General features: G+C 57.3%; 52 protein-coding genes and 1 riboswitch (2 of these 53 cut by a window edge). Of the genes, 29 read left to right on the top strand and 23 right to left on the bottom strand.

Annotated elements, in window-relative coordinates; genetic code table 11:
• Nucleotides 1-47, bottom strand: partial view of an MFS transporter gene (locus LC417_RS18905; protein WP_223566228.1) — the start only. The gene continues 1306 nt to the left of window position 1, outside the view; 47 of the gene's 1353 nt are visible here — the first part of the coding sequence; its start codon is at nt 45-47; its stop codon lies beyond the left edge, outside the window.
• 170 nt (nt 48-217) lie between these two features.
• The gene (locus LC417_RS18900) at nt 218-1120 is read right to left on the bottom strand and encodes a GntR family transcriptional regulator (RefSeq protein WP_010671481.1); all 903 of its coding nucleotides are present in this window, start codon (nt 1118-1120) and stop codon (nt 218-220) included.
• A 137-nt stretch (nt 1121-1257) separates the two neighbouring features.
• Here LC417_RS18900 and LC417_RS18895 point away from each other — a divergent pair, with 137 nt between their 5' ends.
• Nucleotides 1258-2286, top strand: a complete 1029-nt coding sequence (locus tag LC417_RS18895; RefSeq protein ID WP_223566227.1) for a zinc-binding alcohol dehydrogenase family protein — start codon at nt 1258-1260, stop codon at nt 2284-2286.
• A 23-nt stretch (nt 2287-2309) separates the two neighbouring features.
• Here the strand turns inward: LC417_RS18895 and LC417_RS18890 are convergent, their stop codons facing one another.
• A complete protein-coding gene (locus LC417_RS18890) occupies nt 2310-3230 on the bottom strand; it encodes a nucleoside hydrolase (RefSeq protein ID WP_223566226.1) in 921 nt (306 codons plus the stop codon).
• 117 nt (nt 3231-3347) lie between these two features.
• Nucleotides 3348-3423, top strand: a riboswitch (Fluoride riboswitch).
• A gap of 88 nt (nt 3424-3511) precedes the next feature.
• Between LC417_RS18890 and crcB the strand changes: the two genes are divergently transcribed.
• Both crcB and LC417_RS18880 read left to right on the top strand, forming a co-directional pair.
• On the top strand, nt 3512-3889 hold the full coding sequence (gene crcB, locus LC417_RS18885; RefSeq protein ID WP_022623971.1) for a fluoride efflux transporter CrcB: 378 nt from the start codon (nt 3512-3514) through the stop codon (nt 3887-3889).
• A 132-nt stretch (nt 3890-4021) separates the two neighbouring features.
• A complete protein-coding gene (locus LC417_RS18880; protein WP_022623972.1) occupies nt 4022-4837 on the top strand; it encodes a sugar phosphate isomerase/epimerase in 816 nt (271 codons plus the stop codon).
• Here the strand turns inward: LC417_RS18880 and LC417_RS18875 are convergent.
• From LC417_RS18875 to LC417_RS18865, 3 genes are all read right to left on the bottom strand, one after another.
• A complete protein-coding gene (locus tag LC417_RS18875; RefSeq protein WP_223566225.1) occupies nt 4834-5439 on the bottom strand; it encodes an alpha/beta hydrolase in 606 nt (201 codons plus the stop codon). The two genes, LC417_RS18880 and LC417_RS18875, sit on opposite strands and share 4 nt — an antisense overlap.
• A 10-nt stretch (nt 5440-5449) precedes the next feature.
• Complete coding sequence (locus LC417_RS18870) at nt 5450-6391, bottom strand: glutathione S-transferase family protein (RefSeq protein ID WP_061704378.1); 942 nt, start codon at nt 6389-6391, stop codon at nt 5450-5452.
• Between the two features lie 98 nt (nt 6392-6489).
• Nucleotides 6490-7434, bottom strand: coding sequence for a LysR family transcriptional regulator (locus LC417_RS18865; RefSeq protein WP_223566224.1), 945 nt, complete (start codon nt 7432-7434; stop codon nt 6490-6492).
• A 141-nt stretch (nt 7435-7575) separates the two neighbouring features.
• Between LC417_RS18865 and LC417_RS18860 the strand changes: the two genes are divergently transcribed.
• On the top strand, nt 7576-8700 hold the full coding sequence (locus tag LC417_RS18860; protein WP_010253462.1) for a GNAT family N-acetyltransferase: 1125 nt from the start codon (nt 7576-7578) through the stop codon (nt 8698-8700).
• Here LC417_RS18860 and LC417_RS18855 read toward each other — a convergent pair.
• Nucleotides 8697-10529 carry an ABC transporter ATP-binding protein gene (locus LC417_RS18855; protein ID WP_033759129.1) on the bottom strand — a complete coding sequence of 611 codons (1833 nt, stop codon included), beginning with the start codon at nt 10527-10529 and terminating at the stop codon, nt 8697-8699. The two genes, LC417_RS18860 and LC417_RS18855, sit on opposite strands and share 4 nt — an antisense overlap.
• A gap of 72 nt (nt 10530-10601) precedes the next feature.
• Between LC417_RS18855 and LC417_RS18850 the strand changes: the two genes are divergently transcribed.
• Entirely contained in the window at nt 10602-11102 is a 501-nt protein-coding gene (locus LC417_RS18850) for a GNAT family N-acetyltransferase (protein ID WP_010253457.1), read from the top strand.
• Nucleotides 11103-11137: 35 nt separating this feature from the next.
• Here LC417_RS18850 and LC417_RS18845 read toward each other — a convergent pair whose 3' ends face one another.
• Nucleotides 11138-12055, bottom strand: a complete 918-nt coding sequence (locus LC417_RS18845; RefSeq protein ID WP_223566223.1) for a sugar ABC transporter substrate-binding protein — start codon at nt 12053-12055, stop codon at nt 11138-11140.
• Nucleotides 12056-12475: 420 nt separating this feature from the next.
• On the opposite strand from LC417_RS18845, the gene LC417_RS18840 reads away from it, so the two are divergent.
• The 9 genes from LC417_RS18840 (at nt 12476) to LC417_RS18800 (ending at nt 24035) form a co-directional block, all read left to right on the top strand.
• Nucleotides 12476-13867: an MFS transporter gene (locus tag LC417_RS18840; protein ID WP_010253452.1), complete on the top strand. Its 1392-nt coding sequence runs from the start codon at nt 12476-12478 to the stop codon at nt 13865-13867.
• Nucleotides 13848-14804 (top strand): 2-hydroxyacid dehydrogenase, encoded by a 957-nt coding sequence (locus LC417_RS18835; RefSeq protein ID WP_223566222.1) that lies wholly within the window; start codon nt 13848-13850, stop codon nt 14802-14804. The genes LC417_RS18840 and LC417_RS18835 overlap by 20 nt, the downstream gene beginning before the upstream one ends.
• Nucleotides 14805-14963: 159 nt before the next feature.
• Nucleotides 14964-16130, top strand: a complete 1167-nt coding sequence (locus LC417_RS18830; RefSeq protein ID WP_010253446.1) for an HD-GYP domain-containing protein — start codon at nt 14964-14966, stop codon at nt 16128-16130.
• A gap of 108 nt (nt 16131-16238) precedes the next feature.
• A complete protein-coding gene (gene kdpF / locus LC417_RS18825; protein ID WP_010253443.1) occupies nt 16239-16328 on the top strand; it encodes a K(+)-transporting ATPase subunit F in 90 nt (29 codons plus the stop codon).
• Nucleotides 16328-18016: a potassium-transporting ATPase subunit KdpA gene (gene kdpA, locus LC417_RS18820; protein WP_010253440.1), complete on the top strand. Its 1689-nt coding sequence runs from the start codon at nt 16328-16330 to the stop codon at nt 18014-18016. The genes kdpF and kdpA overlap by 1 nt, the downstream gene beginning before the upstream one ends.
• Entirely contained in the window at nt 18013-20061 is a 2049-nt protein-coding gene (gene kdpB / locus LC417_RS18815; RefSeq protein ID WP_010671495.1) for a potassium-transporting ATPase subunit KdpB, read from the top strand. The genes kdpA and kdpB overlap by 4 nt, the downstream gene beginning before the upstream one ends.
• 10 nt (nt 20062-20071) lie before the next feature.
• Nucleotides 20072-20638 (top strand): potassium-transporting ATPase subunit KdpC, encoded by a 567-nt coding sequence (kdpC, locus tag LC417_RS18810; RefSeq protein WP_010253435.1) that lies wholly within the window; start codon nt 20072-20074, stop codon nt 20636-20638.
• Between the two features lie 163 nt (nt 20639-20801).
• Nucleotides 20802-23477, top strand: a complete 2676-nt coding sequence (kdpD, locus tag LC417_RS18805) for a two-component system sensor histidine kinase KdpD (protein WP_010253433.1) — start codon at nt 20802-20804, stop codon at nt 23475-23477.
• Between the two features lie 54 nt (nt 23478-23531).
• Entirely contained in the window at nt 23532-24035 is a 504-nt protein-coding gene (locus tag LC417_RS18800; protein ID WP_010253431.1) for a TIGR00645 family protein, read from the top strand.
• Nucleotides 24036-24069: 34 nt separating this feature from the next.
• On the opposite strand, the gene LC417_RS18795 is transcribed toward LC417_RS18800, so the two are convergent.
• The gene (locus LC417_RS18795) at nt 24070-25038 is read right to left on the bottom strand and encodes a LysR family transcriptional regulator (protein ID WP_061902124.1); all 969 of its coding nucleotides are present in this window, start codon (nt 25036-25038) and stop codon (nt 24070-24072) included.
• A gap of 93 nt (nt 25039-25131) precedes the next feature.
• Here LC417_RS18795 and LC417_RS18790 point away from each other — a divergent pair, with 93 nt between their 5' ends.
• From LC417_RS18790 to LC417_RS18770, 5 genes are all read left to right on the top strand, one after another.
• Entirely contained in the window at nt 25132-26334 is a 1203-nt protein-coding gene (locus LC417_RS18790; RefSeq protein ID WP_172608841.1) for an MFS transporter, read from the top strand.
• A gap of 61 nt (nt 26335-26395) precedes the next feature.
• Nucleotides 26396-27742 (top strand): sodium:proton antiporter, encoded by a 1347-nt coding sequence (locus tag LC417_RS18785; protein ID WP_010253425.1) that lies wholly within the window; start codon nt 26396-26398, stop codon nt 27740-27742.
• Nucleotides 27743-27764: 22 nt separating this feature from the next.
• The gene (locus LC417_RS18780; protein ID WP_010671501.1) at nt 27765-28109 is read left to right on the top strand and encodes a hypothetical protein; all 345 of its coding nucleotides are present in this window, start codon (nt 27765-27767) and stop codon (nt 28107-28109) included.
• Nucleotides 28110-28677: 568 nt separating this feature from the next.
• Nucleotides 28678-29574, top strand: coding sequence for an alpha/beta hydrolase (locus LC417_RS18775; protein WP_223566221.1), 897 nt, complete (start codon nt 28678-28680; stop codon nt 29572-29574).
• Between the two features lie 1110 nt (nt 29575-30684).
• Complete coding sequence (locus LC417_RS18770) at nt 30685-31077, top strand: helix-turn-helix domain-containing protein (RefSeq protein WP_223566220.1); 393 nt, start codon at nt 30685-30687, stop codon at nt 31075-31077.
• A 284-nt stretch (nt 31078-31361) separates the two neighbouring features.
• Here LC417_RS18770 and gorA read toward each other — a convergent pair whose 3' ends face one another.
• Nucleotides 31362-32714 (bottom strand): glutathione-disulfide reductase, encoded by a 1353-nt coding sequence (gene gorA, locus LC417_RS18765; RefSeq protein ID WP_010253414.1) that lies wholly within the window; start codon nt 32712-32714, stop codon nt 31362-31364.
• 128 nt (nt 32715-32842) lie between these two features.
• Between gorA and rnz the strand changes: the two genes are divergently transcribed.
• Nucleotides 32843-33754 carry a ribonuclease Z gene (rnz, locus tag LC417_RS18760; RefSeq protein WP_223566219.1) on the top strand — a complete coding sequence of 304 codons (912 nt, stop codon included), beginning with the start codon at nt 32843-32845 and terminating at the stop codon, nt 33752-33754.
• Here the strand turns inward: rnz and LC417_RS18755 are convergent.
• Together LC417_RS18755 and LC417_RS18750 are read right to left on the bottom strand one after the other, a co-directional pair.
• Complete coding sequence (locus tag LC417_RS18755) at nt 33751-34569, bottom strand: CPBP family intramembrane glutamic endopeptidase (RefSeq protein ID WP_223566235.1); 819 nt, start codon at nt 34567-34569, stop codon at nt 33751-33753. The genes rnz and LC417_RS18755 overlap by 4 nt on opposite strands.
• A gap of 60 nt (nt 34570-34629) precedes the next feature.
• Nucleotides 34630-35472 carry a 23S rRNA (adenine(2030)-N(6))-methyltransferase RlmJ gene (locus LC417_RS18750; RefSeq protein WP_008926315.1) on the bottom strand — a complete coding sequence of 281 codons (843 nt, stop codon included), beginning with the start codon at nt 35470-35472 and terminating at the stop codon, nt 34630-34632.
• Between the two features lie 430 nt (nt 35473-35902).
• Between LC417_RS18750 and prlC the strand changes: the two genes are divergently transcribed.
• Both prlC and rsmJ read left to right on the top strand, forming a co-directional pair.
• A complete protein-coding gene (prlC, locus tag LC417_RS18745) occupies nt 35903-37945 on the top strand; it encodes an oligopeptidase A (protein ID WP_010253402.1) in 2043 nt (680 codons plus the stop codon).
• Nucleotides 37946-37953: 8 nt separating this feature from the next.
• Nucleotides 37954-38700, top strand: a complete 747-nt coding sequence (rsmJ, locus tag LC417_RS18740) for a 16S rRNA (guanine(1516)-N(2))-methyltransferase RsmJ (RefSeq protein WP_010253398.1) — start codon at nt 37954-37956, stop codon at nt 38698-38700.
• Nucleotides 38701-38750: 50 nt separating this feature from the next.
• On the opposite strand, the gene uspA is transcribed toward rsmJ, so the two are convergent.
• Nucleotides 38751-39188: a universal stress protein UspA gene (uspA, locus tag LC417_RS18735; RefSeq protein WP_010253396.1), complete on the bottom strand. Its 438-nt coding sequence runs from the start codon at nt 39186-39188 to the stop codon at nt 38751-38753.
• 416 nt (nt 39189-39604) lie between these two features.
• Here uspA and uspB point away from each other — a divergent pair, with 416 nt between their 5' ends.
• Nucleotides 39605-39940 carry a universal stress protein UspB gene (gene uspB, locus LC417_RS18730; protein WP_010253393.1) on the top strand — a complete coding sequence of 112 codons (336 nt, stop codon included), beginning with the start codon at nt 39605-39607 and terminating at the stop codon, nt 39938-39940.
• Nucleotides 39941-39978: 38 nt separating this feature from the next.
• Here uspB and pitA read toward each other — a convergent pair whose 3' ends face one another.
• The gene (pitA, locus tag LC417_RS18725) at nt 39979-41481 is read right to left on the bottom strand and encodes an inorganic phosphate transporter PitA (RefSeq protein ID WP_010253391.1); all 1503 of its coding nucleotides are present in this window, start codon (nt 41479-41481) and stop codon (nt 39979-39981) included.
• Between the two features lie 243 nt (nt 41482-41724).
• On the opposite strand from pitA, the gene LC417_RS18720 reads away from it, so the two are divergent.
• Nucleotides 41725-42909: an NAD(P)/FAD-dependent oxidoreductase gene (locus tag LC417_RS18720; RefSeq protein ID WP_223566234.1), complete on the top strand. Its 1185-nt coding sequence runs from the start codon at nt 41725-41727 to the stop codon at nt 42907-42909.
• A gap of 5 nt (nt 42910-42914) precedes the next feature.
• Here the strand turns inward: LC417_RS18720 and LC417_RS18715 are convergent, their stop codons facing one another.
• On the bottom strand, nt 42915-43901 hold the full coding sequence (locus LC417_RS18715; protein ID WP_192073264.1) for an aldo/keto reductase: 987 nt from the start codon (nt 43899-43901) through the stop codon (nt 42915-42917).
• 292 nt (nt 43902-44193) lie between these two features.
• Between LC417_RS18715 and LC417_RS18710 the strand changes: the two genes are divergently transcribed.
• Both LC417_RS18710 and LC417_RS18705 read left to right on the top strand, forming a co-directional pair.
• Entirely contained in the window at nt 44194-44391 is a 198-nt protein-coding gene (locus LC417_RS18710; RefSeq protein ID WP_010253388.1) for a hypothetical protein, read from the top strand.
• Between the two features lies 1 nt (nt 44392).
• Nucleotides 44393-45220: a hypothetical protein gene (locus tag LC417_RS18705; RefSeq protein WP_010253387.1), complete on the top strand. Its 828-nt coding sequence runs from the start codon at nt 44393-44395 to the stop codon at nt 45218-45220.
• Nucleotides 45221-45278: 58 nt separating this feature from the next.
• Here the strand turns inward: LC417_RS18705 and LC417_RS18700 are convergent, their stop codons facing one another.
• Nucleotides 45279-46298, bottom strand: coding sequence for a LacI family DNA-binding transcriptional regulator (locus tag LC417_RS18700; RefSeq protein ID WP_033773085.1), 1020 nt, complete (start codon nt 46296-46298; stop codon nt 45279-45281).
• A 228-nt stretch (nt 46299-46526) separates the two neighbouring features.
• Between LC417_RS18700 and LC417_RS18695 the strand changes: the two genes are divergently transcribed.
• Nucleotides 46527-47204, top strand: coding sequence for an SDR family oxidoreductase (locus LC417_RS18695; RefSeq protein ID WP_033780951.1), 678 nt, complete (start codon nt 46527-46529; stop codon nt 47202-47204).
• Between the two features lie 15 nt (nt 47205-47219).
• On the opposite strand, the gene LC417_RS18690 is transcribed toward LC417_RS18695, so the two are convergent.
• A complete protein-coding gene (locus tag LC417_RS18690) occupies nt 47220-48608 on the bottom strand; it encodes a sugar porter family MFS transporter (RefSeq protein WP_010253379.1) in 1389 nt (462 codons plus the stop codon).
• A 271-nt stretch (nt 48609-48879) separates the two neighbouring features.
• Between LC417_RS18690 and LC417_RS18685 the strand changes: the two genes are divergently transcribed.
• Nucleotides 48880-49539: an epoxyqueuosine reductase QueH gene (locus LC417_RS18685; protein WP_022623997.1), complete on the top strand. Its 660-nt coding sequence runs from the start codon at nt 48880-48882 to the stop codon at nt 49537-49539.
• On the opposite strand, the gene LC417_RS18680 is transcribed toward LC417_RS18685, so the two are convergent.
• Entirely contained in the window at nt 49540-50040 is a 501-nt protein-coding gene (locus tag LC417_RS18680) for a helix-turn-helix domain-containing protein (RefSeq protein ID WP_010253373.1), read from the bottom strand. It lies immediately after the preceding gene.
• Between the two features lie 344 nt (nt 50041-50384).
• Here LC417_RS18680 and LC417_RS18675 point away from each other — a divergent pair, with 344 nt between their 5' ends.
• On the top strand, nt 50385-51407 hold the full coding sequence (locus tag LC417_RS18675; protein WP_010671513.1) for an alpha/beta fold hydrolase: 1023 nt from the start codon (nt 50385-50387) through the stop codon (nt 51405-51407).
• A 26-nt stretch (nt 51408-51433) separates the two neighbouring features.
• Here the strand turns inward: LC417_RS18675 and LC417_RS18670 are convergent, their stop codons facing one another.
• From LC417_RS18670 to uxuA, 5 genes are all read right to left on the bottom strand, one after another.
• The gene (locus LC417_RS18670) at nt 51434-52402 is read right to left on the bottom strand and encodes a diguanylate cyclase (RefSeq protein WP_010671514.1); all 969 of its coding nucleotides are present in this window, start codon (nt 52400-52402) and stop codon (nt 51434-51436) included.
• A 103-nt stretch (nt 52403-52505) separates the two neighbouring features.
• A complete protein-coding gene (gene hemB, locus LC417_RS18665) occupies nt 52506-53483 on the bottom strand; it encodes a porphobilinogen synthase (RefSeq protein ID WP_010671515.1) in 978 nt (325 codons plus the stop codon).
• 127 nt (nt 53484-53610) lie between these two features.
• On the bottom strand, nt 53611-55116 hold the full coding sequence (gene proP, locus LC417_RS18660) for a glycine betaine/L-proline transporter ProP (RefSeq protein ID WP_010253365.1): 1506 nt from the start codon (nt 55114-55116) through the stop codon (nt 53611-53613).
• 424 nt (nt 55117-55540) lie between these two features.
• On the bottom strand, nt 55541-57148 hold the full coding sequence (locus tag LC417_RS18655) for an EAL domain-containing protein (RefSeq protein WP_089414983.1): 1608 nt from the start codon (nt 57146-57148) through the stop codon (nt 55541-55543).
• 287 nt (nt 57149-57435) lie between these two features.
• Nucleotides 57436-57671: the 3' end of a mannonate dehydratase gene (gene uxuA, locus LC417_RS18650; protein WP_182505434.1), read on the bottom strand. Its footprint extends 949 nt past the window's final position; 236 of the gene's 1185 nt are visible here — the last part of the coding sequence; its start codon lies off the right edge, out of view — the gene reads right to left on this strand; its stop codon occupies nt 57436-57438.

The following is a 57671-nucleotide window of genomic DNA, read 5'->3' as shown; positions in this document are numbered from 1 at the left end:
GTGTCGCCAGCTGCGCTGTCGCGGCCGGTTACTGAAGTCTTTTCCATTGCACTCTCCCGAAACTGGGTACTTATCGTTATGGTGAGAAGGGGTCTGCGCGCAGCGGCAAAAGGCCGCCGTGACGTTGCAGTCGAGACTAAGAGCAAAGGGTTAAGGATGTTGCAAAGATGTTTCTGAATCGTGCGGGAGCTAATGCTTTGTGGTTTTTAATCGGTTTTTAATTGTACTGACCGATTGAGCGCACCATCGAGGTTTTAGCGGTCGCCAGATGGTTATGTAATGCACAGAGGGCGTCGACATCCTGACGGCCAATCAGCGCGGTCAGAATCGCCATATGCTCCTCCAGCGCCACAATATTTCGCTGCTTGAGGTCGCTCTCATCCCACTGATAGTGCGAGTGAAAGATCACCGAGATAATCTCCAGCGACTGATTGAAAAATGGGTTGTTGGCGGCGGATAAAATCAGCGAATGCATCTGACGATCCAGCGCGGCAAAGTGGCGATAGTTGCTGGCGATGGTGTCGCGCATCGATCGGTGACGATCCAGCAGATCCCGCGCCTGAACCCAGCGCTCGTCGCCTGCGGGCAGATTCAGGAAGCGGCTCAGGGCGTGGGTTTCCAGCATCTCGCGCAGTTCAAACAGCTTCTCGGCGTAATCCTGGGTGAATTTTTTCATCCGCCACTGGCCGCGTCTGACCGGCTCCAGCAGGTCATAGCGCATAAAGCGCAGCAGGAATTCGCGCACCACCACCGGACTGACTTTCACCTGCTGCGCCAGTTGCAGCTCGCTGAAGGTATCGCCGGGCACCAGCTGCCGCTGATTAATCATATTAAAAAACATCTGCTCAAAGTGGCTGGCCTGCTGCTCAATCGGCGGCGTTAACGCGCTAAAACCGTCATCTTCGCGCGGATCGCGCACGATAACCCAGGTTTGATCCACCTTATCCAGCACGCCGCACTGATGCAGATAGTGCAGGGTGTGGCGCACCGTAGTCCGGCTGATATTGAACATTTCCGCCAGTGCTGCCTGGGGCGGCAGCGGTGAACGAATGTGGTGCTGAGCGATGCTTTCCAGCATCTGGTTGATGACGTTCTGGCGCAAATTCTGGCTGCGGCTCATCTCACTCTCCGGTTTTTTATGCATTAAAAACCATTCAAAGCCCAAAAAAATCGCGGTGCTTCACACTTCCCGCAAACGAACACCGCAGCGCGTGCAGGATTCGCCATAACTGCCTGCAGGACAACCGGAGAATCACCATGACAACAATGAAAGCACTGGTCATCGCTGAACCACGTAAGATGGTATGGACCACCCGCGATATCCCCACGCCCGCCGCTGGCGAGGTAGTGATTAAAATCCTCACCGCGGGAATCTGCGGCACCGACATCCACGCCTGGTCCGGTAATCAGCCATTCTTCAGCTATCCACGGGTGCTGGGCCATGAAATCTGTGCCGAAGTCGTGGCGCCGGGAAGTGGTGCGGAGAGCTTTCAGCCGGGCCAGCGGGTATCGTTAATGCCCTACATCTCCTGCCTGCGCTGTGACGCCTGCCAGAGCGGCAAGACCAACTGCTGTGAGCAGATCTCAGTGATTGGTGTGCATCAGGATGGCGGGTTCTGCGACTACCTGAGCGTGCCGGTCAGCACGCTGCTGGCGGTGGATGATGTCGCGCCGGAAGCGGCTGCGCTGATTGAGCCGTTTGCCATCAGCGCCCATGCAGTGCGTCGTGCCGCAATCGTGGCGGATGAGCAGGTGCTGGTGGTGGGTGCCGGACCGATTGGGCTGGGTGTTGCCGCTATCGCCGCCGCCAGCGGCGCGCAGGTGGTGGTGGCGGATACCAGCGAATTTCGTCGCCAGCATGTTGCTGACCAGCTCGGCCTGGCGGCACTGAATCCGGCTGATGAAGCGTTTTACAGCGCGCTGCGCGAGGAGTTTGGTGGCCGTCTGGCGCTGAAGGTGATCGACGCCACCGGCAGCCCGGCGGCGATGAACAATGCGGTCAACCTGATGCGACACGGCGGCACTATCGTTTATGTCGGCCTGCACAAAGGCGATCTGGTGATCCCGGACAGTGAATTCCATAAAAAAGAGACCACCCTGATGGGCAGCCGCAACGCCACCCGTGAAGATTTCGATCGGGTGCGTGCGCTGATGGCCAGCGGCCAGCTGCGCGCCGAAATGATGCTGAATCACCATCTGGCCTTCTCCACGCTGGATGAAACCTTTGAGGCGCAAATCATCAACAACCGCGAGCTGATCAAAGGCGTGATTCATTTCGACCGGTAACGCGGCCAGTCGGTTCGCGTGGTTCAGGGCGCGGTGAGGGTCTGAAAGAAGTGCGCCCGCACCGCGTCAGCATCCACGCCAAGTGCGATACGCTGGGCGGGCAGGCCGTTAAAGGGATCCTGGCGGGAGGCCAGCGCGCTCAGCTTACGCACCGTCTGACCGCAGGCGATGCCCTCCGTGATCACCCGCAGCGGGCTTTCGGTCAGGGTAAACGCCTGTGGCAGAATGAGCCACGCCACCGCCAGGGTGTCGTGCAGCGCCATACCCTCGAACCCCTCTTTCTGCAGGCTGTAAGCCAGGTAAGGGCGACAGATCGCACTCAGCACCGGCTGATTCAGACGCTGAACCTCATCGCCGCTGATCAGCACCTTGTGCGTGACATCCAGCGGGATCACCACCACGTTCAGCGCCGAGGCGAGCACCTGATCGGCAGCATGCGGATCTTTCCAGATATTAAATTCGCTGAAGGGCGTCACGTTGCCACTGTGCCCGTCGGTGCCAAATGCGCCACCCATGATCACCAGCTCTTTCACCAGCGGAATAATATCCGGCGCCTGATTAATGGCCGTGGCGATATTGGTCAGCGGACCAATCGCCACCAGGGTGATCTGATGCGGCTGCGCCCGCACGCTGTCGATAATAAACTGCACCGCGCCCGGCGCCTGTTTGCTGCACGCATTATCAAACGCATCGCCCAGCCCATCTTCACCGTGCAGTCTGGCAGGCGCAGAGGGTGGCAGCGCCAGCGGTCGTGAACAGCCGCGATAGACCTCCGCGTTAATCGCCATTTTCCCGCAAAACAGTCGGGCGTTTTTCACCGCCTGACCCACCGCCACGTTGCCGAAGACCGTGGTAATCCCCAGCAGATGCTGCGTCCGCGCCGCATAAGCCAGCGCAAAGGCGTCATCCACGCCAATATCGGTATCAAAAATCAGGGTACGCATAGGGTCTCCGCAACAGGCTGTAAACCATCAGCATTACTCCGTCTGTGGCGTGCGCGTCAAGGTTTTCAGCCGCCATGACCTCACTGTTGCCAGCCTGAAACGGGCGTCGTATTATCACCGGCTCAAGGTGATGGCGTGCCACCTTTCCCAACCGCCGGTGGGCTTTACACCGGCTGATGACGCCTGACACTTAATCCTTTCGCGGGAGCTGAGGTGTCAGGCGCAGTTTATCTCTGCCTTTCCCCCTCAGCCCGGCGTCAATCTGCAATCAGGAGCAAGACATGTTGAAACCGTTATTGGCTGTGATGATCGGCGGCTCTGCCGGCTGTGTACTGCGCTGGCTCTTTGCGATGCGCTTTAATGCGCTCTTTCCCAATCTGCCGCCGGGCACGCTGCTGGTGAATCTGATCGGCGGTCTGGTGATCGGCGGCGCGATGGCCTGGTTTGTTCGCCATCCCGACATCGACCCGATCTGGAAACTGCTGATCGTCACCGGACTGTGCGGCGGGCTGACCACCTTCTCCTCTTTTACGGCGGAATTAATGGGGTTGCTACAATCAGGGAACTATTTCTGGGCGATGACCAGCGCGCTGGTGCATGTGATCGGTTCGCTGCTGATGGCGTTTGCCGGTTTCGCACTGGTCACGATGCTGGGCTGATCCGGCTAAGCGGCGCTTGTCATACTCCTTAAGAGGTAGATACTGTTTCAGGTTTTACGCCCGACCATCCCGCATGAACGGGCGCAGAAGCTGAACGTCACCGATTATTCCGGACGATTAAGGAGCCGAGCAATGCGAACTAACCCCACATTCCTTAACCTGGTGCTGTTAAGCGGTGAACCCGGCCAGAAGCTCCAGGCGGCGCATGACGCCGGTTTCGATCAGGTGGAGATCTGGCGCGAGGATGTCGAGGCGTGCGAGGGCGGCGCGGCGGCACTGGCTCAGATCGCTGCCCGGCAGGGACCTGGCTTTACCAATCTCCAGGTGCTGCGCGATTTCACCGGGGCACCCAGCGCGTTGCGCGGACAGAAGCGCGAAGAGCTGCGCCAGTTTATTCAGATTGCCCAGGCGCTGGGCTGCGACACCATTCAGGCGCCGGCCAGCACCCGCGAGGATTGCTGCGCCGACCAGATTGATGATGACCTGCGCTGGATGGCCTCTGAAGCTGCGCGCTACAACATGCGCATTATGTATGAGCCGATGGCCTGGTGCAGCGTGGATAACACCCTGCCGCTGGCGTGGCAGCGATTGCAGCGGCTCGATCAGCCCAATATCGGGCTGGTGGTCGATCTGTTCCATATCTGCGCACTGGGCGGCGACGCCTCACAGCTGGACGGTATTCCAGCCGATCGCATTTATGAAGTACAGCTGTGTGACATGGCCGCCGTTCCCGCGCAGGATAAGCAGAGCCTGATGGCGATGGCAAAGCATCAGCGTCTGCTGCCCGGCGATGGCATTATCGACATTGAACGCTTTGTCGATAAGCTCAAAAGCGCGGGCTATCAGGGCCCGGTGGGCATTGAAGTCTTTAATGATGCGCTGAAACGCCTGCCGCCTGAGGTCGCTGCCCGTCATGCCTGGCAGGCATTAAAGCGCTGCTGGGGTTAATCCTGTAAGCACTGCGCGATAAACGCGGCGGCATGCATGGCACCCTGAGCGGAGATGGTGTGGCCGGTGGCGGGTTCAAATCGCGCTTCTACCGGCACCAATGCGGCCCTGAGTCGTGCTGCGGCAGATTCGCTCTCCTGCCACGGGATCACCTCATCGGCCTGGCCGTGGATCAGCAGCGCGGGCAGATGAGGCTGTGGCGTCAGTTCACCGTCAGCCGCCAGACGACCCGAAAAGGCGACCACGCCCGCCAGCGGATAACGGCCAGATGCCAGCGCATCCAGCGCCATGATCGACCCCTGTGAAAAGCCGACCAGCACCACATCCTGCCAGCGGTCGGCGAAGCCGTGCTGTGCGATAACGTCGCTGAGGGTCGCGTCAAACGCCGCCCGCGCGGCCCGTACCCGACCTGGCCGGTTCTCTGGCGTCACCTCCTCCAGGCTGAACCACTGCCAGCCAAAACCGGCGGTAAAACGTTCGGGCGCATTGGGTGAGGCAAAAATCACATCCGGCAACAGCGTCGCCCAGTGACGGCCAATCGGTGCCAGATCGTCGCCGTTACTGCCTACGCCATGCAGAAAAATTACCAGTGCTTTTGCCATTATTGCTCCTTTAAAGACCGTACTCACTCAGATCCGGGCCTGCCGGAACGATCCCGTTCGGGTTCAGTGCCTTGATCGAGTAGTAACCCTGTTTGATATGATCGATGCTGACCGTCTCACGCACGCCGGAGACTGACAGCATGCTCTTAAGATAGCGATTCAGCAGCGTATAGTCGCGTATCCGGCGCAGGTTGCATTTGAACAGGCCATGATAGGCGACGTCAAAGCGAATCAGGGTGACGAACAGGCGAATATCGGTTTCAGTCAGCCGTTCACCCAGCAGGAAGGTGCGTCCATCGCTGAGCAGGGCTTCCAGTTCGTCGAGCTGGCTGAAGACGTCGTTAAAGGCCTGCTGATAGCTGATTGATGTCGTCGCGAACCCGGCGCGGTAAACGCCGTTATTCAGACGCGGATAGAGACTCTCATTCAGCGCATCAATCTCCGGGCGCAGCGCGGCGGGATAGAGGTCGATGCGGTTATCGGCCAGATCGCCAAAGCCGCTGTTAAACATACGCACAATGTCAGCGGACTCGTTGCTGACAATGGTGCCGGTTTTCTTGTCCCACAAGACCGGCACGGTGGCCCGGCCCGTGTAATCGGGCGCGACGCGGGTATAGATTTCATGCAGGTACTGCGCGTTATTCAGCGTGTCCTGCTGTGCGCCGGGGAAACGGCCAAAGCGCCAGCCCTGGGCACCGAGCTGCGGTTCAACCACCGTCACGCTAATCAGCGACTCCAGCCCTTTGAGCTTGCGGGCAATTAACGCGCGCGACGCCCACGGACAGATCAGCGCCACATAGAGGTGGTAGCGATCCGCTTCTGCCGCAAATTCAGTGGAGCCATCGCTGCTGATAAAATGCCGGAAACCGGACGTCTGACGGACAAATCCGCCCTGTTTATCGGTCGACTGCACCGGGTGCCAGTCACTACTCCATTTGCCTTCTACTAACATCGCGCGACTCCTCTGTAATGTGAGAAGCAGCTTAACTGATGACTAAACGGCTGATAATCCGGTCATAAAGACAATCATTTCTTCCATTCTGGAAGAAATTACGCGGGCGGAAAACGGGTAAAGTGACTCACCAGGAAGTCGATAAGCAGGCGCGCCCGGTGTGCCAGATGACGGGCGGGAGGATAAACCGCAAACAGGCCAAGTGGTGGCGTGTCAAAATTCTCCAGCAGCCGGACAATCTCACCGCGTTGCAGCGCGGGAGCCGCGATAAAACCGGGCAGCCGCGCAATGCCCAGTCCGGCCATCGCGGCCTGCAGGCAGGCTTCGGTGTTGGCGAAGCGCAGACGCCCGCGGACCGGAACGGTGACAATCTCGCTGCCGTCGCCGTCGCCGTCGCCGTCGCCGTCGCCGTCGCCGCCGCCGCCGCCGCCGGCAAACGGCCAGTGCCAGGGATCGCGAAAATTGGTGTCGATGATGCACTGATGCTGGGGCATCTCGCGCCAGTGCTGCGGCGTGCCAAACTGCTCAAGATAGACCGGCGAGGCGGCGATGCGCACATGCACCTCACCCAGCTTGCGCGCGACCAGGCTGCTGTCGCTGAGGGTGCCGATACGGATCGCCATATCAAAGCCTTCATCGACGATGTTGACGGACCGGTCTGAAAAGCTGACATCCAGTTCAATCAGCGGATAGCGTCGGGCAAACGCCACCAGCACCTCAGACAACACCACAGTACCAAAGGAGCCGGGTGCGCTGATTTTCAGCCTGCCGGTAGGCGTGGTGGCGCTTTCACGCACGCTGGCATCCAGCGTTTCAAACGCATCGAGCAGGTTTTTGACCCGCTCATAATAGCTGCGCCCGACATCGGTGGGCGACAGGGCGCGCGTGCTGCGCTTAAACAGCTGGACGCCGAGCCGCTGCTCCAGCTTTGAAACCAGCTTGGAAGCCTGACTGCTGCTGGTGCCAAGACGTAACGCCGCCGCAGAAAAGCTGCCGGTTTCCAGCACCGTGACAAACATCCGGTCACAATCGAGTCGATCCATGGCGGTGTCCTCTGGAGATAAAGTCGCAGTATAGAAGCTGTGCTCCGCTGATGCAGCCTTCACTTTGCGTGCCTTAACCCTTTCGCTGACGCGGAAAACCTGCTTGACTGACTCTCTGCCCGACGTTCTCTGGAGTAATTCATGTCGCTGATTCACCTGACGTCACTGGCGGAGATCCCGGCCGCCGAGTGGGATGCGCTGTTGCCTGATGACCAGCCCTTTTTGCGCCACGCCTTTCTGCTCACGTTAGAACAGAGCGGCAGCGTGCGGTTAGAGGCGGGCTGGCAGCCCGATCATCTGCTATGGCGGGAGGAGGGGGTGACCCGCGCCGCGCTGCCAGGCTACCGCAAACGCCATTCACAGGGCGAGTACGTCTTTGATCACGCCTGGGCGGATGCCAGCCAGCGCGCCGGGATCCGCTACTACCCGAAATGGCTGGGCGCGATCCCCTTCAGCCCGGTCAGCGGCGCGCGCCTGCTGGGCGAAACCGCTGCCGCGGCGCAACTGCTGTCGGCCCTGCCTGAGAGCCTGTTACAGCAGGGCTTAAGCGGGGCACATATCAACTTTACCGATGCGCAGGCTAACCAGCTGCTGGCCGATCAGCCCGACTGGCTCTCCCGGCTCGGTTGTCAGTATCACTGGCATAACCGTGGCTACCGCGATTTTCAGGATTTCCTGGATTCGCTAATGTCGCGCAAGCGCAAACAGCTGCGTAAAGAGCGTGAGCAGGTGATGCAGAGCGGCTTTGAGTTTGACCGCTACCTGGGCTACCAGCTGCGCGAAGATCAGTGGGATTTTGTCTATACCTGTTACGCCAACACCTATGCGGTGCGCGGTCAGCGTCCCTATCTGACGCGTGACTTCTTCAGCCTGCTGGCGGAACGCATGCCGCAGAATATTGTGGTGGTGATCGCCCGTTTACAGCAGCAACCGGCCGCCATGGCGTTTTATCTGCGGGACAGCAACGCGCTCTATGGCCGCTACTGGGGCTGTCTGGCGGAGTTTGACCGGCTGCACTTCGAAACCTGTTTCTATCAGGGAATGGATTTGGCCCTTGATGAGGGGCTGACGCGGTTTGATGCCGGCGCGCAGGGCGAGCATAAGCTGGTGCGCGGCTTTGAGCCGCAGATTACCCACTCCTGGCACTATCTGCTGCATCCCGGCCTGCGCGATGCCGTGGCAGATTTTCTGGTGCAGGAGCGGGAAGGCGTGCGCGGCTGGGCGGAAGAAGCCCGCGACGCCTTACCCTATCGACGCGGCGATTAATCGATGCCGACAAAACCGCCGGTCTGATGCTGCCACAAGCGGGCATAGAGGCCGTTTTGCGCCAGCAGCTCGTGATGGCTGCCCATCTCGGCAATGCCGCCTTTATCCAGCACCACCAGCCGATCCATCTTCGCGATGGTCGACAGGCGGTGCGCGATGGCGATAACGGTTTTGCCCTGCATCAGTGACTCCAGGCTCTCCTGAATCGCCGCTTCCACTTCGGAGTCGAGCGCCGAGGTGGCCTCATCCATGATCAGAACCGGCGCATCCTTCAGCAGCACGCGGGCTATCGCCACACGCTGACGCTGACCGCCCGACAGTTTCACGCCGCGCTCGCCCACGTGCGCGTCCAGCCCGGTGCGGCCCAGCGAGTCGGAGAGCAGCGGGATAAACTCATCGGCGCGGGCGCGGTGAATCGCAAGCTGCAGCTCCTCTTCGCTGGCGTCGGGACGACCATACAGCAGGTTTTCACGGATTGAGCGGTGCAGCAGCGAGGTGTCCTGGGTGATCATGCCAATCTGGCTGCGCAGGCTCTCCTGCGTCACGGCGGCGATATCCTGATCGTCGATCACAATCCGCCCTGCGTTCAGGTCATAGAGGCGCAGCAGCAGGTTCACCAGCGTCGATTTACCGGCGCCCGAGGGACCAATCAGCCCAATCTTCTCACCAGGTTTGATGTCAAGATTAAAGCCGTTAATCACCTGACGGCCACCGCCATAATCGAAGCGCACATCCTCAAAGCGGATGTTGCCGCGCGTCACCTTAAGCTGCTTCGCCTGCGGCGCATCCTGCACGCTCAGCGGCTGCGCAATGGTTTTCAGGCCATCCTGTACCGTACCAATATTTTCGAAAATGCCATTGACCACCCACATGATCCAGCCGGACATATTCACCAGGCGGATCACCAGACCGGTCGCCAGTGCAATCGCCCCGACGCTAATCAGCGACTGGCTCCATAACCACAGCGCCAGCCCGGAGGTCGAGACAATCAGCAGGCCGTTCAGCGCCGACAGGGTCAGATCCATGCTGGTGACCATGCGACCGGCGTTCTGGGTTTTTTCGGTCTGCTCCTGAATCGCCTCACGCGCATACTGCCGTTCCAGATCGCTGTGAGCGAACAGCTTGATGGTGGCGATGTTGGTATAACCATCGACAATGGTGCCCATCAGCTTAGATCGCGACTCTGAGGAGACCACCGAACGCGCTTTAACGCGCGGCACAAAGAAACGCAGCGAGGCGCTGTAGGCCACCATCCACAGAATCAGCGGGATCATCAGCCGCCAGTCGGCACCGGCAAACAGCACCAGTGAAGTCACCGCGTAGATCAGCACGTGCCAGATGGCATCCACCAGCTGCACCGCGGAATCGCGCAGTGAACTGCCGGTCAGCATAATGCGCTGGGCGATGCGACCCGCGAAATCGTTCTGGAAGAAATTGAGGCTCTGGCGCAGCACGTAGTTGTGATTCTGCCAGCGGATCATGCTGGTCATGCTCGGGCTGATGCTTTGATGCACCAGCATGTCGTGCAGGGCGATAAAAATCGGCCGCAGAATCAGCGCCACCGCCCCCATCCACAGCAGTATCGGCCAGTTATCCCGAAACAGGCTGGCGGGCGTGGAGTGATTGACCATATCGATAATGCGGCTCAGATAGCTGAACAGCGACACTTCAATCAGGGCTGACGCCAGTCCCACTACCAGCAGTGCCGCGAAACTCGGCCAGACCTGCCGCAGATAGTAGAGGTAAAACGACCAGACCGTTGAGGGGGGCGAGTCGGTGGGCGCGTCATGAAAAATATTGATAAAACGCTCAAAACGGCGATACAACATAGCGATACTCTTTCCGTCCGGTAAAGAGCTACAGCTTAGTGCATGAACCCCGTTCGGCTAAAAGGAGAAAATATGGAAATCATTATTCGGGCACGGGAACCGCAGGATGCCGCCGCCTATCAGCGACTCTACAGTCATCCCGATGTCTATCCCTGGACGCTGCAGCTGCCGTTTCCCAGCGTTGCCACCTGGGAGAAAAAAATCGCCAGAATGGATGCTGAGGGGTTTATCGCCTTTGTCGCGGAGATCGAGGGCGTGCTGGCCGGTGAGCTGACGCTGTTTGTGGATAACAAGCCGCGCACCCGCCACTGCATCAGCTTTGGGCTGGGTGTGCATCCCGATTACGCCGGTCGCGGCGTCGGTGAGCGCCTGATCCGCACCGCGCTCGACTATTCCCGTAACTGGCTGGGGATTACGCGTATGGAGCTGGAGGTGTTTCACGACAACGAACGGGCGCTGCGGCTCTATGAGCGGCTGGGCTTTGAGCGTGAAGGGGTGATGCGGCAGGCTGCCCTGCGCGACGGTCAGCTGCGCGATGTGGTGATGATGGCGAAACTGCTGCACGAGAAGTGATAACCGGAGCGGCAGCGCTGCCGCTCCGCTTTTCATTACGGATTTTTATTGCTGTATTGCTGCATGTTCTGCTGCGTCACCAGTTCAAACGGGATCCACTGGTGGGAATCGACTTTTTTCCCTTTGATCATCTGCTGCGCCACCTCGACCGATTTTTTGCCCTGACCCACGGCATCCTGGAACACGGTGACGGCCATTTTGCCGCTTGCCAGGGCTTTCAGGCCATCCGGCGTGGCATCAATGCCGCCCACCAGAATGGTTTTCTTCGGTTTCGCCTGGGCAATCGCCATGGTTGCGCCAATCGCCATTTCGTCGTTGTTGGCGGCGACAATATCGATCTCTTCCCCGTTCGACAGCCAGTTGAGCATTAAATCCATGCCCTCATTACGCGAATAGTTTGCGGTCTGCTTCAGCACTACTTTCATGTCGGGATACTTTGCCACCACCTGCTCCACATCTTTGGTGCGCTGCAGCGCACCCGCATCGCTGAGGTTACCGATGATAATGGCGACTTTGCCACGATAACCCGCCTGCTTCGCCAGCGCTTCCATCTGCAACGTGCCCGATTCGCGTTCGTCAGAGCCGACAAACACCACGCCCGGCGGCAGGGTTTTATCGCCCGGTGTGCGGTTAACGTAAACCAGCGGAATGTGAGCCTGCTGCGCCAGTCTGGTCAGGGCAGGGGTGCTGGCGGAGTCGACCGGATCGACGATAATCGCGTCCACCCCGGAACTGATAAAACTCTGCACCTGATCGGTCTGACGGCCCACGTCGCCGCGTGCATCTTCGAACTGCGCATCCAGCTGACGCGCTTTGGCCTCTTTCTCGATCGACTGGCGGATAATGGTCAGAAAGTTCTGGTCGAAATAGGCCATTGAGACGCCAATTTTCTCTGCCAGCGCCGACGTGGAAAGAGAGAGCAGACAGAGTATTGCCCATGCACGTTTTTTCATTGCAGACTCCCGAGGTTAACTGAGTGGAATAGATTTTTCATTTATTATAAAAATGGACAAAGATTATCATTTGCAGCTTATGAACAGTCGCCGGGTTTGACAACCGGCCCTTTTCACTCTTGCTAGCGCCGCCACACTTTGCCGTAAAATCGCCGCGTCATAGCTGCCAGCGCCGATGAAATCCTCGACGTGGCGCACACTCTGCGGCAGGCAGCCGCGGCTTTTTGCGCTTTTGTGCAGCATCGCACTGGCCTTTGTGGTGGTTGTCAGAAAATCGTTCAATCGGGCCTGACGATCTCAACATCCGCACAATGATCCATCGTTAGCCTCCTATCTATATTTCCTTAAGCGGGAAATCTCAGCGTTATTCCTGAAAAAAACCTCGTGGCGCAACCTGCCGCTTTTTAAGGAATTCAGCTCATGCTTAAAGACCAAACGACTCACCGGACGTCTCATGTGCGCATCTGGATCCTCTGCCTGATCCTCTTTCTGTCGGTCGTGGCTTATGCCGACCGTTCGATCCTCTCGATCTCCGGATCGGCGATCAAAGAGGAGTTCGGCCTGTCAGCGATCCAGCTGGGATTGATCCTCTCTGCCTTCAGCTGGGCCTACGTTATCGGTCAGATTCCCGGCGGGCTGTTTCTTGACCGCTTCGGGGCTAAAAAAGTGTATGGCGTCACGCTGGCGCTCTGGTCAGTCTCGACGCTGGCGATGGGATTCGTTGGCGAGTTCTCCAGCGGCATGACCGGCGCGCTGATGCTGATGTTTGGTCTGCGCTTTATGCTGGGATTGATCGAGGCACCCAGCTTTCCCGCCAATGCGCGCGTGGTGATTATGTGGTTCCCTGGCGCAGAGCGGGGACGGGCTTCATCGCTGTTCAGCTCGGCGCAATATTTTGCCGTCGCCATTTTCTCGCCGTTGTCAGGCTGGCTGGTGTCGCGCTTTGGCTGGGAGTGGCCGTTCTTTGTGCTGGGCGGCATCGGCCTGCTGGCGGTGTTTGTCTGGGCTGCCTGGATGCGGGAGCCGCGCAATCACCCTGGCGTGTCAGAGAGTGAACTGCGCCACATCGTCGACGGTGGTGCGCTGGTGGATATCGACTCGGCGCAGACGCTGAAAGCGCGGCCACCGGTCAGTAAAGCGATGTTCAGAAAGCTGCTCACTAATCGCATGCTCTGGTGCGCCTATCTCGGTCAGTACTGCATCATCGCGCTCAGCTACTTCTTTATTACCTGGTTTCCGATCTATCTGGTGCAGGCGCGCGGCATGAACATCATGGAGGCGGGCTTCGCCACCGTTGCTCCGGCGCTGTTTGGTTTTCTGGGCGGGATCAGCGGCGGCTACCTGTCAGACAAGTTAATCGCCCGGGGCTGGAGCGTCTCCTGGGCGCGTAAAACGCCCTATATCGTCGGTATGCTGATGGCGTCCAGTCTGGTGCTGGCGGCGATCATTCCGGGCAATAGCGGCATTATCGCCATTATGTCCTTCGCCTTTTTCGGTAAAGGTATAGCGGCCGGTGCAGGCACCTGGACGGTGATCAGCGACACCGCACCCAAAGAGGCGGTGGGCCTGGCAGGCTCTATTTTTAACGGCATCGGCAATATTGCCGGTTTCACCACGCCGCTGCTGTTCGGCATCATCGTCGGTCTGACCGGCAGCTACAGCATCGGGCTGGCGTTTGTGGCGGCACACTGCGTGGTAGCGGCGCTGCTGTTCCTGCTGGTGATGGGACCGATTGAACGCGTCGGTGAAGAGAGCGATCGCCCGGCATCCTATAACAATCAGGAGAAAGAAGATGGCATTAAAGCAATGTAAGGTGCTGATCAGAGGGAAATTCCTGCCGCCGCAGCTGATAGAGAACATTGAAAAGACGTTCACCGCGTTCCGTCTGTGGGAGGCGGAAGATGAGGCAGCCTTTCTGGCTGAGCAGGGCGCAGATATCGACATGCTGGTCACCAGCGGCAACGCGGTGATGGGCGCACCGGCCGCGCTGATCGCCGCGCTGCCAAACCTGAAAGCGATCTGCAGTAACGGCGTCGGTTATGACAGCATCGATACGGAAGCCGCCCGATCGCGCGGCATTGTGGTGACCAACACGCCGGAGGTGCTCAATGATTGCGTCGCCGATCTGGGGATGGCGCTGCTGCTGGATGTGGCGCGCCGCATCAGCGAGGCCGATCGCTTCACACGCGCCGGTCACTGGACGCAGGGCCGCTTTCCGCTGAGCAGCAAAATCGGTGGCAAGGTGTGCGGTATCGTCGGGCTGGGCAATATCGGTCAGGCGGTAGCAAGGCGCGCGCAGGCGTTTGATATGGCGATTCACTATTACAACCCGCGTTCACGCCCCGATGTACCCTACACCCGTCATGAGAGCCTGGTGGCGCTGGCGCAGCAGGCCGATTTCCTGGTGCTGACCCTGCCTGGCGGTGCCGCGACGCGCCACATTATCAATGCGGAAGTGCTGCAGGCGCTGGGACCACAGGGCTATCTGATTAACATTGCGCGCGGCAGCGTGGTGGATCAGCAATCGCTGGTGGATGCGCTGGAAACCGGGCAGATCGCCGGTGCCGGGCTGGATGTGTTTGAACAGGAGCCGCAGGTGCCTGACGCACTGCGCCAGCGCGACAATGTGGTGATCACGCCGCATATCGCCAGCAGCACCCGCGAAACCATGGCGGCGATGGCTGACCTGGTCTTTGAGAATATGCTGTCGTTTGCCCGTGGTGAGCCGGTGCTGACCCGGGTAGTGTAACCACAGCGGCGCCTTAACCCCCTGCTGAAACGGGGGCGAGGCAGGACGCCTCTCCTCTGACCACTCACCAGACCCTCACCTTCGCACAAAACAGCCTGAAGAAAATTTGTCCGGCTGCCGATATCACCTTACCACCCGCTGATATTAAAGAGTGATAGCGTGATAAAGCTTATTACCATTGATGAATTGCGCCCAGGGATGTTTATCCACAAGCTGGAGGTCTGGTGGATAAAAGACCAGCGCATTCATAATGAGATGCTGATCACCGATCCCCGACAAATCGCCATGCTTCGCACTGAAGGGATCCGCCAGCTCTGGATCGACCTCGATCGATCGGTGCAGGCGCCGATCGCCTCCACGGTCGCGAAGAGAACCATTGGCCGCACCCCGTTTTTCCAGGAACTGGATCAGGCACAGCAGATCTTTTTGCAGGGCAAACCGAAAGTGCTGGCGATGTTCAACGAAGCGCGGCTGGGTAACGGCCTGAAGCTCGATTATATGATGGATCTGGTGGATGAAATCGCCGGATCGATCACGCGTGAACCCTCTGCCATGCTGAGCGTGGCGCGACTGAAAAATCATGATGACTACACCTACCTGCACTCCATGGCGGTCTGCGGGCTGATGATTGCGCTGGGTAAAAAACTTGGACTGGATGAGCAGGAGCTGCGTCGGGTGGGCATGGGCGGTTTACTGCATGATGTCGGCAAAGCGGCCGTGCCGCTGGCGATCCTGAACAAAGCGGGCAAGTTGACTGAAGAGGAGTTCAGGGTGATGCGTGAGCATCCGGTGGTCGGTGCGCAGATGCTGATAGAAGCCGACGCCGATGACGATCTGCTCGATATCACCCTGCATCATCATGAAAAATATGATGGCAGCGGCTATCCGCACCGCCTGAAAGGCGAGGCGATTTCGCTCTACGCCCGCATGGCGGCGGTGTGCGATGTCTATGATGCCGTGACCTCGACCCGCTCCTATCGCAACGGCTGGACACCCGCCGAGGCGATGCACCAGATGCTGAGCTGGCGCGGCCATTTCGACCCTGGCTTGCTGCACACCTTCGTACGGACCATCGGCATCTATCCGGTGGGATCGCTGGTGCGTCTGGCCTCCGGCCGGGTGGCGCTGGTGGTGAAAGCGGGCGAAAAATCGCTGATGCGTCCCTGCGTGCATGTCTTCTGGTCGCTGCACGCCCAGCGTGAAGTGAAACCGGAAGAGCTCGACCTCGGCGACAGCTTCTGCACCGACAGCATTGTGGGCGCAGAGGACAGCACGCTGTGGGGTAACGTCGATCTCAATCGTATCTGGGCGCTGGAAGTCGCCTGATTTTTGGCCATTTTTACACTATTTTTACGCCCGCCCGCTGCATTTTAACCCCTTCTTTATACGTCTCCGCGCAAGCTAAGCCATAAATCCAATCCTCTGGAGGTTCCTGTGAGCGTGGGCGTAATAACCGGCATTGTGCTGGTGGTGTTGTTACTGGGCTATCTGATCTATGCCCTGTTAAATGCGGAGGCCTTCTGATGGCGGCCAATGCTTTTTTACTCATCGCATTCTATCTGCTACTGCTGATGGTGCTGGCGCAGCCGCTTGGACGGGGTCTGGCGTCGTTAGTGGCTGACAAGCCGGTGTTTGCCCGCCTGGAAGCGCCGCTGTGGCGACTGCTGGGCGCACAACAATCGGACATGCGCTGGCCGCACTACCTGCTGGCGATTCTGCTGTTTAATGCGCTGGGTTTCGTGGTGCTGCTGGCAATATTGCTGATGCAGGGCGCGCTGCCGCTGAATCCGCAGCAGCTGCCTGGCCTGAGCTGGCATCTGGCGCTGAACACCGCCGTGAGCTTCGTCACCAACACCAACTGGCAATCCTACAGCGGCGAAAGCACCCTGAGCTATTTCAGTCAGATGGTGGGCCTGACGGTGCAGAATTTCCTCTCAGCCGCGACCGGTATCGCCGTGGCATTTGCGCTGATCCGTGGCTTCGCTAATCGCAGCTCTGCGACCCTGGGTAACGCCTGGCGCGACCTGACGCGCATCACGCTCTATGTCTTACTGCCCATCAGCCTGCTGATGGCGCTGTTCTTTGTCAGCCAGGGCAGCATCCAGAACTTCGCGCCTTATCACAGTTTCTCCACGCTGGAAGGCGTGCAGCAGACGCTGTCGATGGGACCGGTAGCGTCGCAGGAAGCGATCAAAATGCTGGGCACCAACGGTGGCGGCTTCTTTAACGCCAACTCCTCCCATCCGTTTGAAAACCCGACGGTGCTGACTAACCTGGTGCAGATGCTGAGCATCTTCCTGATCCCGGCGGCGCTCTGCTTCGCGTTTGGCGAAAGCGTGCGTGACCGTCGTCAGGGCCACATGCTGCTGTGGGCGATGACGCTGATGTTTGTGGCGGCGGTATCGGTCGTCATGTGGGCCGAACTGCAGGGCAACCCGCATTTCCTCCAGCTGGGTGCTGACAGCGCCATCAACATGGAAGGTAAAGAGACGCGCTTTGGCATTCTTAACAGCAGCCTGTTCGCGGTCATCACCACCGCCGCCTCCTGCGGTGCGGTGAATGCCATGCACGACTCCTTTACCGCGCTGGGCGGCATGGTGCCGATGTGGCTGATGCAGCTGGGCGAAGTGGTGTTTGGCGGCGTCGGTGCTGGTCTCTACGGCATGCTGCTGTTTGTGCTGCTGGCGGTGTTTATCGCCGGGCTGATGATCGGTCGTACTCCGGAATTCCTGGGCAAAAAAATCGACGTCTGGGAGATGAAAATGACCGCGCTGGCGATTCTGGTCACACCGGCGCTGGTGCTGATCGGTACCGCACTGGCGATGATGACCGACGCCGGGCGCAGTGCCATGGCCAATCCCGGCATTCACGGCTTCAGCGAAGTGCTCTACGCGGTCTCCTCAGCGGCCAACAACAACGGCAGCGCCTTTGCCGGCCTGAGTGCCAACACGCCGTTCTGGAACCTGCTACTGGCTGCCTGCATGCTGCTGGGCCGCTTCGGCATCATCATTCCGGTGATGGCGATTGCCGGTGCAATGGCGGTGAAAAAAGTGCAGCCGGTGGGTAACGGCACGCTGCCAACCCACGGTCCGCTGTTTATCGGACTGCTGATCGGCACGGTGCTGCTGGTGGGTGCACTGACCTTTATTCCTGCTCTGGCGCTGGGCCCGGTGGCTGAGCATCTGCAACTTGTTCAGGGACAATCCTCATGAGTCGTCAACAACAGGCGTTATTTGACGCAGCATTGCTGCGTACCTCGGCCTGGGATGCAGTGAAAAAGCTCGATCCCCGGGTGCAGTTCCGTAACCCGGTGATGTTTGTGGTCTACCTCGGCAGCATTCTGACCTCGCTGCTGGCGCTGGCGATGCTGACCGGCCGGATCAGCGGCAGCGCCAGCTTTACCGGGGCGATCGCGGTCTGGCTCTGGTTCACCGTGCTGTTTGCCAACCTGGCGGAGGCGCTGGCAGAAGGGCGCAGTAAGGCCCAGGCCAGCAGCCTGAAAGGGGTGAAAAAGACCAGCTTTGCCAAAAAACTCTCAGCGGCGCGCTATGGCGCCGAGTGGCAGCAGGTCAGTGCCGATGAGCTGCGCAAAGGCGATGCCGTGCTGGTGGAAGCGGGCGACATCATCCCCTGCGACGGTGAAGTGATGGAGGGCGGTGCCTCTGTGGATGAGAGCGCTATTACCGGTGAGTCCGCACCGGTGATCCGCGAGTCGGGCGGTGACTTCGCCTCCGTCACCGGCGGGACCCGCATTCTCTCTGACTGGCTGGTGATCACCTGTAGCGCCAACCCGGGCGAAACCTTCCTTGACCGGATGATCGCCATGGTGGAAGGTGCGAAACGCCGCAAAACCCCGAATGAGATCGCCCTGACCATCCTGCTGGTGTCACTGACCATCGTGTTCCTGCTGGCGACCGTGACACTCTGGCCGTTCTCGGCATGGGGCGGAACGCCGGTCAGCATCACGGTGCTGGTGGCGCTGCTGGTCTGTCTGATCCCGACCACCATCGGCGGCTTACTGTCGGCGATTGGCGTGGCGGGGATGAGCCGGATGCTGGGTGCTAACGTCATTGCGACCAGCGGACGTGCGGTGGAAGCCGCGGGCGATGTGGATGTGCTGATGCTGGACAAAACCGGCACCATCACGCTGGGTAACCGTCAGGCGACCCAGTTCCTGCCCGCGCCGGGCGTCAGCGAAGAGCAACTGGCCGACGCCGCTCAGCTCGCCTCGCTGGCCGATGAGACGCCGGAAGGGCGCAGCATCGTGGTGCTGGCAAAACAGCGATTTAATCTGCGTGAGCGCGATCTCAGCAGCATGGGTGCCAGCTTTATTCCGTTCTCTGCGCAGACCCGCATGAGCGGCGTAAACGTGCAGGATCGACTGATCCGCAAAGGCGCGGTCGATGCGGTACGACGCCACATCGAAGCGAACCATGGCCGTTTCCCGGCCGAGGTCAATGCGCAGGTGGAAGAGGTGGCACGCAGTGGCGGCACGCCGCTGGTGGTGTCAGAGGGCGCGAACGTGCTGGGCGTGGTGGCGCTGAAAGATATCGTCAAAGGTGGCATCAAAGAGCGCTTTGCCGAACTGCGCAAAATGGGTATCAAAACGGTGATGATCACCGGCGATAACCCGCTGACGGCCGCAGCGATTGCCGCGGAAGCGGGCGTGGATGACTTCCTGTCAGAGGCCACGCCGGAAGCCAAGCTGGCGCTGATCCGCCAGTATCAGGCGGAAGGGCGTTTAGTGGCGATGACCGGCGACGGCACCAACGATGCGCCAGCACTGGCGCAGGCGGATGTGGCGGTGGCGATGAACTCCGGTACCCAGGCGGCGAAAGAGGCGGGCAACATGGTCGATCTCGACTCGAACCCGACCAAGCTGCTGGAAGTGGTGCATATCGGTAAACAGATGCTGATGACGCGCGGTTCGCTGACCACCTTCAGTATCGCCAACGACGTGGCGAAATACTTCGCCATCATTCCGGCGGCGTTTGCGGCGACCTATCCGCAGCTCAACATGCTTAACGTGATGCACCTGCACTCGCCAGCCAGTGCGATTCTGTCGGCGGTGATCTTTAACGCTCTGGTGATTGTCTTCCTGATCCCGCTGGCCCTGAAAGGCGTCAGCTACCGCCCACTGAGCGCTGCTGCGCTGCTGCGCCGCAACCTGCTGATTTACGGTCTGGGTGGCCTGCTGGTGCCGTTTGTCGGCATCAAAGCGATCGATCTGCTGTTAGTGTTTTCAGGCATGGCCTGAGGAGAGAAAAATGAGTCAGTTACGTCCGGCAATTTTACTGTTGTTGCTGCTTACGCTTGTTACCGGCGTGGTTTATCCTTTGCTCACCACCGGTCTGGCGCAGTGGCTGTTTCCGTCCCAGTCCAGCGGCTCGCTGCTGGAGGAGGATGGCGTGGCGCGCGGATCGGCGCTGATTGGCCAGAACTTTACCCAGCCCAACTATTTCTGGGGCCGCCCTTCAGCCAGTGGCGATAAACCTTATAATCCGCTGGCCTCAGGGGGCAGCAATCTGGCCGCCAGCAACCCGGCGCTGGACAAAGCGGTAGCCGATCGCGTCGCTGCGCTGCGGGCCGCGAATCCGCAGGCACCTGCCGCCGTCCCGGTTGAACTGGTCACCGCGTCAGCCAGCGGGCTGGACCCGGATATTTCGCCACAGGCCGCCCTTTGGCAGGCACCGCGTATCGCCGCCAGCCGCCAGTTGCCGTTGCCGCAGGTCGAGGCGCTGATAGATAAGATGACGCATCGTCCGCTGCTGCCATTCCTTGGCACACCGACCCTCAACGTGTTGCAGCTGAATATGGCGCTCAACGAACTGTAATGGTGTTAAGAGCCTATCCCATTAGGCTATTTTATTTGTCAGTCTGAACCTGGGCAGTGCTCACAATCCTCACGTACTACGTGTACGCTCCGGTTGTTCCGCGCTGTCCGTGTCCAGACTGTCTGCAACAATTACGCCTACTGGCATAGGCTCTAAGGAAGCGATGAACCACGAACCCCAGCGTCCCGATCCCGACGCGCTGCTGCAGGCTAACCGCGAAAGTCATCGCGGGCAGCTGAAAATTTACTTTGGTGCCTGTGCGGGCGTGGGTAAAACCTATGCCATGCTGCAGGAGGCACAGCGGCTGCGCGCGCAGGGTCTGGATGTCTTAATCGGCGTGGTAGAGACCCATGACCGGCCGGAAACCGCACAGCTGCTGACAGGGTTAACTCTGCTGCCGCGTCGCGCAACCGGCCGCTCGCGTCATGCGGAGTTTGATCTTGATGCCGCGCTGGCTCGCCATCCGGCGGTGATCCTGATGGATGAGCTGGCGCACACCAACGTGCAGGGCTCGCGCCATCCCAAGCGCTGGCAGGATATTGAGGAGCTGCTGGAAGCGGGCATCGATGTACTGACCACCGTCAACGTACAGCATCTTGAGAGCCTCAACGATGTGGTAGGCGGCGTCACCGGCATTCAGGTGCGCGAAACCGTGCCCGATCCCTTTTTCGACAGCGCCGACGAAGTGGTGCTGGTCGATCTGCCGCCCGACGATCTGCGGCAGCGGCTGAAAGAGGGCAAAGTCTATATTGGCGACCGCGCGGAACGCGCCATCGAAAACTTTTTCCGCAAAGGTAACCTGTTCGCCCTGCGTGAGCTGGCCCTGCGTCGTACCGCCGATCGGGTGGATGATCAGATGCGCGCCTGGCGCGATCAGCAGGGACGGGAGCGCGTCTGGCACACCCGCGACGCCATTCTGCTCTGCATTGGCGACGACAGCGGCAGTGAAAAGCTGGTGCGCACCGCCGCCCGACTGGCGGCGCGGCTTGGCAGTGAATGGCACGCGGTCTATGTCGAAACGCCCCGGCTGCACCGGCTGCCGGAAGCGCGGCGACGGGCGATTCTGCGTACGTTACAACTGGCGCAGGAGCTGGGCGCGGAAACCGCGACCCTCTCTGAACCCGATGAAGCCGAAGCGGTACTGGGTTACGCCCGCGCGCACAATCTGGGCAAAATTGTCACCGGTCGTCGCCCGCTGCGGCGCTGGCGGCGTGACAGCTTTGCCGAACGGCTCGGCCAGCTGGGGCCGGATCTCGATCTGCTGGTGGTGGCGCTGGATGAGCCGCTGAAGGATGCGCCGCATCCGCTGCCGGATGGCCGCGTCACCAGCGAAAAATGGCGTATTCAGCTGCGCGGCGTAATGATGGCGCTGGTGCTCTGTATCCTTGTAACCGCCGCCGGACAGTCGGTACTGATCGGTTTCGATCCCGCCAACTGCGTAATGATCTATCTGCTGGCGGTGGTGATCGTGGCGCTGCGCTATGGTCGCTGGCCGTCGGTGATCGCCACGGTGATGAATATCGTCGCCTTTGACCTCTTCTTTGTTGCCCCCACCGGCACGGTGGCGGTCTCCGATCTGCAATATCTGGTCACCTTTGGCGTGATGCTGGCGGTAGGCGTAATCGTCGGCAATCTCACGGCAGGCGTGCGTTATCAGGCGCGGGTGGCGCGCTACCGCGAGCAGCGGGCGCGCCAGCTCTATGAGATGGCGAAATCGCTGGGCAGTGCGTTAACGCCGCAGGATATCGCCGCCACCAGCCAGCGGGTGCTGGATGCCACGTTACAGGCGCGCTGCCTGCTGCTGCTGCCGGATGAGCAGGGCGAACTGCAACCGGTGGGCGATGCGTTACCAGCCAGCGAGCCGGATCGCGCGATTGCTAAATGGAGTTACAGCAAAGGCCAGCCTGCGGGTGCGGGCACTGATACCTTACCGGCGGTGCCTTATCAGATCCTGCCGCTGAAAAGTGGCGCGCACTGCCGGGGTTTGCTGGTGGTGGAGCCGCAGAACCTGCGTCAGCTGATGATCCCCGAGCAGCAGCGGCTGGTGGAAACCTTTACGGTGCTGATTGCTAACGCACTGGAACGGATGGCGCTGTCGCATAGCGAGGCGGCGTCCCGGCTCTCGGCGGAGCGTGAACAGCTGCGCAATGCGCTGCTGTCGGCGCTGTCCCACGACCTGCGCACCCCACTGACCGTGCTGTTTGGTCAGGCGGAAATGCTGATGCTTGACCTGGCCAGCGACAACTCAAAATATGTGCCGCAGGCCAGTCAGATCCGCGAGCAGACGCTGAGCACCATCCGGTTGGTGAGCAACATGCTGGATATGGCGCGCATTCAGTCGGGCGGCCTCAATCTGCGTGAGGAGTGGCTGGCGCTGGAAGAGGTGGTCGGCGGGGCGCTGAGCAGCATGGCACCATCACTGAAAGGGCATGAGGTCCGGCTCGATCTGCCGGACGACATCGTGCTGATCAAAGGCGACAGCACGCTGCTGGAGCGGGTCTTCACCAACCTGATTGAGAACAGCCTGAAGTATGCCGGTAACAGCGCACCACGCGGCATTCGCGCCTGGCGTGCGGCGTCACGGCTGGAGATCTCGGTCTGGGATAGCGGACCGGGCATTGCCGAAGACGATTTAAGCCGGATATTCGATAAATTCTGGCGGGGCGACAAAGAGTCGGCGGTGCCGGGCGTCGGGCTGGGTCTGGCAATCTGTAAAACCATTATCGAGAGCCACGGCGGACAGATCTGGGCAGAGAACAGGGCCGAAGGGGGCGCGGCATTTCGTCTCTCGCTGCCGCTGCCGCCGGTCCCTGAAATTTCTGACGAAGGGCTGAAATAACTTCACAGTTGATCGGTTATACTCCCGGACCTGTTTGATTATTCGTGGGATTGTATGGAACGTTTTACCGAAAACCTGATGTATGCATCGCGCTGGTTGCTGGCCCCGGTTTACATTGGACTTTCGCTGGGATTGCTGGCGCTGACCATTAAATTTTTCCAGGAAATTTTCCACCTGCTGCCCAACATTTTCAGCATTGCGGAAAACGATCTGATCCTGCTGCTGCTGTCGCTGGTGGATATGACGCTGGTTGGCGGCCTGCTGGTGATGGTGATGCTGTCGGGTTATGAGAATTTCATCTCTAAGCTCGATATCGACGAAGATAAAGAGAAGCTGAGCTGGCTGGGCAAGATGGACTCCGGCTCGCTGAAAAACAAAGTCGCCGCCTCCATTGTCGCCATCTCCTCAATTCACCTGCTGCGGGTGTTTATGGAAGCGCGCAACGTCGAAAACGACAAGCTGATGTGGTACGTGATTATCCACCTGACCTTTGTGCTCTCCGCCTTTGTGATGGGCTGGCTGGATCAGATGTCGCGCAGCGATAAAAAACCGAAGTAACCTCTCTGGCGGCCCGCTGAGGCGGGCGCCTGCTTTACCCTTTCCGCTCTGTTCCCCCTGAACGACCCGCTGGCTGTGAGGCCGGACGCGTGCCCGCCAGCTGCGGCATCACCTCTTTGATCATGGCAAAAAAGTGTTGCAGCCTGGCCGGGTAGTAACTCGCCCAGGGATAAGTCAGCCACACCGGCAGCGGCGGTGCCTGCCACGCGGGCATCAGCTGAACCAGGCCGCCATCCGCCAGATCTTCCTGCACCGCCCAGGACGAGACGATCGCGGCTCCCATCCCCGCCAGTGCCGCTTTACGCACCGCATATAAACTGTCGCTGCTCAGCCGGGGCGTAATCGCCAGGTTTACCGGCTGGCCGTCGTCAATCTTCTGCAACGCCACTTCGTTACGGTAAAAACTGGTCAGTGCCAGCCACGGCAGATCGCGCAGCTGTTCAACCCGCTCTATCGGCGGCTGCTGCGCCAGCAGGTGCGGGGCGGCCACCACAATACGCGGCACTTCTGCCAGCAGTATCGCCACCACCGAAGGATCGGTTGGCGCGCCGACCTGAATGGCACAGTCCACATTCTCCGCCATAAAGTCGGGCGTGCGGTCATTCAGCATCCACTCAATATTGAGCCGGGGGTAGCGGTGCAGATAGTCCACCAGCGGGGCGATCAGCTGATCCTGACCAAAGGCGTGTGGGGCGCGAACCCGCAGCGTACCGACCGGGTCATCGCTGGCCCCGGTCAGCTCATCTTCCAGCGCATGCCAGGTCGCCAGCAGCTGCCGCGCCTGGGCGTAGCAGCGCTCGCCATCATCGGTAAGCTTCAGTGCATGGGTGGTGCGCAGGATAAGCTTGAGGCCCAGCCGCTGCTCCAGGCTCTGCAGTCGGCGGCTGACGGTGGGTTGTGTCGTGCCGAGCTGCGCGGCGGCGGCGGATAAGCTGCCGCTCTCCACAATACGGATAAAAGTCTGCATCAGATCGATGCGATCGCTGCTGTTAGGATTGTTCATACGCACCACGCATAACGGTTTTGCCTGATGTCAGTCTACCGCGTATAACCGCAATGCGCTTTAATGGCAGGACGAAATGATGAGGATTACAGCATGTCAGCCATACAGACCCAGACTCAAAATGAACCGCTCTCTGCGCCGCTGGTGTTTACCCTGGCCGCCGGTGCCGGACTCAGCGTCGCGTCGATCTACTACAGCCAGCCGATGCTGGATATCATCAGCAAGCAGTTTAACGCTGGCATCGGCGCGGTCGGCATGGTGCCGATGCTGACCCAGGCCGGCTATGCGCTGGGCATCCTGCTGCTGGCTCCGCTGGGCGATCGTCATGACCGGCGCACCATTATCTTTATCAAAGGCTTAATGCTGGTGGCGGCGCTGCTGCTGTGTGGTTTTTCCGGTGGACTCAGCGCGCTGCTGATTGCCAGTTTTATCACCGGCCTGACCGCCACCGTGGCGCAGGATATTGTGCCCGCTTCGGCGGCGCTGGCGCCGGAACGCAGTCGGGGTAAAACAGTCGGCACGGTGATGACCGGGCTGCTGGTGGGCATCCTGCTGTCGCGGGTGGTCAGCGGGGTGGTGGCAGAGTATTTCGGCTGGCGCACCATGTATATGATTGCTGCGCTGGCGGTGCTGCTGATAACGCTGACGCTGTGGCGGGTACTGCCGCGTTTCGCGCCAGGCACCTCGGTGAGCTATCCGCGCCTGTTGCTGTCGCTGGTTCACCTGTGGCGTCACCATCAGACGCTGCGTCGTGCCGCACTGGCTCAGGGGCTGTTGTCAGTGGGTTTTAGCGCCTTCTGGTCGACGCTGGCGTTAATGCTCAGCGACCACTTTCATCTGGACAGTGCCGTGGCCGGGGCATTTGGTTTAGCCGGTGCGGCGGGTGCCATGGCGGCACCGCTGGCGGGCAGTTTTGCTGACCGCATCGGTCCGGCAAGGGTCACGCAGGCTGGCGCCGCGCTGGTGACAATCTCCTTTGCGCTGATGTTTCTGCTGCCGCTGCTGCCAATGCCAGCCCAGCTGGCGCTGATTGTCCTCTGCACCATCGGCTTCGATTTAGGGGTGCAGGCCACCCTGGTGGCGCATCAGACGCTGGTCTATGGCCTGGCGCCGGAAGCACGCAGCCGCCTGAATGCGCTGCTGTTTACCGTGGTGTTTATCGGTATGGCCACCGGTGCGGCGCTGGGAAGTCTGGCGCTGGCACACTGGGGCTGGAATGGCGTGGTTGCGCTCTCGACCTTAGCCGGTGCAGCCGCGCTGGCGGTCCGCTTCGCCAGTCGACACCTGAAAAACTGACACCTCGCCCGTCAAAAAATGTGCCAGGCTTATTCATAAACCCGAAATAATCTGGAGTGTTATGAACTTTTTAGCCTGGACAGCAGCGACGGGCGGCCTTCTGCTGCTGATGTCGCTGGCTTCCGGTTGGATTCACCGGGGGCCAGTCACCTCATTTGGTCTGTTCCTTATCGCGGGCATGCTGTGCGGCCCGTGGGGATTTGATGTTATCCACATCGATATTGTTACCCATTCCGAAGCCGTGGCGCACATCACTGAAATCACCATGGCTGCCTCGCTGTTCATCACCGGCCTCAAGCTGCGTCAGCCGCTGCAAAATAACTGCTGGCACACCGGGCTGAAACTGGCTTTTCCCGCCATGCTGCTGACCGTGGCCGCGATGACCCTGCTGTCGCACTTCCTGGTGGGATTAGACTGGCCGATTGCGCTGGCGTTTGGTGCCATTGTTGCGCCGACCGATCCGGTGCTGGCGAGCTTAATCTCGGTCAACGATGCGCAGGATGATGACTCGCTGCGCGTGGCGATCTCCAGCGAAGCGGGCATGAATGATGGTTCCGCGCTGCCGTTGCTGATGCTGGCGCTGCTGCTGTTTAATGGCGAAAGCCTGAGCGTGGCGATGCTGGGGCACTGGGGTGCGGTCGAGGTGCTCTGGGCAATTGGCGGCGGTCTGATCATCGGTTTCGTGCTGGGGCAGTTGATTGGCCTGCTGGCGACCCGACTGCGCAATGCCAATGGCGATGTGGCGCCCAACGATTTCCTGGCGCTGGCGCTGATTGCGCTGAGTTATTCACTGGTGGAGTGGCTGGGTGCCTCCGGCTTCCTGGCTGCCTTCGCCGCCGGGCTGGGATTACGCCGTGCTGAGATGGGCGTATTCCGTCGCCATCAGCCGGACGATCTCTCTGACGACGAGCGCGTGCTGCCCTCTGAAGCACTGGTGAACCCTAATAAACGCCTGGCGCATCAGGGCGACAACAATATGGTGAAGTCGATAGGGTTTGTGGTAGGCGACGCCCTCTCTTTTGGCGATACTATTGAACGTTTACTGGCGGCTGGCATGATGGTGGTGCTGGGCGTCACACTGGCGCAGCACTGGAACATCTACGGCGTGCTGATTGGCCTGGTGCTGTTTGTGGTGGTGCGGCCACTGGCCGTCTGGCTGGTGACGCTGCGCGCCGGACTGCCGCTGGGGCAGCGTCTGCTGATTGGCTGGCTGGGCATCCGCGGGATTGGCAGTCTGAACTACATCGCCTATGCCTGGACGCACGGTATGGAAGGCCCGCAGATGGAAATTATGACCAATATGGCGTTAACGCTGGTGGTCTGCAGCGTGGTGGTCCACGGCACCACCGTGTCGCCGCTGCTGAACTGGCGTCAGAAACGCCTTGAAGCCCTTCAGCGTAAGGTTTAACCCGAACTAACAGGAGTTAAGAATGAAAGTAACTCAGATAGTGCTGCTGAGCATCCTCGCCACCGGCAGCGCGCTGGCGGCGGACGAGGCTGACACTGAGCAGAATGTTTATGCCAGTCAGCTGTGTCACATTGTCAGCGGCGAGAAAAAGGTCGCCAGCGCGGATCAGTATGTCGAACAGATGAAATCGACCGTGGCGCGCAGTCAGTCGCCGTCGGCGATGAATCAGCCTGAATTTGATGAAGAGTCCGCGCGTGAAGTGGCCAGTGCCTGGCTGCAGCTGGGAGATGATGAGCGTGCCAAACTGCGCGTTAACGAACAGCAGTGTGAGCAGGCCGTGATGGCGCAGTTCCAGCAGGAAGATTAACCGCATCGGATTAAATAAAAACGCGCCTGCCGGGCTAATACTGATCAGTTAAGATTAAATTTGTAAAGGCTGTCACAGTCAAACGTGGCAGCTTTTTTTATGTGCGAGCGAGCCGCAAGTGCGGGCCTGCGCACCTCTGCTGCTGCCGGGCCGTCCTCGCGCCGCTCACGCGGTACCTTCGGCTTTGACGTCGTGCCGACGAACCGTTCGGGGATCGGCCCTCCCTGGCCGGCCCCGAACTGTCCACGCTTCCCGGCGTGGACTTCTGGCCCACCGTCACGCCTCAGCGCTGCGGATAGCCCTTTCAGCAGCAGAGGCGCTCAGGCCTCCACTCTCGTGCCCTTTTTAACAATACACACTGAAGTTTCAGAGCAGCCCGGCACCAGACTGCGTTATCACCTGTCACTTAACTGACTAGCATTACGCCTGCCGGGCGCGTTTTTTTATGGCTTTTCAGGGGCCATTGCGTACATAATCGCCAGCCATGGCACCCGACTTGCATCTGTTGATTCTACTGCAGCCTGCCGCAACGGTTTGCTCACTCTTCTGGTATCACATAACAGGCATTATGATTACGCGTCGACGCTTTATTCTCGGCACGGGAGCGCTCGGGCTCTCCATTACCACTGGCAAAATATTTGCCCGCGATGACATTATTCCCCTCTGGCCGGACGATCCGCCCGGCGGCGGCGGCCCATCGGGCCAGTTGCATATTAACAGCACCGGTTCCTGGTCAAATATCGTCAGCCCGGCGATTCAGCGCTTTAAACCGGAAAATCCCAATGGCGAAGCGGTATTAATTGCAGCGGGTGGCGGTTATCGCTGGATCGGCATGGGACGCGAAGCCTGGCCGGTCGCGCGCTGGCTCAATGCCAATGGCTATACCGCCTATGTGCTCAGCTACCGGCTGCCGCATGAGAAGTGGCAGGCGGGGCGGCTGGCACCGCTGCAGGATGCGCAGCGTGCCATCCGGCTGGTGCGATCCTTTGAGCGCAAGGTGCATGTGCTGGGCTTCTCGGCAGGTGGGCATCTGCTGGGGCTGGCGGCGGCGCGTCCGGACTTTGAATCCTATCCGGCCATCGATCCGCTGGATGAAGTGGTGCCCAAAGTCGACAGCGTGGGTCTGATCTATCCGGTCATCACCCTGGAAGCGCCTTATCAGCACACCAATACCCATCTGATGATGGTCGGCAAAAATGCCACGCCGCAGGATGAGGCGAACTGGTCAGTGCAGAACTACGTAACCCGGCAATATCCGCCGACGTTTCTGGCGCAGGCCGAGGACGATCACACCTCAAATCCGTTTAACACCGAGCTGATGCGCGACACCTGCCGCCGCAACCGTGTGCCGGTTGAGCTGATTCAGATCAGCAAAGGCGGGCATGGCTTTGGTCTTGGCAAGGCGGGCACGCCAGCGGCGCTATGGGATCAGGCTTATGTTCGCTGGCTGGATCGCGTGAGCTGAGTTGCACTGGCGCGGTGCACGACTGCACCGGGGGATCCGTTCTCCCCCTGCCTGGCGCAAGGTCACCAGATCGAAGGTGGCCTTTTGTCCCGGTCCCGGTTAATGCTGCGTCCTCTGTCATCTTAAATCTCCCAATCCAGAGCCAGACCCAGCCCCTCAATATTGATATCAGCGGACTATGCTGACAGGTCAGGGCGCATTAATAACTCATTCTTATTTATCACGTTAACGAGGTTATACGGAGCTAAGGGGCACTCACGCTTATTTCTGACTCTGTATACAATAAGATGACAATCTCCTGCCGTTAGTACGGTACAAAATAGCTAAATAAGGACGCTTCAATAATTATCTTAATAAACATACGGATCTGATTGATTCCCGGGCAAAGAACATTCCTGTCTCATATCTTTTGCTTCTGTTTTTCCGCCATTACTTTGCTTTTTCCACCGATATATTGCCAGTTGATACAGATCAAAAATTGGCCAGAAATATCAGATCTTATGGATTATAAAAAAACTAATGAAAGCGTTGAAGCGGGCGTGTTCGGATGACGCAATCGTCTTTCAATCCAAAGCGATTCTTCTTTTAAGCTTTATTTTGGCTGATTCTGCTACAGATGGTCGTAATAAAAACCGTAAGTTTTGAACTAAAATAAAAATCCCACTTTATTGTCTTCGTTAACGTTAGATGATTTCATAACGGCTACGCATAAGATGAGGCAAATCAGACAGCAATCCATCCTGGTCAGTTTATCGGTGGTTTCTGATTTAACTAAGAAATATTTAAGTTTTTCTTGTCGGCGATGATAAGCAACAACATCTTGTTGCATTCTGTCGGATGAGTATTAAGGTCAGTCTGCTTCTCCGCCAGAACAGACTTATTTATTATTACTTTTATTAACGATGTGGCGAGGTGGATAGTCAGGATTTTAACACACAACAAAGCGTTATATGCATGACGATCATCGAGGCATCGCTATTACAGACCAGGAACAATGGAAAGGCGTGGCCAGGGCTGATTAAAAAGTAATGTACAAATAATGAAGGGATGTTTTTTAAATACCTGAATAAAAGTTATTATCTTGTTTTCATCATTGTTCTGGAGAACCTCATGCTACCGGGTAATGAAGTAAATTTTATTGGCTATCTTATTGAAGGGAACGTGGTTTATTTACACAAGACAAAGCGACTAATTTGTTTGAATGGGTATGGTGAAGATATCATCCTGAGAAAAACCATGGCGCACGTATTAGAGTATCTTTTTGAAAATGCCACTATTGATGTTGTCACGGATTCGGAACTGATGGAGAACGTCTGGGATAAACATGGACTGAGTTCTTCTACGCAGCGGGTCTGGCAGGTTATGTCTAATTTAAAGTCGAAGCTCTTTTTTCTGGGTTTAAGTGATGATGTGATCCTGAGAGTTTCGAAGAAAGGCTATCTCCTCAAAAGCGACAGCGTGGAGAGGTTATTTAGCAGTCGTATCACTTCAGGCATTCATTAAGCACAGCGATAAATTCACTAACGATAATCCTGTGGAAATGGACGCCGGGCCTGTGAATATAATCGGTAGTCATTAAATAATTTCATATATAAATGGATTTAATTACTGTCGGTTCGGTTTTTTCGCTGTTAATCAGCCTGGCTCTTGCTGGGTGTTGAAAATATGAAGAGAAACGCAGGTTTTACATTTCGCGTCAGCGGGCGCATTAATTTTCGTTGAGCGCAGTTGCAGGAAAAAACTGGCCCTGATGACCAGTTTTTCCCAATAGTATTTTGTTCGGGGAATTAACGCATCGTCACAAACTCTTCCGCTGCGGTTGGGTGGATCGCGACAGTGTTATCGAAGTCTTTCTTGGTGGCACCCATTTTCAGTGCCACGGCGAAGCCCTGCAGCATCTCATCCATGCCGAATCCGATACCGTGAATGCCGACAATCTTCTCATCTGCACCCACACAGACCAGCTTCATGCGACACGGCTGACGATGCTGGGTTACCGCAGTGTACATGGCGGTAAATGACGATTTATAAACCTTCACCTGGTCGTCGCCATACTGTTCCCGTGCCTGGGGCTCGGTCAGTCCCACGGTACCAATCGGCGGATGACTGAACACCACCGTCGGAATATTGCTGTAATCCAGATGCTCGTCCGGTTTGTTGTTAAACAGACGCTCAGAGAGACGACGGCCCGCCGCGACCGCAACCGGCGTCAGCTCAACCGCACCGGTGTTGTCGCCCACGGCGTAGATGCCTGACACATTGGTGTTCTGGAATTTATCGACTTTGATATAGCCTTTGTCGTCCAGCGCGACGCCAGCGGCGTCAATATTCAGGGCATCGTTGGCGGGCTCACGGCCAATCGCCCAGACCAGGCAATCCACGGTATATTCGCTGCCGTTTTCCAGCTGCAGCGTCAGGCTACCATCGCCGTTTTTAATCACAGCTTTTGGAATAGATTCGGTGTGCAGCGCCGGGCCTTCGCTGTTCATCACTTCGACCAGCGTTTCGGTGAGTAGCGGATCGAAGCTGCGCAGCGGCGCGTGTTTACGGACGAACAGATGCGTTTCCGATCCCAGCGCGTTAACCACGCCAGCCAGCTCAACCGCAATGTAGCCTGCGCCGATGACCGCCGTACGTTTTGGCAGCGCGTCCAGCTCAAAGAAACCGTCGGAATCAATGCCGTACTCTGCACCCGGTATAGAAGGGTGGACCGGACGACCGCCGGTGGCGATCAGAATATGGTTAGCCGTGATAATCTCGCCGTTGACTTCAACGCTGTGCGCATCGACAAAGCGGGCAAAGCCTTTGATCACTTCGACTTTGTTTTTACCCAGCACGTTGTCATAGGAGTTGTGGATGCGATCGATGTAGGCGCTGCGGTTTTTCACCAGTGTGGCCCAGTCGAAGCGATTCACGGTGGTGTCGAAGCCATAATCCGGTCCGTAGAGATGGATCGCTTCGGCGATTTGCGCGGCATGCCACATGATTTTCTTCGGCACGCAGCCCACGTTCACGCAGGTGCCGCCCAGCTCTTTCGCTTCAATCAGGGCACATTTCTGGCCATACATAGCCGCACGGTTAATTGAGGCGATGCCGCCACTGCCGCCGCCAATGGCGAGATAGTCGAAATGTCGGGTCATTGAAGTATCCATCCGGTTGCATAAAAAATTGGGGTTGAGTGTAACGCTGCGGGTCGAAATGACGCAAAGTTTGCGCCTATGATTGTAATAGGGTTCTGTTTTTTCACTCGCTTACAGGGAAGCATACCATGCACCTTACTTTTCTCGGCACCGGCGGCGGTGCTCCCAGCCTGCAACGTAACGTCACGTCTATTGCTTTTACCCGCGCGCTGAGTGGTGAAACCTGGCTGTTCGACTGCGGGGAAGGCACACAATTACAGTTTATGCGCTCCAGCCTCAAACCGGGCAAGCTGGATAAGATTTTTATCACCCATCTGCATGGCGATCATATTTTCGGGCTGCCGGGATTACTCACCAGCCGGTCAATGGCCGGGCTGACCACACCGATGACGGTCTATGGCCCCAGGGGATTAAAAGCCTTTGTTGAGACGGCGCTGTCGATCAGCGGCTCCTACACCGACTACCCGCTGACCATTGTTGAGATTGAGGCGGGCTGGACGCTGGACGACGGTGAGTTTCGTATCAGCGCCTGGCCGCTGAGCCATCCGGTGGAGTGTTTTGGCTATCGCATTGAACAGCATGACAAACCCGGCCTGCTGGATGCCGCCCGGCTGAAAGCGGAAGGGGTGCCACGCGGCCCGTGGTTTCAGCAGCTGAAGCAGGGTGAATGCGTGACGCTGGAAGATGGGCGGGTAATCAACGGTGCTGACTATCTTGGCCCCGCGACACCCGGCAAAACGCTGGCCATCTTTGGCGATACGGCACCTACTGAGGTCGCGCTGCAACTGGCGGCCAATGTTGATGTGATGGTGCATGAAACCACGCTGGAGGCCGCGATGGTGGAAAAAGCCAACGGGCGCGGGCACTCCACCACACTGCAGGCCGCCGAAGTGGCAAAACGCGCCGGGGCAAAACGGCTGATCGCCACCCATTTCAGTTCACGCTATCTGGCAAAAGACATGAACCGCCTGCTGGCGGAGTGCCAGACGATTTTTCCCTGCACCGAGCTGGCCTGGGATCTGGCGGTTTTTAACCTCTAATGATGCAGTGCGGGATAAGTGAAAAACAGCAGATGGGTCAGATTAAGGCCAAAATGCAGGGCGGTCGCCAGCCATAAGCGGCCGCTCCAGTGCCACGCCAGCCCATATAACAGCCCGGCCAGGGTGGCGAAGATCACCAGCAACAGGCCGCCGCTCAGATGCACCAGACCAAACAGCAGCGCGCTCAGTAACAGCGCCGGGATGCCGCCCACTACCTGCTTTAATCGCTGCTGCAGATAGCCACGAAACAGGGCCTCTTCCGCCAGCGAAACAAAGAACAGGTTGGCGAGCATAAATGGGCCCAGCCAGTCCGGCGTATGTTGCTCAAACGCTAATCCGCCCAATAATACCGCGCAGTACAGCAGCAGCGGAATGGCGGCGATCAGCGCCAGTGCGGCGGGTAGTCGATAGCGTGGTGGCGTGGCAGGCGCGCGAAACAGCGTCGGCAGGCAGGCCAGCAGTACAAAAGGAATAAGCGCTTTATCAAAGTTAAACCCGAAGCTGAAAGGCACGCTGTGCGGTCCGGCCTGCACATCCTCTGCCTTAAGGGGATTATTAAAGCCTGGAAAAAGATGGAGGAGCAACCCGATGGCGATCAGCACCAGCAGCGCTTCGGTCACTATTTGTCGTCGATGATGGTCACGGTCATAAATACGGAGTGCCACCACAGCGGCGGTGCCGCTAAACAGCAGCAGCACCGGCCACGCTAACACGTCCTGATAAAAACCCAGCAGTGTGGCGAGCGCCAGTAATAATAATGCCAGCCGTCGGGCCGGTTGCAGCGCGGCCAGCGCGCCAGCCAGTATGATCCACATGGTAAAGACCTGGTACAACGCCGCCGCACCGGTAGTGAGCGGCGTAGAAGACAAAGAGAGTTATTCGGGTACGATCTGGTTAACCGCGTAGTGGCCGGTACCCGTCGGAACCAGTTTCTGGTGCAGCCACGGCAGCAGGGTATTCATCTGCTGGGCCAGCTTCCACGGCGGGTTAATCACGATCATGCCGGAGGCGGTCATGCCGCGCTGATCGCTGTCCGGACGGGCCGCCAGTTCGATTTGCAGAATATTGCGAATGCCGGTCGCTTCCAGGTCGCGCAGCATATGTTTGATCTGCTGGCGTAAAACCACCGGATACCACAAGGCAAAGACGCCGGTGCCAAAACGTTTATGGCCTTCCTGAATCCCTTTCACCACTGCCTGGTAGTCGCTTTTCATCTCATACGGCGGATCGATCAGCACCAGACCGCGACGTGACGGCGGTGGCAGTTTCGATTTTAACTGCTGATAACCGTCGGCACGATCGACGCGGGCACGGTTGTCTTTGCTGAATTCGTTACGCAGCAGCGGATAGTCGCTGGAGTGCAGCTCAGTGAGTTGCAGTTTGTCATCTTCACGCAGCAGATGGCGGGCAATCAGTGGCGAACCCGGATAGTAGCGCAGCGTGCCGCTACGGTTCAGCGCACGAATCGCATCAAAATAGGGTTGCAGCAATTCCGGCGCATCGGGCTGCTGCCAGATACGTGAGATGCCTTCCAGATATTCACCGGTACGCTCGGCGTGCTCGCCGCTAAGCTGATAGCGACCTGCGCCCGCATGGGTATCCAGGTAGAAAAACGGTTTCTCTTTCTCTTTCAGCGCCGTGATGATCAGGCTCAGAACGGTGTGCTTCAGCACGTCGGCGTGGTTGCCAGCATGGAAGCTATGGCGATAACTCAGCATTGTTTATCCTGTTGAATGTATAAGGTTTTAATTGATGGAAAATCAATTTATACCAATTATTACCTCACGTATTACCCACAGAACGACGCACAGCAACCGACGCAGGAAAAGCATGAGAATCCGCGATTATATCAGGGATGACCTGTTGATGGGCCAGAAGCGTGATAACAAATCGGGATTACCGCAAGCCGCTCAGGGCGGGGCGTGTGGTTCCCGGCACGCAGTCACGGAAAGCGACCGCAAATCTTCCCCGACGCGCCAGCCAGCATCATGTGCATGAGATAAAAGCGTGCATCTTCCGTGCTGCTATTCGCGCGTTTCTTCCCCACCTCATCCTGGCTGCCATTGATTTTCGCTACACTAAGCCGCATGTTACTTAGATTGCGTTGCGCGACCCGCTGCGCCCCATACATCTATAAAGGACTGCGCTATGACCAATCCGCTACTGACATCTTTTACGCTACCCCCTTTTTCTGCCATTAAGCCTGAACATGTGGTGCCTGCCGTGACGGAAGTGCTGAGCCACTGTCGCGCAGAAGTCGAAAAAGTCGTGGCGCAGGGTGCGCCGTATACCTGGGATAATCTGGTTCAGCCGCTGGCGGAAACTGACGATCGCCTGAGCCGTATCTTCTCACCGGTCAGCCACCTTAATGCGGTGAAAAACAGCCCGGAGCTGCGTGAAGCCTATGAGCAGACGCTGCCGCTGCTCTCTGAATACAGCACCTGGGTTGGTCAGCATGAAGGGCTCTATCAGGCGTATCGCAACCTGAAAGAGGGCGATCAGTACGCTGCACTGGATCTGGCGCAGAAGAAAGCGGTCGATAATGCCCTGCGTGATTTCGAACTCTCCGGTATCGGCCTGCCAAAAGATAAACAGCAGCGCTACGGCGAAATCGCCGCGCGCCTCTCTGAGCTGGGTTCGGCTTACAGCAACAATGTGCTCGATGCCACCATGGGCTGGAGCAAGCTGATTACCGATGAAAGCGAGCTGGCCGGTATGCCGGAAAGCGCGCTGGCGGCGGCTAAAGCACAGGCTGAAGCCAAAGAGCAGGAAGGCTGGCTGCTGACGCTGGATATCCCAAGCTATCTGCCGGTCATGACCTACTGCGACAACGCTGCGCTGCGTGAAGAGATGTATCGCGCCTATGCGACGCGCGCCTCCGATCAGGGTCCGAACGCCGGTAAGTGGGATAACGGCCCAATCATGGCGGAAGAGCTGGCGCTGCGTCACGAGCTGGCACAGCTGCTGGGCTTCGACTCCTACGCCGATAAATCGCTGGCGACCAAAATGGCGCAAAGCCCGTCCCAGGTAATCGACTTCCTTAATGACCTTGCGGAACGCGCCCGTCCGCAGGGTGAAAAAGAGCTGGAGCAGCTGCGCGCCTTTGCCCGTAAAGAGCACGGCGTGACCGAGCTTAATCCGTGGGATCTCACCTATTACGGTGAAAAGCAGAAGCAGCATCTCTACACCATCAGCGATGAGCAACTGCGCCCTTACTTCCCGGAAGAGCGTGCGGTCGCCGGTCTGTTTGAAGTGGTGAAACGCATTTACGGCATCACGGCGAAGCAGCGTAACGACGTTGAGGTTTATCATCCTGACGTGAAGTTCTTCGATCTGTTCGATGAAACCGGCGAACTGCGCGGCAGCTTCTATCTCGATCTCTACGCCCGCGAACATAAACGTGGCGGTGCCTGGATGGATGACTGCGTCGGCCAGATGCGTAAAGCCGATGGCAGCCTGCAGAAGCCGGTTGCCTACCTGACCTGTAACTTTAACCGTCCGGTGAAAGGCAAACCTGCGTTGTTCACCCATGACGAAGTGATCACCCTGTTCCATGAGTTTGGTCACGGCCTGCATCACATGCTGACCCGTATCGAAGCGCCTGGCGTCTCCGGTATCAGCGGTGTGCCATGGGATGCAGTGGAACTGCCAAGCCAGTTCATGGAGAACTGGTGCTGGGAACCGGATGCGCTGGCCTTTATCTCGGGCCACTTTGAAACCGGCGAACCGCTGCCGAAAGAGCTGCTGGATAAAATGCTGGCGGCGAAGAACTATCAGGCTGCGCTGTTTATCCTGCGTCAGCTGGAGTTCGGCCTGTTCGATTTCCGCCTGCATACCGAGTTTAATCCGGAGAAAGGTGCTCAGATTCTGGAAACCCTGCGCGAAGTGAAAAGCCGCGTGGCAGTGGTTCCGGGTCCGGAATGGGGCCGTTTCCCGCATGCCTTCAGCCACATCTTTGCGGGTGGCTATGCGGCGGGTTACTACAGCTATCTGTGGGCAGACGTGCTGGCGGCGGATGCTTACTCCCGCTTCGAGGAAGAGGGCATCTTCAACCGTGAAACCGGTCAGTCCTTCCTGGATAACATCCTGACCCGTGGCGGTTCTGAAGAGCCGATGGAACTGTTCAAACGCTTCCGTGGCCGTGAACCGAAGCTCGATGCGATGCTGGAACATTACGGCATTCAGGGATAAGTCGGTTCGTGAAAATCTGTTTGCTCGATGAATCAGGCGCCGGAGACGGCGCCTTATCACGTTTAGCGCAGCGCTGGCAGCTGGAGCACGATGAAGACGCACTGCTGGCGCTGGTGCAGACCCCGACGCACCTTGAACTGCGCAAGCGTGATGAGCCAAAGCTGGGCGGCATTTTTGTTGATTTCGTCACTGGCGCGATGGCCCATCGCCGTCGCTTCGGCGGTGGACGCGGCGAAGCCGTCGCCAAAGCGGTCGGCATCAAAGGCGGTTATCTGCCGGATGTAGTCGATGCCACCGCCGGGCTGGGACGAGATGCGTTTGTACTGGCGGCGCTGGGTTGCCGGGTGCGAATGCTGGAGCGCCATCCTGTTGTCGCTGCGCTGCTGGAAGATGGATTGCAGCGCGGGTATCAGGATGCGGAAATTGGCCCCTGGCTGCGCGATCGGCTGACGCTGATTCATGCGGCCAGCGCGCAGGCGCTGGGGGATATCACGCCGCCGCCGGATGTGGTCTATCTCGATCCGATGTATCCCCATCGCCAGAAAAGTGCGCTGGTGAAAAAGGAGATGCGGGTGTTTCAGTCGCTGGTGGGGCCGGATGAAGATGCTGACGCATTACTGGAACCCGCTCGCCGGCTGGCGAAGAAACGCATCGTGGTTAAACGGCCAGACTATGCACCGCCGCTGGCGGGTATTGTGACGCAGGCGGCCGTGGTAACCAAAAGCCATCGCTTTGATATTTACCCACCGCTTTAAAGCATAAAAAAGCCGGCTCTGCGCCGGCTTTAATCATTTATACGGCGAAATTACGCCTCGTCTTCATCGCGCAGCGGCACAATCAGCATGTCGATATGCACGGTGTTGATCAGCTGACGGGCTGAGGACATCAGCTTGCTCCAGAAATCCTGATGATGACCACATACTACAAGGTCAACGTCATATTTTCTGATCGCGTCAACCAGTACCTGGCCGAGGTCGCCACTGCCGCTCAGCGTCTCACTGATCGGGTAGCCCGCCGCATCTGACAACCCTTTCAGCGCCGCATGCGTCTCTTCAGAGATACGCTTCTGCATATCCCCTAAGTTGACATCAATCAGGCCGGTGTAGAGGTCGGAGTAATTGACATCAACGTGAATCAGGGAAATTCTGGCATCGTACGGACGAGCCAGCGAGACGGCCTTATCCACCAGCAACTGGCTTTCGGGAGAAAGGTCTACTGCAATCAGGATATGTTTATAAGCCATGATAAAACTCCTTTCACGAGGTTAAGGATGGCATCCGGTGTTCCTGCCGCGTCACAGCTTAGCGAAATCCCTTGCGCGAGCGGGCGATGAGCGCCACCAAAGTGTCTACCTGCATTGCAGGTGATGATGTTGTTATGTCCTCAGTATAGCCTTCTCCCACTGTAAATGCTGCCGTTGCCGCCTGGCTTATGAATAAGATCAAGGCTATGCCAGATTTACTCGCGCTGAACGAAAATCATCGTTGGAAAAAATGTAAAGATTTCTCCTACACTGAAAAAAGGCGGTCCGATTCGCAACCGCTCAGGGGGTCGAAAAACTTTCGCAGTCCGGTGATTCAGTGGCTGGTTATTTCTGCAGGTGGACTCAGTGTCTGACGCTGGGCCTGTTGCTGCGATTCCAGCCGGGAGGGGGAGAATATGATCAGCACTATTGCGCTTTTTTGGGCGCTTTGCGTGGTGTGCATCGTGAATATGGCGCGCTATTTTTCATCTCTGCGCGCTCTGCTGGCGGTATTACGCGGTTGTGATCCGCTGCTGTATCAGTATGTCGATGGGGCGGGTTTTTTCACCTCTCATGGTCAGCCGAGCAAGCAGGTGCGGCTGGTCACTTATATCTGGGCAAAGCGCTATCTCGATCATCATGACGATGAGTTTATCCGGCGCTGCGAGCGGGTGCGGGGGCAGTTTATGCTGACCAGTGCGCTGTGCGGACTGGTAGTCATTAGTCTGGTGGCGCTGGCGATCTGGCATTAAAAAAGGGCGACTTGAGTCGCCCTTTTTTTTAGCTGGCATCACACCAGTTTTAAGGCAATCCAGTAGAGCGAACCTGACAGCAGAATACAGACCGGCAGGGTGAAGATCCACGCCATGGCGATGTTCTTGATGGTCCGGCTCTGCAGCCCGCCACCGTCGACCAGCATGGTACCGGCAACCGATGAAGAGAGGATATGCGTGGTGGAGACGGGCATGCCGGTATAGCTGGCGACGCCAATCGACAGCGCTGCTGTCACCTGCGCTGACATTCCCTGCGCATAGGTCATGCCTTTTTTACCAATCTTCTCACCAATGGTGGTGGCAACACGACGCCAGCCAATCATGGTGCCGATGCCCAGCGCCAGCGCGACGGCCACAATAATCCAGATAGGCGCATACTCGATGGTGCCAAGCAGGTCGCTTTTCAGCTTATTGAGGAAGCGTTTGTCATCTGGCGAGGTTTCCTGCAGACGAGCCGCTTTATCGGCGGTATCGGAGATACACAGCAGCAGACGACGCATCTGACCGCGCTGATCAACCGTCAGCTGATCGTAGCTCTGCAGGTTATTCAGCAACACCTGCGCACCCTGTACCGCCTGTAATGCGCGCGCGCTGTCACAGTGGAACTCCTGCGGGCTGGTTGCTGGCACTTCTTCCGGCGTTGGCAGCTTAGGCGGTGCCATCTGGATGATATGGGTCAGCGAGGCGTTATGCTGCTGATAATACTGCTCCAGGTGATTGACCGCATCGCGGGTTCGCGTGATGTCGTAACCGGAGGCATTCATATTCACCACGAAACCGGCAGGTGCCACGCCAATCAGAACCAGCATGATCAGGCCGATCCCTTTCTGACCGTCATTCGCACCGTGGGAGTAACTCACGCCAATTGCCGAAACAATCAGGGCGATACGGGTCCAGAACGGCGGCTTTTTCTTGCCGTCGATCTTCTCACGGTCAGCAGGCGTCATATGAATACGCGCACGCTTTTTGGTATTGCTCCAGTAGCGACGCAGTATAAAGATTAAGCCGCCCGCCATCACCAGGCCGACAATCGGCGACAGGATCAGAGAAAGGAAGATGTTCAGCACTTTCGGGATGTTGAGCGCATCCACCACCGAGGTTCCGCTCATCAGGGCGTTGGTCAGACCGATACCGATAATGGCGCCGATCAGCGTATGGGAGCTGGAGGCTGGCAGACCGAGATACCAGGTGCCGAGGTTCCAGATAATCGCCGCCAGCAGCATAGAAAACACCATGGCGAGACCGTGAGCCGATCCAACGTTTAACAACAGATCGGTGGGAAGCATATGAACAATAGCGTAAGCGACACTCAATCCACCGAGCAGCACGCCAAGGAAGTTAAATACACCCGCCATGACCACAGCAAGCTGGGCACGCATGGCACGCGTATAGATGACCGTCGCAACTGCGTTGGCCGTGTCGTGGAAACCGTTGATCGCTTCGTAAAACAATACAAACAGCAGGGCAAGAACCAATAACAGGCTAGTACTGAGGTCTAGACCAGCAAACAGATGTAGCATAAACGTTACGCCATTTTTGGAGGACATGAACGCGGCGCATTATCCGCGACAACGTGCTGTATGGGAAAGGAAAATATAGCGCTAATTTAACCTTTCGATGTAAGGCGTAAGGGTAACTCAGAGAAAAAGGGTTAGATATTAGACAGATACAATATGACACATTTGCGGCATTTTTTTGACGCTGGCGTCTCAGTGAGCAGATCACTACAATCTGCGCCTTTCCAGTTAAGTGAGCGAGTCGTAGTGGAACAGTTTGACGTTATCATCATTGGTGCCGGTGCCGCAGGGCTGTTCTGCGCCGCCCAGGCCGGGCAGCGGGGACGCCGCGTGTTACTGCTGGATAACGGCAAAAAGCCGGGACGTAAAATTCTGATGTCTGGCGGTGGCCGCTGCAACTTCACTAATCTCTACACCGAACCGGCGGCGTATCTGTCGCACAATCCTCATTTCTGTAAATCGGCGCTGGCGCGTTATACCCAGTGGGATTTTATCGATCTGGTTAATCGCCACGGCATCGCCTGGCACGAGAAAACCCTGGGCCAGCTCTTCTGCGACGACTCCGCCCAGCAGATTGTCGATCTGCTGCTGGCCGAATGTGACAAGGGCAATGTCACCCTGCGGCTGCGCAGTGAAGTGCTCAGCGTGGCGCGCGATGAAAGCTGCTATACCCTGCAACTTAACGGCAGCACGGTTCAGGCGGAAAAGCTGGTCATCGCCAGCGGCGGTCTGTCGATGCCAGGCCTGGGCGCCACGCCGTTTGGTTATAAAATAGCGGAGCAGTTCGGGCTGAGCGTCTTCCCGACGCGGGCGGCGCTGGTGCCCTTTACCCTGCACAAACCGCTGCTGGAGCAGTTGCAGACGCTGTCAGGCGTCGCGCTGGAGACCACTATCGATGCGCAGGATGGCACCCGCTTCAAAGAGGCGATGCTGTTTACCCACCGCGGTCTTTCCGGCCCGGCGGTGTTACAAATCTCCAGCTACTGGCTACCCGGAGAATTCGTCACTATCGATCTGTCGCCTGCCACGCCGCTTGAGGCGTTTCTGACGGCGCAGCGTGAAGCACACCCGAATCTCAGCCTGAAGAACAGCCTGGCGAAAATCCTGCCGAAGCGTCTGGTGGAAGTATTACAGGCGCTGAAGGTGGTGCCGGATATCACTCTGAAGCAACTTAACAGCAAACAGCAAACCGAGCTGGCGCAGACGCTGCACGCCTGGCGCATTCAGCCAAACGGTACCGAGGGATATCGAACTGCTGAAGTGACACTGGGCGGCGTGGATACCACACAGCTCTCCTCGAAAACGATGGAGGCGCGTGCGGTGCCGGGACTTTACTTTATTGGTGAAGTGGCTGATGTCACCGGCTGGCTGGGCGGCTATAACTTCCAGTGGGCGTGGAGTTCCGCCTGGGCCTGCGCCCAGGCGTTGTAAGGCGCTTACCAGCGCTGATGCACGTGAGGCGCGATCTTCTCTTGGTAGATCTGCTTCAGCGCCGCCATGGTATCTGCAGAGAGCGCACCGACATCGCTGGCGCGGGCATTGGCTTCAGCCTGTTCGCGGTTTTTCGCGCCAGGGATCACCACGCTGACATCTTCGTTCATCAGGATCCAGCGCAGGGCAAACATCGCCATGGTGGTGCCGCCAGTGACAAAGCGGCGAATCTCTTCAACTGCCTCCAGCGCCACTTCATAAGGCACGCCGGAAAAGGTCTCGCCCTTATCGAACGCTTCGCCATTACGGTTAAAGGTGCGGTGGTCGTCGGCGGCAAACACACTGTCGGCACGCATTTTGCCGGTCAGCAGGCCCGACGCCAGCGGCACACGGGCGATGATCGCCACATCACGGCGTTTCGCTTCACGCAGCAGCAGTTCAGCCGGACGCTGGCGGAAAATGTTGTAGATCAGCTGAATTGACGAGACGTTTGGAAACTCCAGCGCCTTCAGACCTTCTTCAACTTTCTCAACGGAGACACCGTAGTGACGGATTTTTCCGGCAGCGACCATCTCATCCATCACCGCAAAGACGTCCGGGTTGTAGTAGACCTCGGTCGGCGGGCAATGCAGCTGCACTAAATCCAGCGTGTCGGTTTGCAGGTTCTCGCGTGAACGGTCAATAAAGGCGTTGAGGTTTTCAGCATTGTAACCTTCAGCCACATGTGGCGAGAGGCGACGCCCCAGCTTGGTGGCGACAAACGGACGTTCACCGCCGCGCTGATTCAGCACCTCTGCGATGATTTTTTCGGAACGGCCATCGCCATAGACATCGGCGGTATCAATAAAGGTAATGCCCGCATCCAGCGCAGCATTCAGCGCGGCTTTGGCATCCTCCATGCTCACTTCCCCCCAGGTTCCGCCAATGGCCCATGCGCCAAAGCCAATTTCGGAGACGCGCTGACCGGTACGGCCCAGTGTTCGTAGTTTCATGCAAACATTCCTCGATGCGTTTCAGACAGGGTGACAGAAAGCGGCTAACCAATGAGCTTAGCGCTTCCTGGCAGAGAGGCGATGTGACGTCGTTGCAGACCTGCACGGTAAAAATACGATGCTGCTACGCCATGCTGCTGGTTACGTTGAAGATTTCAGCGGAAAACGGCATGGGCAAGGTGACTACCGCTTCGCTAATTAATTGATTTTAAGAAATTTCACCCGAAATTAAACAGGCGAGAGTGTGGATTCGGTCACATACTTCAATTTTAAGGCCAACAAGTGGATCGCTATGTTTAAATTTGTTAAGTCGGTCTTTGCCAGTCCGGATAAGTTTCTGCAGATCATGACCCGTCAGGATATCAACGACTCGATCGCTGAAGGTGAGCGCATCATTATTGATGAAAACGGCAATATCTCGGTCAACACGCTGAGCGAGGAAGTCCATGAAGATTTTGCCCGCCACGTGAATACGTTAAAGGGAGTGTGAGGTGGGTACCGCAATATTTATGGTGTTGATGGTCAGTGGTTACTGGTACACCAGCCGTGATTTGAACAGCCGCTTTAAAATCCGTCGTTCGTCGGGCTGGGATGTCTATTTCCTGGTCGCGCTTTACGGTTGTATTTTCGTCCTGCAGGGTGTGTTTGCGACCGGTATCATCTGGCTGGTGCTGCTCTGTATCTCCGGCATCGCCAACGCCGTCCAGATGATCCCCGGCGTCCACCTGAAGTGGCAGGTGGAGTTTATGAACTGGAGTTTCCTGGGCATCCAGGCTCCCGTGGTGATCATGCTCACCTTTGCCATTCTTCTCTGCCTTTACCGCTCAAACTGGGCAGGCAGTGCACGACTGAACGTCTCCGGTCGTAAAGACCTCTATCAGCAGCTGTCACGCTCTAATGGTGTGGAGCAACTGTTATTTCAGTGCATGGAAGAGGGCGAACTGGCGTGGATTACAATGAAGTCGCGCCGCATTTACATCGGCATGATCCATGCTTCGACTTTTGAATATGAGAGCACCAAAAATATCGTGCTGATCCCGATGCTGAGCGGATATCGCGACAGCAAGACGCTGAAGCTGGCGGTGGAACATAACTACAGCAAGTGGTACGCCGAGCACGACATCACGCTCGACTCGAAACCCAAAGATGCGATGTCGTTCCGTAAAGTGATCATGGTTGACCAGATTGAGAGTCTGTCGCTGTTCGACCCGGCCAGTGCGGCTGCGCTTTCGATGGGACATCCGCAGGAAGTGGAGAAGAGCCAGGGTAATGACGATGCGGACAGCCCGGACGATAAAAGCCGGGATGCTGCGGGTTAATCGAGCCCGATCTGTTTCCCTTAATGACAGCGCTTCATCAGGGGAAACAGATTCCACCTCACACCATATTTTCCGCCGTAAACAGCCGAAAGGCCACTTTGCCCGCCTGATAGACATCCGGCTGATAGCCGGTTTCGAGATGACTCAGCATCAGATCAATCGCTAAACGGGCATGCTGCTGAGCATGCTGGTCCAGGGTAAAGGCCACTTCATCGTTCAGCAGTAGCTGGCGGGTGACATCATAAAGCTCATGGGTGATGTAGGTGCATTTACCCAGCAGCTGGTGGGCGCGCAGGGTGTCGCTGACATCACTATTCCCCATGCCGGTGTTATAGACCCCTGCAATCGCCTGCGACGGACGCAGATGGCGGGCCAGCTCACTGCGGATGGTCTCCCGCTGATCCTGACCCGACAGCACTTCCCGCAGATGACGCTGCGGCGCGCGCTGCTCCATGGCCTCACGGAATCCCGCGATGCGCTGACGATGGGCGCGGTAATCAAAACGGCCACTGACCATCATAATGTCGCCGGGCTGGTTCACTGTCTTACTCATCAGCAGTCCGGCTGTGCGTCCCGCCTGATACTGGTCGATACCAACATGACACAAGCGGTCGGCATCGGGCAGATCGGTGACGATGGTGATCACCGGCACATTGCGGCTGCGGCACAGCGCCAGTGCCCGATAGATGGGCGGCGAGTCATGCGCAAAAACAATGATGCCGTCGCGGGTGCTGCTGCGGGCGATAATGCTTTGCGCCAGCTGCTCAGGCTGCGCTTCGGCCACCAGGGTTTTGTGCAGTTTCAGGCGGCGATAGCCAAGCTGACTGGCGACCTCGCTGAAATGGGTGGTGAGCTGCTGAAAAAAGGATGAGCCGTTATTGCTGAGGAACACTTCAATCTGCCACGGATGCTGGTACTCCTCTGGCAGCAGACGCTTCAGCCCCACTTCGCGTGCGGCTTTCAGGACTTTGCGGCTGGTCTCCAGGGAGACGCCGCCGCGCTCATTCAGCACCCGATCGACCGTCGCAATCCCGACGCCTGCCATTTTTGCCACCACCTCTAAGGTGAGCTTTTTCATTCAGACTCCATGCGAAAATGGCAAATTGACTGCTGCCTGCCAGACTGTTTATCTCTTCTAACCGGTTAAAAGTAAAAGATAAAGCGATTTAATGATGGAAAACCATCAACAGCGCTACGCCGTGGGGTTTTACCTGCAGTGCGGTCGTCTGGCTAAAAAGCACAACTGGCCGCTGCCTGGGCAGATTTACCGTTAAGCTTGTGACGAGACAATCAACGAGGAATGAATATGGCTCAGCAAAAAGAGGTTCTGATTATTGGTGCTTCACGCGGTATCGGTCTGGCGGTGGCGCAGGCCTTTGCCGATGAGGGCTGGCAGGTCACGGCCACGCATCGTAGTGGCATCCCGGAGCAGGGTAACCGGCCAGACATTCACTGGCATTCGCTGGATATGACCCACTCATCAGCGGTTCAGCAGTTTGCCAGTCAGCTCAGTGGCAAGTCGTTCGATGCGATTCTGATTAACGCCGGGATTTCCGGGCCTGCGCACCAGAAAGTGTCGCAGAGTGACGATCAGGCGCTGGCGCAACTGTTCCTGACCAATGCGATAGCCCCTGTTCGCAGCGCAGAGATCCTGTTGCCGCTGCTGAAACAGGAAGGCGTGCTGGCGCTGACCTCATCTCAGCTCGGCAGCCTGAATGAAAATCCGGAGGCGCAGATGCCGATTTACTCGGCCAGCAAAGCCGCACTGAATATGCTGAGCCGCACGCTGACTCCGGCAGTGGAAGCGCAGAGCGGGACGCTGCTGACGCTGCATCCCGGCTGGGTGAAAACGGATATGGGCGGCGAGAGTGCGCCCCTGACGGCAGAAGAGAGTGCCGCCGGTATCGTCCAGCAGCTGATCCAGTGGCGCGGTCGTGGTGGTCATCACTATGTCGATTACGCCGGCCAGCAACTGCAGTGGTAGGCTGAAGCGGGGCGGTTACGCCCCGATGTCACGCAGCGCTTTACCCTTCATCAGATTGCGTTCAATGTGCTCCAGCGTCACATGTTTGGTCTCCGGCACCAGCATCAGCGTCAGCACGATAAACACCAGGTTGAGTGCGCCGTAGAACCAGAAGGTGTTGGCATTACCCAGCTGATCCAGCATGGTCAGGAAGGTGGCGCCAACAATCATATTGCCGACCCAGTTAGTGGTGGTGGAGGCGGTAATGCCGAAATCACGCCCTTTCAGTGGCTGAATCTCTGAACAGAGCAGCCAGATCACCGGTCCGGCCGCCATCGCAAAGCCGACGATAAACATCAGCAGCATCGCGACAGCAAAGTATTTGCGGAAATCGGTTTCAACGCCGATGTGCAATAGCGTTCCCAGCACGCCCATGCCAACCGCCATCACCAGAAAACTGGTGGTGAGCATCGGCTTGCGACCCCAGCGATCGACAAAGAAGATCGCAATCAGCGTGGCCAGCATATTGACCAGCCCGACAATCACCGTGCCCCACATCTGCTCACTGGTGCTGGAGAAGCCGGCGATGTTGAAGATTTTAGGCGCGTAATACATCACCACATTCATGCCGGTAAACTGCTGCATAACCTGTAGCAGCATACCCAGCCACACCGCGCGGCGGAAATTGCCATTAGAACGGAACAGCGACCAGCCGCGCTGCTTCACCTGCAGGCTTTCCCGGATCTCTTCCAGCTCCTCCCGGGCCTGTTCGCTGCTGTTACGCAGCCGATCCAGCACCCGCTGCGCCTCGTTAAAGCGTCCGTGCGCCGCCAGCCAGCGCGGACTGTTGGGCAGAAACAGCACGCCGATAAACAGGATCACCGCCGGAATGGCGATCACGCCGAGCATCCCGCGCCAGTTACCGCTGTAGCTGAACGCGGTGTCGGAGAGATAGGCCACGACAATGCCGGTGGTCAGCATCAACTGGTACATCGAAATCATTGAGCCACGAATGCGTTCAGGCGCAATCTCCGCCAGATAGAGTGGCGCAGTGTAAGAGGCGATTCCCACCGCCAGACCCAGCATCACGCGGGCACAGACCAGCGACTCCACATCCGGTGAGAAGGCTGACCACAGCGAGCCAATGACAAACAGCGTCGCGCCCGCCAGCATACTTTTCTTGCGTCCCAGCTTTGATGACATCCAGCCCGCCGCCAGTGCGCCCAGCGCCGCGCCAAACATCATCGAACTCACTACCCACTCCTGCTGATGGTTAGTGATCTGCAAATCCTTCGCCAGAAACGGCAAGGCACCTGCAATGACGCCGATATCCAGACCAAACAGCAGGCCGGACAGCGCAGCCATAAAACAGACGAACCAGGTAAAGCGGTTCTGTTGATTTCCCGATTTTTTTGCCGCGACCATGCGAGTCTCCTTGCGGGGGTTCAGTGTCAATATTGTTAATGTTATGTAAACATAGTCGATGCCAGTGTGGGGGCGATCACACTTCCGGCTATCACCGGTGCCACACAGCATTGCCGCGATAAGAAAGCATCAGAGATCAGCGGGTTGGTTCAGGAGAGGGAAACCGCGGCCGGGGCACGATTGCGCAAAACAGGGCGCGTCAGGTCAGGTTTTGCAACTGCCCGCCTGCGGCATTACACTGCCGCTTTACTGCTATTGATTGAAGGTGCTTATGTCTGAACCTTTCCAGCGTCAGCCGCTGCCTCTGCCGGGCGGCCATAAAAAAGTCCTGCTGCACTCCTGTTGCGCACCCTGCTCGGGTGAGGTGATGGAAGCGATGCTGGCATCCGGCATTGAATACACGATCTATTTCTACAACCCGAATATTCATCCGCTCAAAGAGTATGAGCTGCGTAAAGAGGAGAATATTCGCTTTGCCGAAAAATTTGGTGTGCCGTTTATTGATGCGGACTATGACCGGGATAACTGGTTTGAGCGGGCGCGCGGCCTGGAGTGGTCACCGGAACGGGGTGAACGCTGCACCATGTGCTTTGATATGCGCTTTGAACGTACGGCACTCTATGCCCATGAGAACGGCTTTCCGGTGATGACCAGTTGCCTGGGTATTTCGCGCTGGAAAGATATGAAGCAGATTAACAGCTGCGGAGTCCGCGCAGCGGCGGCGTATCCGGATCTGATGTACTGGGATTTTAACTGGCGTAAAGGCGGCGGGTCGTCGCGCATGATTGAAATCAGCAAGCGCGAGAGTTTCTATCAGCAGGAATATTGTGGCTGTGTCTATTCACTGCGCGACACCAATCGTCATCGCGTCACCCAGGGACGTGAGCGTATTCAGATTGGTGTGCAATATTATCAGCCGGATGAATCCTGATTAACCTGGATCGCGGAAAGCGTCTGCCGGCGCATATCCGCGCGCTGAGCGCGTAACAGGCCGGACTGTTACGCCACAGCTCTGCTTTATGCTTTCCGCCCGACCGTAACTGCACAACGCACAGGGATCATCAACGTCGTCCAGCTGCTGCTTTGCCTCGTCCTTCATCAGACGTTTACGGCAGACGCTCGGCGTGCAACCCATAATCTGCTTAAAAGATCGGGTAAAAGATTGCTGGCTTTCAAAATGGTATTTCAGCGCCAGGCTGATGATGGGCGTGCGGCTGTTTTTTAAATCATGAACACTGGCGTTAAGCTTTTTCTTACGAATATATCGCGCCAGGGTTTCATTATGATAACGGGCAAAAAGTTTCTGTAAATACCACTTAGAGTAACCCGCCTTTTCTGCAATATCATCAACGCTTAAACGCTGATCCAGATTATTATTAATCCACTCAGTGATAGAGACGATCACGCTTTCGTTATATTTATTTTCGTTCATAGAACCCCCTGTTTGATTTAAGAAGATTCTAAAATATTTATCTTAATGTGCTTATTCTTTGCGTAAAGATTTTTCAGGATTTTAATCGTTATCTCTGAAGATATTCATTTGAGGGGGTGTTATTAATAAAAAAGATGAATTGTGATTAATCTGTTGGTAATTGTAGGTGAATGAATAAGTGATTTCGCGAGACAATAATCTAAACGAGCCGTGAGTCCGCAGCCAGACTCACGGTTTACCTTGCCGGAATCTCTGTAATCACGGCTATAGCACGGCACATCAATAGATTTTTGGCTGCGACATGCCAGGCTTACGGCTCACCTTTAACCTGGAGAACCCCCCGGATGAGCCCGACATACGCGCTGAAAAAACCGCTTGCCGCCTTGCTCACCTCGCTGGCGTTATTTGCTCATGCGCCTGCCAGTGCCGCTGGTGTGTATGGCGAACAGCTGGAAGGATTTCAATACCCCTATCCGTTGCAGCATTTTGATTTTAAATCCCAGCAGCAGACGCTGAGTATGGGCTATATGGATGTGAAACCGGCGCAGCGGGCCAACGGCGAAACCGTGGTGCTGATGCACGGTAAAAACTTCTGTGGCGCGACCTGGGAAGAGACCATTCGCGCACTCAGTCAGCAGGGATATCGCGTTATCGCGCCCGACCAGATTGGCTTCTGCAGCTCGACCAAGCCAGCCAGTTACCAGTACAGTTTTCAGCAGCTGGCAGATAACACCCATCAGCTGCTCGCCCGGCTGGGTGTGAAGAAGGCGGTGATTATGGGTCACTCCACTGGCGGAATGCTGGCAACACGTTATGCGCTGATGTACCCGGAACAGACGCAGAAGCTGGTGCTGGTTAACCCGATCGGGCTGGAGGACTGGAAAGCCAAAGGCGCACCGTGGCGATCAGTGGATCAGTGGTATCAGCGCGAACTCAAACTCAGCGCAGAGGGCATTAAGAAGTATGAGCAGCAGACCTACTATGTCGGGCGCTGGAAACCTGAATATGACAAGTGGGTTGATATGCTGGCCGGACTCAACAGCGGGCCGGGCCACCAGAAGGTGGCATGGAACTCCGCCTTAATCTACGACATGATCTTCACTCAGCCCGTATTTTATGAATTCGGCGATCTGAAAGTGCCCACCACGCTGATGATCGGCACCTCAGACACGACTGCCATCGGCAGTGATATCGCCCCGGCAGAGGTGAAAGCCCGGCTGGGTGATTACGCGGTACTGGGGAAAGAGGTCGCAAAACGCATTCCGGGGGCGCGCTTAATCGAATTCCCCGGTATGGGACACGCGCCGCAAATGGAAGAACCGGCAAAATTTAACCAGACGCTGCTGGACGATCTGGCGCGTCCCTGAACCGTCAGGCGCTGCGGCGCCTGACCTTAGATCGCCACGCGTTTCTGCTTTTTACTGAGGTACATCTGCTCATCGCTGTCGTGCAGCAACTGCTCCAGCGATTGCGGATGCGCCGCGTCAAACTCCACGACGCCGGACGAGAATTGCAGGCGGTAACGGCGGTTCAGACTGACTGATTGCTGTTGCAGATAACGGTCAAACTGCAGCAGCAGCGCTTCGCTCTGCTGCTGCTGCAGACCATTAAACAGCACCACAAACTCATCGCCACCCAGACGGGCAAACAGATCCGAATGCTTGAACACCACTTTCATCGCATCGGCAAAGTCCATCAGCGCGCGGTCGCCTTCACGGTGGCCCAGCGAGTCATTAATCTGCTTAAATTTGTCGAGATCGAGAAAGGTCAGGCAGGCGGGCCGGTTTTTCAGCCGGCACTCGTTCAGCACCATCTGTCCCAGCGTCATAAAGCCGCGACGATTGGTGATCTGCGTCAGTTCATCACAGGTGGCAGTCTGAAAGGCGACCAGTTCCGCTTCGGCCATGGCGGCCAGGTCGCGCATCGTGGCCTGATCCTCTTCATTAAACTGACGCGGTTCACGACCAATGATACAGAGGGTACCCATTTTAGCGCCGCCCGGTGCCCGCAGCGGACAGCCGGCATAAAAGCGGATATGCGGTTCGCCGGTAACCAGCGGATTATCATAAAAACGTTCATCTTCTGCGGCATCTTCAACGATCATGATCTCATCCTGCAGGATGGCATGACCGCAAAAGGAGATGTCGCGGGGCGATCCTGCGGGTTCATAGCCCTGAGCGGATTTAAACCACTGATGGTCAGCTTCCAGCAGGCTGACTAACGCGATAGGAACGTCATACAGGCGGCGCGCCAGACGGGTTAAACGATCAAATCGTTCTTCCGCTGGGGTGTTCATTATGTTCAGCGCACGCAACTGCGATAAACGTTGTGCCTCGTCGGCAGCGATTTCAGGTGCTTTCATCACAGAGCCCTTTATTTTTTTAGCTCAAGCCAGGTTCTGGTGTTTGCCTTACGGCGAAGAAGAAGAGCGTGACATAGCCATCACGCTCTTTATAAGGAGGGGATCAGAGCACTTTTTGTTCGGCGAGATCAAGGGCGAAATAGCTGAAAATCAGGTCTGCACCGGCGCGTTTAATCGCACCCAGGCTTTCCAGCACAACATTGCGTTCATCAATGGCACCAGCCTGAGCGGCAAACTTGATCATCGCGTATTCACCACTCACCTGATAAGCCGCCAGCGGCAATTCGGTACGTTCACGGATATCGCGCAGGATATCCAGATAAGCACCTGCCGGTTTCACCATCAGTGAATCCGCGCCCTGCGCCGCGTCGAGCAGCGATTCACGGATCGCTTCACGGCGGTTCATCGGGTTCATCTGGTAGGTTTTACGGTCGCCTTTCAGCGCCGTTCCGGCCGCTTCACGGAACGGGCCGTAAAACGAGGAGGCGAATTTGGTGGAGTAGGACATGATGGCGGTCTGAGTGAAGCCCGCCGCGTCCAGTGCCCGGCGAATCGCCTCAACCTGACCATCCATCGCCGCTGACGGGGCGATGAAATCCGCACCGGCTGCGGCGGCAACGACGGCCTGCTTACCCAGGTTTTCCAGGGTTGCATCGTTATCGACGCCGTGATCACACAACACGCCACAGTGGCCGTGGCTGGTGTATTCACAGAAGCAGGTGTCAGACATCACGATCATTTCTGGCACGGTATCTTTGCAGATGCGGGACATACGTGCCACCAGACCGTTCTCGTTCCAGGCATCGCTGCCGGTGGCATCGGTGTGGTGCGAAATACCGAAGGTCATCACCGAGCGGATACCCGCTTTGGCGATGCGCTCAATTTCATAGGCGAGACGTTTTTCCGGAATACGCATCACGCCAGGCATCGCCTGAATCGCTTTGTAATCGTCGACTTCTTCTTCAACAAAGATGGGCAGAGCCAGATCGTTCAGGCTCAGTGAGGACTCCTGGAACATTTCACGCATTGAGGCGCTGGCGCGCAATCTTCTTGGGCGCTGGATAAGGGAATAATCAGACATTTTCATTCTTACGCAGGTGAAAAAAGTGACAACAGTTTACTCCCTTTGCCCGCGAGGGATGAAGGTTTGTGTGCGGTCAGGAGAGGGGAAAAGAACTCTCCCGCCGGGCGGCGGGAGAGCAGAACGATTACTCGTTGATATCCGGATGCTGTTGCACCAGGTTTTTACGTTTCGCTTCCAGACGGGAGATCTCTTCGTCGATATCTTCGATTTTGTGCTCGATGTTATCGTGATGTTCCTGCAGGATTTCGCGCGCTTCTTCCATATCAGAAGCCGCCGGTGTCGCGCCTTTCAGGGGCTTATTGGCAGTTTCTTTCATGTACAGACCGGTAATCAGACCAATCACTGCCACCACCATCAGATAGTAGGCTGGCATGTAGAGGTTATTGGTCGTTTCTACCAGCCAGGCAGCCAGCGTTGGCGTCAGACCGGCAACCAGTACCGAGATGTTAAACGCACTCGCCAGCGCACTGTAGCGGATGTGCGTCGGGAACATCGCAGGCAGTGAAGAGGCCATCACGCCAGTAAAGGCGTTGAGGATCACCGCCAGCAACAGCAGACCACCAAAAATCAGTCCGAGTACGCCACTGTTGATCATCATAAAGGCGGGAATCGCGAAGATCATCAGGGCGATACTGCCGATGATGACAAACGGACGACGGCCGAAACGGTCACTCATCATGCCGATCATTGGCTGGACAAACAGCATACCGATCATGATGGCGATGATAATCATCACACCGTGGTCTTCGCTGTAGTGCAGGTTATGTGACAGGTAGCTCGGCATGTACGTCAGCAACATGTAGTAGGTGACGTTAGTGGCGATAACCAGACCGACACAGGAGAGCAGGCTACGCCAGTGTTTGGTCGCAATCTCTTTAAACGATACCTGTGGACCATCCTGCAGGCCTTCGCGGTCGCCCTGTTCCAGTTTGTCTACGTGCTGCTGGAATGCCGGGGTCTCTTCCAGCGCATGACGCAGGTAAAGACCGATAATTCCCAGCGGCAGCGCGACGAAGAACGGCAGACGCCAGCCCCACTCAAGGAAACTCTCTTCTCCGATAATGGAGGAAATCAGCACCACCAGGCCCGCACCGAGCACGAAGCCCGCAATCGAACCAAAGTCGAGCCAGCTTCCCATAAAGCCGCGTTTACGGTCAGGCGAATATTCGGCCACAAAGATTGAGGCACCGGTATATTCACCGCCCACCGAGAAGCCCTGAGCCATCTTCGCTAACAGCAGCAGAATAGGAGCCCAGATGCCGATGGAGGCGTAGGACGGTATCAGGCCGATACAGAAGGTACTGACCGACATGATGATGATGGTGATGGAGAGGATTTTCTGACGACCATATTTGTCGCCCAGCATACCGAAGAACAGTCCACCCAGCGGGCGAATCAGGAAAGGAACAGAGAAAGTGGCGAGCGCCGCTATCATCTGAACGCCCGGTGAAACGTCCGGGAAAAAGACCTTACCCAGCGCATAGGCCACAAAGCCGTAAACACCGAAGTCGAACCACTCCATCGCGTTGCCCAGAGAGGCCGCGGTGATGGCTTTACGTAAACGGGTATCATCGATGATAGTCACATCATCGATCCCAATTGGTTTTACACGCTTCCTACGCAATTTCATAGAATTACCCTGTATTGGAACACGAAAGTCCTCAACGGCGCGAGCCGGGTGTGAGTCGTTCAGACCGCTGCGTTGAGAAATTTAAGCATAGCCGTAAATAAGCACTGTTTATGCGCCGGCAGACATAATAATTACTGTTGTGATTATTGCGAACAGCGACAGAGTATACCGTTTTTGTGTGATATCTGTCATGTTTGGGCTACATCCGGCCTGTTTTTACAACAAATAGAGCTGTTTGCAACCGCAGAAAAATTATCACTGAGCGTGACGACCGCCGTTTTTTTCAGCAAAACAGGGTCAAAGAGAGGGAAGTTACGGGCCATGCTGGCACCGGAAGCGGTTATCCGCTTTGCATCACAGGGCGGAGAGCAGAAAGATGAGTGAATGTTGCTCGACTGGCGGTTCAGCTGCAATCTGCTCTGGTTCAGACGTCGGGTTCCTGCCGGGTCTGAAGAGCCAGCTCCCGCTCAATCGGCTGTTCGCCCCGATCGGTCAGCCAGGCAACCAGCGCCGTGTTGTCCATCGGGCGGGCATAATAATAGCCCTGGATAAAGACCACGCCGCGCCGTTGCAGATAGCTGAACTGTAACGCGGTCTCAACGCCTTCTCCCAGCACTTCCAGCTCAAGCTCATGGCTGAGCTGGATAATCGCGTCCAGCACCGGCGTTCTGCCTTCCAGGGATTCAATCGCGTTGATAAAGCCGCGATCGATTTTCAGATAATCTATCGTGAAGGTCTGTAAATAGCTCAGCGAACAGTGTCCGGTCCCAAAATCATCAATCGCGACCTTCATGCCGCAACCACGTAACTGCTCCAGCTTGCGTGCCACCTCAGCGCCATCTTTGATCAGGCTGCGTTCGGTCAGCTCCAGGGTAATCAGGAACTGCTTATCTTTGATCCGTTCGGCAAACTGCAGCATATCGTCGACAAAGTCAGGATGCTGCAGATGATCCGCCGCCACGTTAATGGCCAGGTGGAAATGGGGCTCAACCTGCCACGCCTGCACATCCTCTGCAATTAAATCGAGCAGATGGCGGGTCAGCGGCACAATCATGCCTTCCGCTTCTGCTGCGCCGATAAAAATATCTGGCCGCACGCCTTTACCGTCGGGCGTTGTCCAGCGCAGCAGGGCTTCAGCGCCGCTGCAGCGTTGCAGCCGGTTATCGTAGACCGGCTGATAGTGCGCCCTGAACTGGCCGCTGGTGATGGCCCGGCGAATCTCATCGCGCCATGAAATACGCCGTTTCAGCCAGTTCGCCATCAGCATCATCAGCAGAATAGAGAAGATAGCGGCCATCGGCATGATGATAAACATCACCTGACGCCAGGCCGAGATCAGTTCAGAGGGTGAGGCAATGAGGGTGACAGAGAGCGGATAGCGGTGGGAGAGGGCCTGATAAATCATGGGTTCAAACCAGCTGGACGCGGCGATGTGCGGATCGCCAAACGAGATCGGCGCGCCGCCGCTGAACGTCATGCTGAAATGATAGAGATGGCTGCTGCTGATCGCGCGCATAAAATCGATCAGATACTGGCCATCAATCACTGCCCAGAATCCCTCGCCATCGGGCAGATCGCGCATAAAAATCACGGCCGGACGATTCGGTACGCCCGATGTCCCGGCAATGGACAGACTCCACCAGGCTTTTCCGGTAACCGGCGCGTCGCGCATGATCATCTCTTTCAGCAGGCCTGGGCGTGAACCATACACCGACGAGCAGGCGATGTGATCCTGCTCCATTTTACCGATCGCACGAAAATAGGGGTTGAGCGAGCCAATGCGCTGCAACTGGTTTTCAATCTGGCTGCAGGGCTGATGATGAAACTGGCGCAGCACGGTAATCATATCCCAGGCGCTGTCGCTCATTCTCTCAGCCTGAGATAACAGCGTATTCGCCGCGGTGACCTGCTGCTGATGCACGGTGTGGCGCGCATCCAGGGCGGTGAAAAAAATGCCAATAATCAGAGGCAGCACGCCGGAAATAATAATCACCAGCCTGGCGTAGTCGCGTTTTCGTTTCAGTAGCGGCACCGCTGAATCCTCTGAGTATTATTGGTGTTATGCGGAGGTGCTGATCAGTGGCGCAGCATAGCATCTCTCCGGGCGGTGCAGATTAGCGTTTTTGCGATCAGGAGAACTGACTAAGGTCAATTATCGACCAGACATTGCATTTTTTGACAGGTTGTTTGGTTTTCGTTGCGATGCAGCAAAACAATCAGGTGAAAACGGGAGGCAGGCAGGGCAGAAGGCCGATCCGCCGCAGCGGCCAGGAGAGACCCTGGCCCGTCACAGGGCGGGCGCAGGGCAGGACGTTTTACTTAATCGGCAAAATAGATCTGTTTCAGCGCTACTTCAACGCCGCGCAGTTCGGCAAGGCCTTTCAGGCGGCCAATGGCGGAATAACCGGGATTGGTGCGCTTATGCAGGTCGTCCAGCATCTGATGGCCGTGATCGGGACGCATGGGAATCGCCCGCAGGTTGCCCGCCCGACGGCGGCGCTGCTCTTCCGCCAGAACAACCTTGATCACGCTGACCATATCGACGTCGCCCGCCA

This window comes from Pantoea sp. OVA07A (assembly GCF_019969975.1).
Taxonomy (GTDB): Bacteria; Pseudomonadota; Gammaproteobacteria; order Enterobacterales; family Enterobacteriaceae; genus Pantoea; species Pantoea agglomerans.
This window is presented reverse-complemented; position numbering and strand designations above follow the sequence as displayed.

Excerpts from the sequence above, each read along its gene's own strand:
- gorA (WP_010253414.1), bottom strand. The coding sequence starts at position 32,714 with ATGACCCGACATTTCGACTATCTCGCCATTGGCGGCGGCAGTGGCGGC.
- kdpD (WP_010253433.1), top strand. The coding sequence starts at position 20,802 with ATGAACCACGAACCCCAGCGTCCCGATCCCGACGCGCTGCTGCAGGCT.
- hemB (WP_010671515.1), bottom strand. The coding sequence starts at position 53,483 with ATGTCTGATTATTCCCTTATCCAGCGCCCAAGAAGATTGCGCGCCAGC.
- LC417_RS18840 (WP_010253452.1), top strand. The coding sequence starts at position 12,476 with ATGCTTAAAGACCAAACGACTCACCGGACGTCTCATGTGCGCATCTGG.
- LC417_RS18835 (WP_223566222.1), top strand. The coding sequence starts at position 13,848 with ATGGCATTAAAGCAATGTAAGGTGCTGATCAGAGGGAAATTCCTGCCG.
- rnz (WP_223566219.1), top strand. The coding sequence starts at position 32,843 with ATGCACCTTACTTTTCTCGGCACCGGCGGCGGTGCTCCCAGCCTGCAA.
- LC417_RS18795 (WP_061902124.1), bottom strand. The coding sequence starts at position 25,038 with ATGAACAATCCTAACAGCAGCGATCGCATCGATCTGATGCAGACTTTT.
- LC417_RS18715 (WP_192073264.1), bottom strand. The coding sequence starts at position 43,901 with ATGAAACTACGAACACTGGGCCGTACCGGTCAGCGCGTCTCCGAAATT.
- LC417_RS18750 (WP_008926315.1), bottom strand. The coding sequence starts at position 35,472 with ATGCTGAGTTATCGCCATAGCTTCCATGCTGGCAACCACGCCGACGTG.
- LC417_RS18880 (WP_022623972.1), top strand. The coding sequence starts at position 4,022 with ATGCGAACTAACCCCACATTCCTTAACCTGGTGCTGTTAAGCGGTGAA.
- LC417_RS18685 (WP_022623997.1), top strand. The coding sequence starts at position 48,880 with ATGTCTGAACCTTTCCAGCGTCAGCCGCTGCCTCTGCCGGGCGGCCAT.
- LC417_RS18785 (WP_010253425.1), top strand. The coding sequence starts at position 26,396 with ATGAACTTTTTAGCCTGGACAGCAGCGACGGGCGGCCTTCTGCTGCTG.
- LC417_RS18875 (WP_223566225.1), bottom strand. The coding sequence starts at position 5,439 with ATGGCAAAAGCACTGGTAATTTTTCTGCATGGCGTAGGCAGTAACGGC.
- kdpB (WP_010671495.1), top strand. The coding sequence starts at position 18,013 with ATGAGTCGTCAACAACAGGCGTTATTTGACGCAGCATTGCTGCGTACC.
- LC417_RS18895 (WP_223566227.1), top strand. The coding sequence starts at position 1,258 with ATGACAACAATGAAAGCACTGGTCATCGCTGAACCACGTAAGATGGTA.
- proP (WP_010253365.1), bottom strand. The coding sequence starts at position 55,116 with ATGAAATTGCGTAGGAAGCGTGTAAAACCAATTGGGATCGATGATGTG.
- LC417_RS18890 (WP_223566226.1), bottom strand. The coding sequence starts at position 3,230 with ATGCGTACCCTGATTTTTGATACCGATATTGGCGTGGATGACGCCTTT.
- LC417_RS18865 (WP_223566224.1), bottom strand. The coding sequence starts at position 7,434 with ATGGATCGACTCGATTGTGACCGGATGTTTGTCACGGTGCTGGAAACC.
- kdpA (WP_010253440.1), top strand. The coding sequence starts at position 16,328 with ATGGCGGCCAATGCTTTTTTACTCATCGCATTCTATCTGCTACTGCTG.
- LC417_RS18860 (WP_010253462.1), top strand. The coding sequence starts at position 7,576 with ATGTCGCTGATTCACCTGACGTCACTGGCGGAGATCCCGGCCGCCGAG.
- LC417_RS18850 (WP_010253457.1), top strand. The coding sequence starts at position 10,602 with ATGGAAATCATTATTCGGGCACGGGAACCGCAGGATGCCGCCGCCTAT.
- LC417_RS18700 (WP_033773085.1), bottom strand. The coding sequence starts at position 46,298 with ATGAAAAAGCTCACCTTAGAGGTGGTGGCAAAAATGGCAGGCGTCGGG.
- uspA (WP_010253396.1), bottom strand. The coding sequence starts at position 39,188 with ATGGCTTATAAACATATCCTGATTGCAGTAGACCTTTCTCCCGAAAGC.
- LC417_RS18780 (WP_010671501.1), top strand. The coding sequence starts at position 27,765 with ATGAAAGTAACTCAGATAGTGCTGCTGAGCATCCTCGCCACCGGCAGC.
- LC417_RS18755 (WP_223566235.1), bottom strand. The coding sequence starts at position 34,569 with ATGTGGATCATACTGGCTGGCGCGCTGGCCGCGCTGCAACCGGCCCGA.
- LC417_RS18900 (WP_010671481.1), bottom strand. The coding sequence starts at position 1,120 with ATGAGCCGCAGCCAGAATTTGCGCCAGAACGTCATCAACCAGATGCTG.
- LC417_RS18680 (WP_010253373.1), bottom strand. The coding sequence starts at position 50,040 with ATGAACGAAAATAAATATAACGAAAGCGTGATCGTCTCTATCACTGAG.
- LC417_RS18845 (WP_223566223.1), bottom strand. The coding sequence starts at position 12,055 with ATGAAAAAACGTGCATGGGCAATACTCTGTCTGCTCTCTCTTTCCACG.
- LC417_RS18775 (WP_223566221.1), top strand. The coding sequence starts at position 28,678 with ATGATTACGCGTCGACGCTTTATTCTCGGCACGGGAGCGCTCGGGCTC.
- LC417_RS18695 (WP_033780951.1), top strand. The coding sequence starts at position 46,527 with ATGGCTCAGCAAAAAGAGGTTCTGATTATTGGTGCTTCACGCGGTATC.
- crcB (WP_022623971.1), top strand. The coding sequence starts at position 3,512 with ATGTTGAAACCGTTATTGGCTGTGATGATCGGCGGCTCTGCCGGCTGT.
- LC417_RS18870 (WP_061704378.1), bottom strand. The coding sequence starts at position 6,391 with ATGTTAGTAGAAGGCAAATGGAGTAGTGACTGGCACCCGGTGCAGTCG.
- LC417_RS18675 (WP_010671513.1), top strand. The coding sequence starts at position 50,385 with ATGAGCCCGACATACGCGCTGAAAAAACCGCTTGCCGCCTTGCTCACC.
- LC417_RS18800 (WP_010253431.1), top strand. The coding sequence starts at position 23,532 with ATGGAACGTTTTACCGAAAACCTGATGTATGCATCGCGCTGGTTGCTG.
- kdpC (WP_010253435.1), top strand. The coding sequence starts at position 20,072 with ATGAGTCAGTTACGTCCGGCAATTTTACTGTTGTTGCTGCTTACGCTT.
- LC417_RS18710 (WP_010253388.1), top strand. The coding sequence starts at position 44,194 with ATGTTTAAATTTGTTAAGTCGGTCTTTGCCAGTCCGGATAAGTTTCTG.
- uspB (WP_010253393.1), top strand. The coding sequence starts at position 39,605 with ATGATCAGCACTATTGCGCTTTTTTGGGCGCTTTGCGTGGTGTGCATC.
- LC417_RS18690 (WP_010253379.1), bottom strand. The coding sequence starts at position 48,608 with ATGGTCGCGGCAAAAAAATCGGGAAATCAACAGAACCGCTTTACCTGG.
- prlC (WP_010253402.1), top strand. The coding sequence starts at position 35,903 with ATGACCAATCCGCTACTGACATCTTTTACGCTACCCCCTTTTTCTGCC.
- pitA (WP_010253391.1), bottom strand. The coding sequence starts at position 41,481 with ATGCTACATCTGTTTGCTGGTCTAGACCTCAGTACTAGCCTGTTATTG.
- LC417_RS18790 (WP_172608841.1), top strand. The coding sequence starts at position 25,132 with ATGTCAGCCATACAGACCCAGACTCAAAATGAACCGCTCTCTGCGCCG.
- LC417_RS18855 (WP_033759129.1), bottom strand. The coding sequence starts at position 10,529 with ATGTTGTATCGCCGTTTTGAGCGTTTTATCAATATTTTTCATGACGCG.
- LC417_RS18670 (WP_010671514.1), bottom strand. The coding sequence starts at position 52,402 with ATGAAAGCACCTGAAATCGCTGCCGACGAGGCACAACGTTTATCGCAG.
- LC417_RS18770 (WP_223566220.1), top strand. The coding sequence starts at position 30,685 with ATGCTACCGGGTAATGAAGTAAATTTTATTGGCTATCTTATTGAAGGG.